This is a genomic window from Xanthomonas pisi DSM 18956 (assembly GCF_001010415.1).
Lineage (GTDB): Bacteria > Pseudomonadota > Gammaproteobacteria > Xanthomonadales > Xanthomonadaceae > Xanthomonas > Xanthomonas pisi.
Genome location: NZ_JPLE01000044.1, coordinates 1 through 40,971, shown reverse-complemented (window position 1 = coordinate 40,971; position 40,971 = coordinate 1). Strand labels below are relative to the sequence as shown.

The window sequence follows — 40,971 nt, the reverse complement described above, 5'->3', positions numbered from 1 at the left end:
CGGGCAAGGGCCTTGCAGCACAGCCGCAGATCAGCCGCTCTACGACTGATCTATCCGCACCGACCTATCACGCCTCAAGGCTTGGCCGCCGCCTTGTCATCGCCACTGCTGAACACCGTGCGGCAGTCCACGCGGATCTGCTGGTCGTTGCTGCGCCAATAGAACAGATCGCAATGGCGCTTGCCTTCGACCGTCTTTTTCACTGCCACTGCATAGAACGACTGCGCGATCTCGTCGCGGCTGGCGGTGCCGTCGCCGTTCCAGTCCATGTCCTTGAACTCGACGCCCTGGGTGATGGCCATGCCTACGCTCCAGGCGTAGGCCAGCCACGCCAGGATCAGCACGATCACGCCCAGCAGGATCTTGCGTCGGGTGGTGAAGCGTCCGCGCAGGATCATGCGGTGCGCCGGATGGTCGCGCCCAGCGCCCCCAGCTTCTCTTCGATGTTTTCGTACCCACGGTCCAGGTGGTAGATGCGATCGATGGTGGTGTCGCCGTCGGCGACCAGCCCGGCCAGGATCAACGAGGCCGACGCGCGCAGATCGGTCGCCATCACCGGCGCGCCGCTGAGGCGCTCGGCACCGCGCACGATGGCGGTATGGCCTTCGACCTGGATGTCCGCACCCAGGCGCAGCAGCTCGTTGACGTGCATGAAGCGGTTTTCGAAGATCGTTTCGTTGATCACACCCACGCCATCGGCCACGCAGTTCAGGGCCATGAATTGCGCCTGCATGTCGGTAGGAAACGCCGGGTACGGCGCGGTGGTCAGATTGACCGCGCGCGGGCGCTTGCCCTGCATGTCCAGGGTGACGCTGTCGGCGGTGGTGGTAATGGTGGCGCCGGCCTCGGTGAGCTTGTCGAGCACCGCATCCAGGGTGTCCGGACGCGCGCGGCGCACGGTGACGCTGCCGCCGGTCATCGCCGCGGCGACCAGGAAGGTGCCGGTCTCGATGCGATCCGGCAGCACCGCATGGTGTCCGCCGCCCAGGCGCTCCACGCCCTGCACCACGATGCGCGGCGTACCGGCGCCTTCGATTTGCGCACCGAGTGCGATCAGGCAGTCGGCCAGGTCGGTGACTTCCGGCTCCATCGCCGCATTTTCCAGCACGGTGGTGCCTTCGGCCAGCACGGCGGCCATCAGCACGTTTTCGGTGCCGGTGACGCTGACCATGTCGAACACGTAACGGCCGCCCTTCAGACGCCCCTTGCTGGTGGCCTTGATGTAGCCGTTCTCCACGCTGATCTCCGCACCCAGCGCCTGCAGGCCCTTGATGTGCTGGTCGACCGGACGCGAGCCGATCGCGCAGCCGCCGGGCAGCGACACTTCGGCGGTGCCGTAGCGCGCCAGCAGCGGGCCGAGCACCAGGATCGAGGCGCGCATGGTCTTGACCAGCTCGTACGGTGCGACCTGGTGGGTCACCGAGCGCGGGTCGACCAGGATCGAGCGGCCCTTTGCCAGGGTGCCTTCGTCGATGGTGACCTCGGCGCCCAGCTCGCTGAGCAGCTTCACCGTGGTGATCACATCGTGCAGGTGCGGCACGTTGCTGATTTCAACCGGCGCATCGGCCAGCAAGGTGGCGCACAGGATCGGCAGCACTGCGTTCTTGGCGCCGGAAATATTGACTTCGCCGTGCAGCGCTTGGCCGCCGGTCACTACGATTTTTGCCATGAGACCTTCAGGGAATCCGAAAGAGTGGGTCGAGAATGCGTGAGTTGCCAGGCAGTCGTCGGCGCTTGCGGTCGAGGCGGATGCACCGCCCGCCCGATCAGGCACCGACCAACGCTCAGCCTTCTTCGGGGGTCAGCGTCTTGAGCTGCAACGCGTGGATCGCGCCGCCCATCAGTTCGCCCAGGGTCGCATAGACCATGCGGTGGCGCGCCAACGGCGCCTTGCCGGCGAAGGCCGGGCTGACCACGGTCGCCTCGAAGTGCACGCCGTCGTCGCCGTGCACGTCGACGCGGGCTTCGGGCAAGCCGGATTCGATGAGTTTACGGATGGTTTCGGCGTCCACAGGGTGTTTCCTCATAAAATGAGCGCACATTCTACTCTTCACCCGAGTCCCGCATGGCCGTCTCGCACCTGCCCACCGCCACCGTCAGCGACGCCAGCCTGGTCGCCAGCGGCCAGCGCGTGCTGGAGATCGAGCGTGAAGCCCTGGCCAGCGTGGGCGCGCGCATCGGCAGCGCGTTCGCCGCGGCCTGCCGGCTGGTGCTGGCTTCACGTGGACGCGTGGTGGCCACAGGCATGGGCAAATCCGGCCACATCGCGCGCAAGATCGCCGCCACCCTGGCCTCGACCGGCACGCCGGCGTTCTTCGTGCATCCGGGCGAAGCCGGGCACGGCGACCTGGGCATGATCACCGAGGCCGACATCGTGCTGGCGCTGTCCTACTCCGGCGAATCGGACGAGGTGCGCATGCTGCTGCCGGTGCTCAAGCGCCAGGGCAACCCGATCATCGCCATGACCGGGCGCCCGAGCTCCTCGCTGGCCCAGGCCGCCGACGTGCACCTGGACGTGAGTGTGTCGGCCGAAGCCTGCCCGCTGCATCTGGCGCCCACCTCCAGCACCACCGCCTCGCTGGCGATGGGCGACGCGCTGGCGGTGGCGCTGCTGGACGCGCGCGGCTTCACCGCCGACGACTTCGCGCGCTCGCATCCGGCCGGCAGCCTGGGCCGGCGCCTGCTGCTGCACATCACCGACGTGATGCACAGCGGCGATGACCTGCCGCGCGTGCGCGCCGACGCCAGCCTGAGCGAGGCGCTGATGGAAATGAGCCGCAAGCGGCTGGGCATGACTGCCGTGGTGGACGCGGATGGGCGCCTGATCGGCCTGTTCACCGATGGCGACCTGCGCCGCGCACTGGACAGCGATATCGACGTGCGCAGCGCCGGCATCGCCGAGGTGATGACGCGCAACCCGCGCACCATCGGCGCAGACCAGCTGGCCGCCGAGGCCGCGCGGCTGATGGAGGACTACAAGATCAATGGCCTGATCGTGGTGGACGCGCAGCAGCGCGCGGTCGGCGCTCTGAACATTCACGACCTGTTGCGCGCCAAGGTGGTTTAACAGGTTCAGTTTTCAACTGCGGAACCCCGTTCCCACCGATTCGTGCCGATGCCCTACTCTCCCCTGCTGCACCTTCCCGCCGAGCTGATCGAACGCGCCGCGCGTATCCGCCTGGCCTGTTTCGACGTCGACGGCACCCTGACCGACGGGCGCCTGTACTACGACCATGCCGGCAACGAGAGCAAGGCCTTCAACGTGCTCGACGGCCAGGGCCTCAAGCAGCTCGACTCCGCCGGCATCCATGTCGCGCTGATCACCGCGCGCGCCAGCCTGTCGGCGGAAAAGCGTGGCCAGGATCTGGGCCTGCACGTGCAGATCGGGGTCAAGAACAAGCGCCTGGCCGTGCTGGCGTTGTGCCAGGAGCACGGCCTGTCGCTGGACCAGGTGTTGTTCATGGGCGACGACCTGCCCGATCTGCCGGCGTTGCTGGCGGTCGGCCTGCCGGTCGCACCGGCCAACGCGCATCCCTGGATCGCCGAGCGCGTGCAGTGGCACACCCAGGCCCGTGGCGGCGAAGGCGCCGCCCGCGAGGTCTGCGATGTGGTGCTGGCCGCACAAGGCCAGGTCGAGGGCATCATCGAAAGGTTTTCCGCATGAGCGTGAACTGGCGCACCACCCTGGGCGTGGTGCTGTTTGCCGCCGCCATCATCTCCGGCTGGTCGGCCTGGCAGCAGCGCGCACGCCCGGTCGCGGCAGTGGTGGATGAGTCGAAGGCCGACTACGTGCTGCGCGACTTCGAACTGATCGCACTGGACAAGCAGACCGGCAAGGAATCGATGACGCTGCGCGCGCCGGAAATGCACCGCAACCGCGCCGATCAGACCTCCGACATCACCACCCCGGTGTTCCTGCTGCCCGACAACGCCAACCAGCCCTGGACGCTGCGCGCCAAGACCGGCTGGGTCAGCCCCAAGGGCGACGAGCTGCGCCTGCGCGGCGATGTCGAAGGCGACAGCCCGACCGCCGGCACGACGCCACCCACCACCTTCCGTACCCAGAGCCTGGACGTGTTTCCGCAGCAGAACCTCGCCAAGACCGCTGCTCCGGTAACCATGAGCCGGCCGGGTATCATGCAGAGCGGGGTCGGCTTCGAGGCCGATCTCAAATCGCGCCAGTACAAGCTCCTCTCTCAGGTCAAGACCCGCTATGAACCGAATGCTGCCCGCTAAACTGGCGTTTGCCGCGCTGCTGTTGCCTGCCATGGCGATGGCCAAGACCAGCGACCGCAATCAGCCGATGGCGATCGATTCCAATGCCAACGATTGCAACATGCTCGACGACAGCGGCAAGTGCCGCTTCAGCGGCAATGTGGTGATCACCCAGGGCACGCTGGAAATCCACGCCGACACCGCCGACATCTTCCAGAAGAACGGCCAGACCGACCGGGTGGTGCTCAACGGCAAGCAGGCCACGCTCAAGCAGCAGATGGACGACGGCGCGATGATGAACGGCCAGGCCGACAACATCGAATACAAGGTCGCCGACGAGATCATCATCCTGACCGGCAACTACAAGGTCGACTCGCCCAAGGGCACCAACGCCGGCCAGCGCATGATCTACAACACCAAGACCGGCAACATGCAGAGCGGCGGCGACGGCAGCCGCGTGCGCACCATCATCCAGCCCAAGAACGCGGCGCCTGCGGCGGCGACGCCTGCTCCGGCACCTGCCGCCAAGCCCGCGGCGGCCAAGCCGCAGGGGAAGAAGTAATGCTGGTCGCCACCGGTCTGCGCAAGAAGTACAAGCAACGCGAAGTGGTCAAGGAATTCGGTCTCACGCTTGAGGCCGGCGAAGTGGTCGGCCTGCTCGGCCCCAACGGCGCCGGCAAGACTACCTGCTTCTACATGATCGTGGGCCTGGTCGAAGCCGATGCCGGCCGTATCGAGCTGGACGGCCGCGACCTCACCGCCGAGCCGATGTACGCACGCGCCAAGCTCGGGGTGGGATATCTGCCGCAGGAGCCGTCGATCTTCCGCAAGCTCACCGTGGCCGACAACATCCGCCTGGTGCTGGAACTGCGCGAGGAACTGGACAACGCCGGCCGCGAGAAGGAACTGGTCTCGCTGCTCGAAGAACTGCAGATCACCCATGTGGCCGACCAGCTCGGCGCCAGCCTGTCCGGCGGCGAGCGGCGGCGTTGCGAGATCGCGCGGGCGCTGGCGGCCAAGCCGCGCATGATGCTGCTCGACGAACCCTTTGCCGGCGTCGATCCGATTTCGGTCGGCGAGATCCAGCGCATCATCATCCACCTCAAGGAACGCGGCATTGGCGTGTTGATCACCGATCACAACGTGCGCGAAACCTTGGGAATCTGCGACCGCGCGTATATTCTCGCCGAGGGGGGCGTGCTGGCGCAGGGGGCACCAGATGCGCTGCTAGCCAATCCCGACGTCCGTCGCGTGTATCTGGGGGAAACTTTCCGCCTTTGAGCGCGTCGCCGCGCCATCGATTCTTCCAGTCAGTGCCCGCATGAAAGCCCGGCTCCAGACATCGCTAGGACAGCAGCTGGTCATGACGCCGCAATTGCGTCAGGCGATCAAGCTATTGCAGATGTCCACCACCGAGCTGGAACTGGAAATCGCCGAAGCGGTGGAGACCAACCCGCTGCTGGAATGGGCCGACGAGGCCGCGCATGCGGCTGGCGACACAGCGGTGGAAGCCTCGCCGTCCTCGTCCAGCGAGGAATCCCAGCGCGAGGAACCGGCCCCGGCCGAGCGCGACGACGACTGGTCGCAGGACGAACTGCAGTGGACCGGCTCGGGCAGCGGCGGCAGTTTCGACGATGACGAGTCCGGCGACGCCGCCGAGCGCGTGGCCGAATCGGAAACCCTGGCCGACCATCTGCTGTGGCAGCTGCACCTCTCCCCGCTGTCGCCACGCGACCGCCAGATCGGCGCGCTGCTGATCGATGCGCTGGACGAAGACGGGTATCTGCGCGAGCCGCTGTCGGCCATTCTCGAGACCCTGGCGCTGGGCGCAGCGGTGGACGAAGCCGAAGTCCTGACCGTGCTGCACCAGATCCAGCGCTTCGACCCGGTCGGCGTGGGTGCGCGCACGCTGGGCGAGTGCCTGGCCTTGCAGCTGGCGGTGCTCGACTCGGCCATCCCGGGCCGTGAGCTGGCGCTGCAGATCGTCGCCGGCCCGCTGGAACGCCTGCCGCGCGCCGGTGTGGCCGGGCTGGCCCACGAACTCAAGCGCTCCGCCGCCGATGTCGAACAGGCCGTGCAACTGGTGCGCTCGCTGGACCCGCGCCCGGGCAAGCAGATCGGCGACCTGTCGCAGGACACCTACGTGGTGCCCGACTGCGTGATCTGGCGCCAGCGCGGCGTCTGGCGCGCATCGCTGGCCGGCCGTTCGCAGCCCAAGGTCACCATCCACCGCGGCTACGAAAACCTGATCCGCAGCTGCGGCGAATCCGACGCAGGCTATCTGCGCGGGCAGTTGCAGGAGGCGCGCTGGCTGCTCAAGAGCCTGGAGGCGCGCGGCGAGACCCTGCTGCGGGTGGTGCGCTGCCTGCTGCAGCACCAGGCCGGGTTCCTGGAATTCGGCGCGCAAGCGCTGCGCCCGTTGACCCTGCGCGAGATCGCCGGCGAGCTCGGCCTGCACGAGTCCACCATCTCCCGCGCCATCGCCCGCAAATACGTGCGCACCCCGCGCGGCACCATCGCGCTGCGCTCGTTCTTTGCCTCCGGCATCGACACCGACAGCGGCGGCGAAGCCTCCAGCACCGCCATCCAGGCCATGATCCGGCGCCTGATCGATGCGGAAAACCCGCGCAAACCCTTGTCTGACGCCAAGTTGGCAGATCTGTTGAAAACTTCCGGCGTACCAGTGGCGCGGCGCACCGTTGCGAAGTATCGTGAGGCCATGAACATTTCCGCCTCCCACGAACGCGTACGCATCGCCTGACGTTGCAACCACCGCAACGCCGGCCTGCGCCGGGTTAGTCGGATCACCGGAACGGTTCATTGGCCCACCGACCAATGGAGGTATCCGATGCGCATCGAGACGTATGGCCACCAGCTTGAAGTGACCCCCGCCCTGCGGGAGTACGTGGCAAGCAAGCTGCAGCGACTGCAGCGCCATTTCGACCAGCACTGCGAAGTCCGAACGCAGCTGGCCGTTCGCAAGCCGGATCACCACGTAGTCGCCACCGTCAACCTTCCCGGTCGCACCCTGCACGCAGATGCCAGCGGCTCCACCATGTACGCGGCCATCGACCTGCTGGTCGACAAGCTCGACCGCCTGGTGCTCAAGCACAAAGAAAAGAAATGTAACCACCACGCACGCGAGGTGCGCGACAATCCGGCATGACGCTTCCCGCTTGATGCCCTCATGCCTTTAACCGATCTGATGGCGGCCGTGCGCACCGTGGTGTCGCCGGCCGCCGATCGCGACACCGTGCTGCACGCCGCCGCCGAGCTGCTGTCCTGCCGACAGGCCGGCGCCGACGAGCTCTACGCCAACCTGTGCGAACGCGAGGCCCTGGGCAGTACCGCCATCGGCCATGGCATCGCCATTCCGCACGGACGCTGCCCCAATCTGACCGAACCCCGCGGCGCGCTGCTGCGGCTGGACGCCCCGGTTGGGTTCGGCGGCGACGAACCGGTGGACCTGGTGTTCGCCATGGCGGTGCCTGCGCATTACACCCATCAGCATCTGATGCTGCTGTCGGAATTGGCCGAGCGCTTCTCCGATGCGCAGTTTCGCCAGCAATTGCGTGCCGCCCCCGATGCCGACGCGCTGATGGCCCTGCTCACCGATGCGCCTCCACCACAGGCCAGCGCGGCATGAATACCAGCATCACCGCACGCGAATTGTTCGACCAGCAGCGCGACAAGCTGGCGCTGCGCTGGGTCGCCGGGCAAAAGGGCGAGCACCGCGAGATCGAGGCCGGCAGCAACAACGCGCGCCGCCCGTCGCTGGCCGGCTATCTCAACGTGATCTATCCCAACAAGGTGCAGATCCTGGGCACCGAAGAGCTGGCCTGGCTGGACTCGCTGGACGCGCGCCAGCGCTGGGAAACCATCGAGAAGATCATCCAGGTGCAACCGCTGGCGCTGGCGATCAGCAAGAACCAGTCCTGCCCGGAAGATCTGCGCGCGGCGGCCGACGAATCCAATACCCCGCTGTGGATCTCGCCAAAGCGCGGCCATGAGCTGCTCAACCATCTCTCCTACCATCTGGCGCGCACGCTGGCGCCGCGGGTCACGCTGCATGGCGTGTTCATGGAGATCTATTCGATTGGCGTGCTGATCACCGGCGAAGCCGGCTCGGGCAAGAGCGAGCTGGCGCTGGAACTGCTCAGCCGCGGCCACCGCCTGGTGGCCGACGATGCGCCGGAGTTCACCCAGATCGCCCCGGACGTGCTCGACGGCACCTGCCCCGAACTGCTGCAGGACCTGCTGGAAGTGCGCGGCCTGGGCGTGCTGAACGTGCGCGACATGTTCGGCGACACCGCGGTGAAGAAGAACAAGTACCTGCGCCTGATCGTGCACCTGACCCGGCCGATGACCGAGCCCACGCCCTCCGGCTACGAGCGCCTGACCGGCGATTCCGGCAGCCGCCACGTGCTGGATCTGGACGTGCCGCTGATCACCCTGCCGGTGATGCCCGGCCGCAATCTGGCGGTGCTGACCGAGGCCGCCACCCGGCTGCACATCCTGCGCACCAAGGGCATCGACCCGGCGGCGATGTTCATCGCCCGCCACAGCAACCTGCTGGAGCGACGCACGCCATGAGTACCGCGCCCTCCACGCTGATGATCGTGAGCGGGCTGTCCGGCTCGGGCAAATCGGTTGCGCTGAAGACCTTCGAGGACCTGGACTACTACTGTTCGGACAATCTGCCGGTGGAGCTGCTGCCGGACTTCGTCAAGAGCCGCCTGCGTGGCAACCCGATCGGCGACCAACGCTTGGCGGTGGGCATCGACGTGCGCAGTCGCAGCGACCTGACCCAGCTGGCGCAATGGCGCCTGGCGGCGCAGGAATACGGCATCGAGGCACGGCTGCTGTTTTTCGAAGCCAGCGATGAAGCGCTGATCAAACGCTATGCCGATACCCGCCGCCGTCATCCGCTGAGTCATCTCGGCCTGGCCCTGCCGGAGGCGATCACCCGCGAGCGGCAGTTGACCGAGCCGCTGCGCGCGCAGGCCGACGCCATCATCGATACCAGCACGCTCAACGTGCACCAGTTGCGTCGCCGGGTGGTCACCGAATTCGCGCTGGGCTCCAACGACCGGCTGTCGCTGCTGTTCGAATCGTTCGCCTACAAGCGCGGCGTCCCGGCCGAGGCCGACTTCGTCTTCGATGCGCGCGTGCTGCCCAACCCGCACTGGGATCCGGAGCTGCGCCCGCTCACCGGCCGCGATGCCGGCGTGCGCGACTATCTGGACAACCAGGCGGACGTGCAGCGCTACAGCGCGCAGATCGTGGATCTGCTCGACACCTGGCTGCCGCGGCTACGCAACGACACCCGCAGCTACGTGACCATCGCCTTCGGCTGCACCGGCGGCAAGCATCGCTCGGTGTACATGGCCGAGCGCATGGCGCGGCATGCGCGCGAACAGGGCTGGCCGGAAGTGGCGACGTTTCATCGCGAGCAGGACTAAAGGGCCGGGATTCGGGATTCGGGATTCGGGATTCGGGATTCGGGATTCGGGATTCGGGAATCGGGAATCGGGAATCGGGAATCGGGAATCGGGATTCGGGATTCGGGATTCGGGAATCGTCAAAGCGGTGTCATGCGGCTTGGGATGTGCGAACGACTCACCACATCCGCGCATCGACGCTTGCCCTGTGAGTTCCAGCTATGGGATTGCTCCCTGTTCGCGCTTACTGCCGACGCCTTGGTCTTGACGGCTGCGCTGGGAGATACAGGTCGCTCTTTTTGCCACGACTGTTTCCTTGCTTCGGTGCCGGCCCCAGATCGATTCGACCTGACGCAGCCCTGCGAGCTGCGAGAAAGACATGTCATCGGGGCAATTGATGAGCGCGCTCGGATCATGCGCAGCCTGCCAGGTGCGTGCTGCAGCGTTCGCTTGTGATGCGGTTCGCATCGGCAGACTCCGGGTGCCGCGATCATCGCCATGTGGGCAGCGGCGCGCTTGCTGCATGCACTGCACGCGACACGCTGCAGCGGTCCTAAACGGCTATTCAGTTCGCAACACATCGGTGCGGGCAAACGCTATCGCGCGGTCATGCCGACCTGTTAACGTTTCGGCATGGCCTGTGGCATTCTCCTCATTACTCATCCCGGCATCGGCGCAGCGTTGTTGAACGTGGCGACGGGGCTGTTGCGGCATTTGCCGTTGAAGACCGAAGCATTCGATGTGCCGTTCGATGCAGACCTGGACGCATTATTGCCCCAGGCCTCGGCGGCGATGCGCCGGGTCGACAGCGGCGACGGTGTGCTGGTCATGACCGACCTGTATGGCGCAAGCCCCAGCAATCTCGCCAGCCGGTTGGCCAAGCTCGGCACGCCGGTCCGTCGGGTGTCCGCGCTGAGCCTGCCGATGCTGCTGCGGGTGATGAATTACCCCGAACAAGGTTTGCAGGAGCTGCCCGCCACCGCGGCGGCCGGTACCCGCAACGGAGCGATCATCGACGATGCTTGAACGCGAACTCATTGTGTCCAACCGACTCGGACTGCATGCGCGGGCGACCGCCAAGCTGGTGCAGACGCTGTCGTCCTATCGCAGCAACGCCACGCTGGCGGCCAAGGGCCGCGAAGTGAACGCCAAGAGCATCATGGGCGTGATGTTGCTGGCCGCCGGCCAGGGCACCAGCGTGGTGGTACGGCTGGATGGCGAAGACGAAGCGCAGGCCCTGCAGGCGTTGGTGGAGTTGTTCGAGCGTCGTTTCGACGAGGACAGCTGAGCATGCGCGGCGTCGGTGCCAGTGCGACCGACACGGCGCCGCTGCGCCAGGCACGGGCATGAGTCTGCGCCTGCGCGGACATGGTGCCTCGCGCGGCAATGCGCTCGGACGCGCGCGCGTGCGCCAGAGCCATACGCTGGAAGTGGCCGAACAGCGCGTGCCTGCCAACCAGGTGGAAACGCAGCTGCAGCGCCTGCATGCCGCCATCGAGGCGGCACGTGTCGAAATGCAGCAGTTGCGCGACCGCCTGCACGGCGCGCTGGCGCGCGAGGTCGGCGAATTTCTCGAACTGCATGCGCTGCTGCTGGACGACCCGGAATTGCTGCAGGGGCTGGACGAGCTGATCCGCACCCACCGCTACAGCGCCGACTATGCCCTGCGCGTGCAGCGCGACCGGCTGGCGGCAGTGTTCGATGGCATGGAAGACGCATATCTCAAGAGCCGCATGGACGATCTGGATCACGTGATCGGCCGCATCCATGCGTTCTTGCACAAGCGTGCGCCCGACCTCAAGGGCGTGGCCGGGGAGATCCTGGTCTGCGACAACGTGGCGCCGTCGGAGCTGGCGCAGCTGCAGGCGCAAGGCGTGGTGGGCATCGTCACCACCGCCGGCAGTACGCTGTCGCATAGCGCGATCCTGGCGCGCAGCCTGCATCTGCCGCTGGTGGTCGGAGTCAGCGATGCGCTGCAGCGGATCGACGATGGCGATGTGCTGATCGTCGATGCCGGTTCCGGCCAGGTCATCGTCGACCCCACCCCCGACCATCTGCGCGACTACCGCGAGCGCCTGCGCACGCTGGCCAAGGAGCAGCGCGAACTCGGGCGACTGCGTTCCAAGCCCACCCGCACCCGCGACAACGTCGATATCACCCTGCTGGCCAACGCCGAGTCGCTGGAAGACGTGGCGCGCGCGCATGCGCTGGGCGCCAGCGGGCTGGGCCTGTATCGCACCGAGTTCCTGTTCCTGCAGCGCAACGAGCTGCCGGACGAAGACGAACAGTTCCATACCTACCGCGCCACCGTGCTGGGCATGAGCGGCCGCCCGGTGACCATCCGCACGCTGGATCTTGGCGCCGACAAGGCCGACCGCACCGGCCTGACCTTGAGCGACGAGGACAACCCGGCCCTGGGCCTGCGCGGCGTACGCCTGTCGCTGGCCCGCCCCGCGGTGGCGCAGGCGCAATTGCGCGCGATCCTGCGCGCATCCGGCTATGGGCCGGTGCGCATCCTGGTGCCGATGGTCAGCGGGCGCGAAGAAATCCTGTTGCTGCGCAAACAGCTGAAAAAGCTCACCGCGCAGTTGCGCGACGAAGGCCACGAGATTGCCGAGCACATTCCGCTGGGCGCCATGATTGAAGTGCCTGCTGCGGCGCTGGCGCTGGATTGCTTTATCGACGACATCGACTTCCTGTCGATCGGTACCAACGATCTAGTGCAATACCTGCTGGCGGTAGACCGCAACAACGAGGCGCTGGGCGAGTTGTATTCGCCGCTGCATCCGGCGGTGCTGCGACTGATCGCGCAGGTCATCGCCACCGGGCGCGCCTACGGCAAGCCGGTGGCGGTGTGCGGCGAGATTGCCGGCGACCCGCGCTTCGTGCCGATGCTGCTGGCGTTGGGGCTGACCGAGTTCAGCCTGCATCCGGCCACCTTGCTGGAGGTGCGCCGCGCGGTCCGCGACATCCATCTGGGCGAGTTGCGCGTGCAAGGCGAAAAACTGCTGCGTGCGCGCGACCGCAAGGGCATCGAGAAGTGGCTGGCCTGCAATGCGCAGGCCATGTTGCGCTAGCGCCACAGGCGACTGATCGCCAGGATGCAACGCGTACGGCGATACGCAACGTCGGCCACGCATGGCAGCTTGCACACGCTGCACGTCGTTCGTCCGATGCGGCACGCTCCCGCGCAATAGGCTCACCCATGCAAGGCGCATCCGGCATCGTTTCGGCAATCCGCATGCGCCTGGCCACGCCGCTGTATGTTTCGTCACCATGCGCAAGCGATAATGCGGTGCTGATCCAGCACCGCGTCTTCCACTGACGGCGCGTCCACTCTTCCGGGGAGCCGCGCATGGCCGAAGCCGTCCGCCACGACAAGACTGCGCGCCAGCTGCGATTGCTGTCCGACGCGCTGGATAGCGGACGCCTAGGGCCGGTACGTCGGCTGGTCAACACGCTGGCGCCGGCGGAGATCGGCAACCTGCTCGAATCGCTGCCGCCCGGCAAGCGCGAAGTGGTGTGGGGGCTGGTCGACCCGGAAGACGATGGCGAAGTGCTGCTGCACGTCGGCGACGAAGTGCGCGAAAGCCTGCTGGCCGACATGGACACCGACGAGATCGTCGCCGCGGTCGAAGATCTGGACATCGACGATCTGGCCAATCTGGTCGAAGACCTGCCCGACACCGTCATCGACGAAGTGCTCAAGTCGATGGACCGCGAGAACCGCGAGCGGCTCGAGCAGGTGCTGTCGTATCCGGAAGACACCGCCGGCCGCCTGATGAACCCGGACGTGGTGACGGTGCGCGCCGACGTCAACGTCGACGTAGTGCTGCGCTATCTGCGCCTGCGCGGCGAGCTGCCCGATCACACCGATCACCTGTATGTGGTGAGCCGTCGCCACCAGTACCTGGGCCGGGTGTCGCTGGCCGCGCTGGTCACCCATGAAGACAGCACGCCAGTCAATCGGCTGATCGACGACGAGCAGCCGGCGATCGACGTGGGCGATGGCTCCGACGAAGTCGCGCGGCGCTTTTCCGACCACGACTGGATCTCCGCGCCGGTGGTGGACGACAACAACATCCTGCTCGGCCGCATCACCATCGACGACGTGGTCGACATCATCCGCGAACAGGCCGAACACCAGGCCATGAGTGCAGCCGGCCTGGACGAAGACGAGGACATGTTCAGCCCGGCGCGGCGCGCGTTCCGTCGCCGGCTGATCTGGCTGGGCATCAACCTGTGCACCGCGTTTCTGGCCTCCAGCGTGGTCAGCCGTTTCGAAGGCACCATCGAAAAACTGGTGGCGCTGGCGGCATTGATGCCAATCGTGGCCGGCATGGGCGGCAACGCCGGCACCCAGGTGCTGGCGCTGATGGTGCGCGGCCTGGCGCTGGGGCAGATCGGCTCGTCCAACGTGATGACCCTGCTCAAGAAGGAGCTCACCGTCGCGCTGATCAACGGGCTGTGTCTGGGCGTGGGGCTTGGGCTGATCGTGCTGGCCTGGTTCGGCCAGCCGATGCTGTCGCTGGTGATCGGCACTGCGCTGACGTTGAACATGCTCACCGCTGCCTTCGGCGGCGTGCTGGTGCCGGTGACGCTCAAACGGCTGGGCTTCGACCCGGCCCTGGCCGGCGGCGTGATCCTGACCACGTTGACCGACGTGATGGGTTTTTTGAGCTTCCTGGGCCTGGCCACGCTGATCCTGATGCCGTGAGCGCGTGCGCCTGACCGCATGCACGTACAGTGCACGCGCCACCGAGAATGAAGGACCGCATGACGCATTCCCATCCCCCGCCGCAATGCGACGTGCCAGCGCACCTGCATGCGGCGATACTGCAGCCTGGTGATCGATGGGGAGTGCTGCGTGATCGTTCGTTGCGTCTTGTTTGGAATTCTTGCGCTGGTGCTTGCCGGTTGTTCCAGCATGGCTGAGCGCCAGCACGAGGGACGGCGCGGCCACTTCGTCGCCCGCACCCTACAGCTGGAGGGCCGGCTGTACCGCTACCAGGTGTTCGTGCCGGCCGCCAAGACGCCGCAGCCACGGCCGATCGTGTTGTTCCTGCACGGCTCGGGCGAGCGCGGCGACAACGGGCGCGATCAGGCCGAGGTCGGCGTCGGCCCCTACCTGAGCGAACACACCGCCGACTTCCCGGCGCTGGTGGTATTGCCGCAGGTGCCCGACGACGAGGAATGGCTGGGCGTCAATGCACGCATGGCGATCGCCGCGCTGGATGCGGCCAGCGCCGAGTTCGCTGCCGACCCGCAACGCACCTACCTCACCGGCATTTCGATGGGCGGCTATGGTGCGTGGGAAATCGGGCTGATGCAGCCGCAGCGATTTGCCGCGATCGTGCCGGTCTGCGGTGCGCTCAAGGCGCCACGCGACGAGCGCCGCACACTGTATGTCAGCCTGGTCGCCAAGGAAGCCGACCCGTACACGGCAGCGGTCACCCAGCTCAAGCACGTGCCGATCTGGACGTTTCATGGCGCCAAGGACACCTCCGTGCCACCGCACGACGATCGCGCGCTGTACCGCGCCGCAAAGGGCGTGGGCGCCAACCTGCGCTACAGCGAATATCCCGAAGGCAACCACAACGTCTGGGATGTGACCTATGCGGACCCGGCGATGTGGGAGTGGATGTTCAAGCAGCGCCTGCGCTGAGCGGAGTGCGGTTGGGCGCGATCCCCGCGCGCTCAGCCGCGCGGGGATCGCTGCAGCGGCGGCGAGGGCCGGCCGTGATCATGCCGGCACCGACCCAGGGGCATCGCACGCTGCATCTGCCGGTGGGTGCGACCCGCGCAGCACGCCAAGAGACAACCGCTGCCATCAATGGTGGTAGCCGGTCTCCGCGGTGATCTTGCCGCGGAACACCCGGTACGACCACACGGTGTAGCCCAGGATCAGCGGCAGCAACATCACCAGCCCCACCAGCGCGAACAATTGCGAAGACGGCGGCGCAGCGGCCTGCCAGATGGTGTACACCGGCGGCACCAGATACGGCCACATGCCCAGCACCAGGCCCAGGAAACCGAGGACGAACAGGCCCATTGCCAGCAGGAACGGCGCCGTGTCCGCTCGCCCCGGCGCAGTCGCGCGCCAGAGCGCATAGCCCACCACGGCAACCAGCACCGGCACCGGCATCAGCCACAGGTAATGCGCGTCGTTGAACCAGCGATCCATCACATGCGATTGCAGCGATGGCAGCCACGCGCTGACCAGGCCGATGAACACCAGCACGCTGAGGGTCAATGGCCGGCTCAACTGACGCGCAAGCGCGTGCACGTGGCCTTCGGTCTTGAGGATCAACCAGGTGCTGCCGAGCAACGCATAACCGAACACCAAGGCCGCGCCGGTCAGCATCGCGAACGGGCTGAACCAGCCCCAGATTCCGCCGACATAGCGGTCGTTCTCGATCGGCAGGCCCTGCACCAGCGCGCCCAGGATCACGCCCTGCGCGAAGGTGGCAAGGATCGAGCCGGCAGCAAACGCATTGCTCCATAACCGCCGCGAACGCTGCGCCTTGAAGCGGAACTCGAACGCCACGCCGCGGAACACCAGCGCCATCACCATCAGCAAGACCGGCAGGTACAGCGCCGACAGGATCACCGCATACGCCTTGGGAAACGCCGCCAGCAGCCCTGCCCCGCCCAGCACCAGCCAGGTTTCGTTGCCGTCCCAGATCGGCGCGGCGGTGTTCATCATCAGGTCCAGCTGTGCCTCGTCGCTGCGAAACGGCGCCAGGATGCCGATGCCGAGCACAAAGCCGTCCAGCACCACGTACATCAGCACCCCGAAACCGATCACCGCAAACCAGGCCACGGGCAGCAAGGTCGTCATGTCCATCACGCAGCTCCATCGATCGTTTCGTCGGCTGCAGACAGCGGCCGTGCGGGAGTGTGTTCGCCATGGTCCAGGTGCGGCACATCGTGCGGCGTCGGCCCGATCTTGCCGATCTTGACCAGGTACCAGATGCCCCAGCCGAACACGAACGCATAGCCGGCCACGTACACCGACAACGAGATGGCGGTCATCAGCGCCGACTGCGGGCCCACGGCGTCGGCAGTGCGCAACAGCCCGTAGACCACATACGGCTGGCGGCCCATTTCGGTGACGAACCAGCCGGAAATCAGCGCGATGAAGCCACTCGGCAGCATCCAGCGCCAGGTCGCCAGCAACCAGCGCCATTGCACCAGCCTGCCGCGCCACCACGCCAATGCCGACACCCAGGCCACCAGCAACATCAACGAGCCGATCCCCACCATGATGCGGAACGCGAAGAACACCGGCGTCACCGGCGGGCGGTCGCGCGCCGGCACCGAGGTCAGCGGCGCGATGTTGCCGTCCAGGCTGTGGGTCAGGATCAGGCTGCCCAGGCGCGGAATCGCCAGCGCGTAATCGTTGCGCTCGGCCTGCGCATTGGGCACCGCAAACACCACCAGCGGAAATCCCTTGCCCGGTTCTTCGGCGTGCCAGAGCGCTTCCATCGCCGCGATCTTCATCGGCTGATGCTTGAGCGTATTCAAGCCATGCATGTCGCCGACGAAGATCTGCAGCGGCACGGTGATGGCCGCGAACACCACCGCCAGCTTGAGCATGCGCAGGCCTGCCTCGCGGTGCACGCCGCGATGCAGATACCACGCGCCCACCGCGCCCACCACGAAACAGGTGGTGATGAACGAGCCCAGCGCCATGTGCGCAAGCCGATACGGGAACGAGGGATTGAAGATGATCTTCAACCAGTCCACCGGATGCACGATGCCGTCGATCACCTCATAGCCGGCCGGCGTCTGCAACCAGCTGTTGGAGGAGAGAATCCAGAACGTGGAAAACAGCGTACCCAGCGCCACCATGCAGGTGGCAAAGAAGTGCAGGCGCTCGGAAATGCGCCCCCAGCCGAACATCATCACGCCCAGGAAACTGGCTTCGAGGAAGAACGCGGTGAGCACTTCGTAGCTCAGCAGCGGCCCGATCACCCCACCCGCAATGCGGCTCAGCTCCGGCCAGTTGGCGCCGAACTGGAAGGCCATCACGATGCCACTGACCACGCCCATGCCGAACGACACGGCGAAGATCTTCTGCCAGAAGAAATACAGCTCGCGCCAGACCGGCAGGCGCGTTCGCAACCAACGCCATTCCAGGAAGGCCAACAGGCTGGACAGCCCGATGGTGAAGGCTGGGAACAACACGTGGAAGGCGATGACGAATCCGAACTGGAGACGCGACAGCAGCAGGGCGTCCATGGAGAGTGCTCCAGGCAAGAGGAAGGCAGCTACGCCAGCGAGGCGGCGAGCGCGCCCCGACGATTGCGCCGTCGGAACCATCACCGCAGCGCCATCGCGCCACACCGCAATGGTAGTGACGCTCGCGTCCGTTCCGGATGCGACACGGCGTCGCATCTGCGGCAAAAGGTCGCGCTTGCGCTGAAGCCCGACGCCACTTTCCAACTGCGACGCACGCGTCTGTTGCCGGCCGCGCCAGGCAATCAGGCGCCCAACGCTCGCAGGGGCGCGCCTGCACGCGATGAGCTCTAACGGGGATGCGCTGTCGCGCGCAAGCGCACTCCTGTGAGGCAGTGCGATCGCTTACTGCCGGTGACGCATCCGCCGGGCCAGCTCGCTGATCAGCGCGATGCCGGCCGTGAGCCCCACCATCGACAGGAATTGCGCGCGGGTGTCGGCCGAAGACGCCAGCAGCGCGAAGATCACCGCCAGGATCGCCAACGCCAGCAGCGTCAACACCGGATACCCACGCATGCGGAACGGCAAGGCGATGCCGGTACGGTCGGCGCGCGCACGCAGGATCAACTGCGACAGCAGCGAGATGGTCCACACCAGCAGGCAGGTGGCACCCACGATATTGAGCAGCATCGGCAGCACCTTGCCCGGATACAGCAATTCCAGCACCGCTGCGGCAAAACCGAACAGCACGCTGGCGATCACCGCCACCAGCGGCACCTGCTGGCGGCTGGTGCTGCCCAGCCAGCGCGGCGCCTCACCGCGCTGGGCCAGCGAGAAGATCATGCGCGAGGCACCGTAAAGATTGGCGTTGAGCGCCGACAACAACGCCACCACTGCCACCAGCGTGATGCCGGTGGCCGCGCCTGGAATCCGCGCCACTTCCAGCACCGCCGCGAACGGCGAACTCAGCGCGGCGCTGGTCCACGGCACCACCGCCACGATGACGCTGATCGAGCCGATATAGAACACCAGGATGCGCCAGGCCACGGTGCGGATGGTGCGCGCCAGGCTGCGCCCGGGATCGGCGGTTTCGGCCGCCGCCCCCGCCACGATCTCGGTGCCGCCAAACGCGAACACCACCACCAGCAACGCGGTGCCCACGCCGGCCAGGCCCTTGGGCGCGAACCCGCCGTGCTGGGTGAAATTGGACAGCCCCGGCGATGCCACGCCCGGCAGCAGGCCGGCCAGCAACGCGCAGCCGATCAACAGGAAGATCACGATGGCGACCACCTTGAGGATGGCGAACCAGAATTCGAACTCGCCGAAATTGCGCACGCCCAGCAGGTTGATCACGGTAAAGGTGGCCATGAAGATCGACGCCAGCATCGGCACCGGCAAGGCCGGCCATACCGTCGCCAACAGGCTCGCCGCGCCCACCGCCTCGGCGGCGATCACCACCACGATCTGCAGCCACCACAGCCAGCCGACGGTTGCGCCGGCGGTCGGCCCCATCGCATCGGCTGCGTACACCGAGAACGCGCCGCTGGCGGGCTTGGCCGCAGCCATCTCGCCAAGCGCGTTCATCACGATGATCACCAGCGCACCGGCAATCAGGTAGGACACCAACACGGCCGGACCGGCCGCATGGATGCCCACCCCCGAGCCCAGAAACAACCCGGCGCCGATCGCCGTGCCCAGGCCCATCATCATCAACTGCCGCGGTTTCAAGGCATGGCGCAAGGCAGGCGCAGCGGTCTCAGCAACAGGATCGGTCGGAAGCGACATGGACGGGATCGGGAAGGTGGTAACACGACACGATACCGCGTCATGACGCCCGCCGCGCCTCTTGACGAAGACGCCTGCGCCAGGCTGAAGGCATGGCCCTGCCGTCGACAGCGCACCCTCCGCTTCGAGGCGATGGCCCAGGACCATGCCGGGGCACGACGAGCACGCGTCATGCTGCAGTGCACACTCGCCGCAAGAGCAGCGCCGACGGCGGTGTTGGCCATGCCAACCAACACAACGCGCTGATCGGTCTGCAGACAGCGCTGCAACGTGGCGCCCTACCCTGGCATGCGCCTGCATCGAACGCGGCCTGCCCAGCGCCTGATTGCACGAGCCGCAGAAATCTTTCCGGCGTCATCCAGGCCAACCATGCGGCTGCGCGGCCATCATCATCCTTTCCTCGTCCACACGGCACGTCGCCGCGAAGCGCGGCCAGGTCAGACATGCGTCAAAGACGTGGCCGGCGACCTCGCTGCACATAAAAAGATCCCCGGCAGTGCCGGGGATCGGTGGATGCAATGCTGCGTGGACGCTTACTCGGCCAGGTTCTTGCCTGCCCCTGCGGTGGCGATCACCTTGGCCTTGACCTGGGCGGCCGGCGTGACGGTATAGATGTAGCCCAGCGATTCCGGGAACACCTTGGAGCTGACCCAGTTGGTGGCGTTGGCGTAGGGCTTGCTGCCATCCGGCGTACCCCAGGTGATGCCGCTGCCGACGTAGTTGTTGATCAGGTCCCAGTAGCCGATCTCGCTGCTGTCGCGCGAGGTCACCGGGTTCTTGATGTTCTCGAAGTAATTGGACTCGATCTTGGCCACGCCGCCCATGCGCACATTGATGCCCGAGGTGCTGACGTTGTTGAAGTAGTTGTTGTAGATATGGCTCAGCCCGCGCCGCTGCAACGGCACGCGCGAGTCCACGTTCTCGAAGCGGTTGTGGTGGTAGGTGGTGCGGGCGGCCGAGTTCTTGGTGTCGCTGTCGCTGTAGCCGTTGAGCGCGACCTTCTGGTAGTTGTAGACGTAGTTGTAGGACACGGTGACGTGGTGCACGCCCTTCTTCATGTCGATGCCGCCATCGAACGAGGCATCGCCGGCGCCGGAGCACTTGGTCAACGAGGCGAACACGGTGTTGTGGTCGACCCAGATCTTTGACGGTTCGCCACTGGAATTGCCTTCCAGCGAAATCGAATCGGCATCTTCGCCGCCTTGCAGCAGACCGATGGTCATGTTCTGGATGATCACGTTATGCGCGTTGCCCACCACGCGCACACCGAAGTTCGCCGCCGAGCCGTTCGCCCCCCTGATGGTGACATCGCTCTTGTTCTTGATCTGCACGGTCTTGGCCGGCAGCTTCCACTGCGCGCAGACGTCCTTGATGGTGCCGAAGTCGAACTTGCCGGTGTAGTTGAGCACCAGCCCGCCACTGCCGGAATAACTGTCGATGGCAGCCTGCATCGCTTCGAAAGTGGCCACGTTGACGGGGGTCTTGTTGCCGCCGCCGGTGGTGGCGGCGCCGTACCCGACCGGGCCGGCGATGGCGCTTGCAGCGCAGGCGGACAGTGCGAGCGCGAGTGCGCCCTGGAGCATCTTGCTGGTCATGCAGCCTCTCCCAAAGAAGACGATAGGCAATGCGCGACGTCTGCGTGATGGCAACGACGTCGGCAAAGCAGTGCGTGGGGGCCGCATTCTTCGCGCTATTTAAAACATAAAACAATTATCCATATCTGAAAGTTTGACGCACCACGGTGTTCTCTTTGCGGGACATGCAAAAGAGACAGCGAGAGACACGCAGGACAGGACACTGCTGCGCATGCCGTGCACGCGTATGTGGCGACGCCCGGTTGCTCGCGATGCGCAGGCTGCTTACGGCAGTCGCTGCGTCAGGCGCTGACGACTGTGCGTTTGCGTTGAATCGATGCATTGATTCGAACCGTTGCTGCAATGCGACACTGCGCACCGCAGCAAGGCGGTAGGCGGCACGGCGCCACATCCCTGCCATGCAGTGCGGCAGAGAAAGAAGTCCGCACAGCATCGACGCATCGCGTCTGCAGGTGCAGCGCTGCAGTGAGGCACGATTGCCGCAGACGCGACTCGCAGCGGCGAATGCCGACGACACGACGACGCAAGCCGCGCAGCGTCGGATCAGCCGGGGGCGCCTGGCGATACCAGGCTGACTCAGCCAGTGTGAGCAGCGCGCCATGCACGCGGCCAGCAATGCGTGGATCGCGGACGCCAACACGACACTGCGGGTCCACAAGCTGGTTGGACGTGGACTCACGCGGCGGGCTGCGCATCGATCGCGCAGCGCAGTCGCACATCATCGATTTACGCGATCAACAGCAGGCCGAGCGGTGCTGCTGCGGTGCTCCCAAACGACGGGCTGGCTGCACGGTGCGATGCGCCTCCAGGGCAGTCGCCTGCGATGCGCGTGGTTCCGAGGGTCACCGCGAACCAGCGCGACGACCATGAAGCCGCAACGCAATAGATCAGCTCCCCAACCGGGGCCGCACCTCACACGGCGCGATCGACCAATCCCGATGCGTGCGCGAGCTCGCCGCCCGGCCAGGGCGTGTGGTCATCGAGAAAATCGCCGACCAGACGCATGCAGGCAGCGCGTTCTTCCACGTGCGGCATATGGCTGGAGTTGGCGAACACATGCCAGCGCGCATCGGGAATCAGACGCGCGTATGGCTCGACGGTTTCCGGCGTGGCTTCGTCGTACCTGCCCGACAGCACCAGCGTGGGCGCCATGATGCGGTGCAGCCGCTCGATGATGCTCCAGTTGCGCAGGCTGCCCACCACGTGGAATTCGGTCGGCCCGTTCATGGCGTGATACACCGTCGGGTCGGCATCGATGGCGGCGAAGGTGCGCGCCACCTCGTCAGGCCACGGAACCAGCCGGCACACATGCCGCGCGTAGAACACATCGCTGGCCGCGCGATAGGCCGGATGATCCAGCGTACCGGCCGCCTCGTGTTCTTCCAGCGCGCCCTGTACCTGCTCGGGCAGGCCGGCGCGCAGGCGCAGCGCTGCGGCGCGCCACAAGCCCATCGACGCTGGCGAATTGGCGATGACCAGCGCACGCAAGCCGCTGGGCCGACGCACCGCATGTTCGGCCGCCAGCATGCCGCCCCACGACTGGCCCAGCAAGGCGTATTGCGCCAGGCCCAAGTGCTCGATCAGCGCCTGCAATTCGTCCAGAAACAGTCCGACCGTCCAGAACGCGGCATCCGCGTTGGGAAGATGGGTGGAGCGGCCATTGCCGAGTTGATCGTAATGAATCACCGCACGGCCGTTGCCGGCCAGATCCTTGAAGCTGTCGACATAGTCATGCGTGCAACCAGGCCCCCCGTGCACCACCACCAGCGGGCAGGCATCGCTGCGCAGGTCGCCGCTGATCCGGTACCAGGTGCGATAGCCGCGGAATTGGACGTACCCCTCGGTGGACTGCATGACCTACGCCTGCTCGGCAATGATGAGCGCCGAGCCTAGCGGGCAGCCGCGCCTGGGTTAACTGGCAAATCTCACAGGTTTGCAGCGGTTTCGAAGCCACCGCATTGATCGCTTATGCATCAGACAGGCAGCGGATCAACGCCTGGCAGCACCGGTGATTGTGCAGACCAATCGCAAACCCGCCGTTCAGGGTCGGCGACTATCGGCTGCCTCACTGCACCTGCCGCGGCCTGCAACGGGAGGACCTTCTTTCAAGGCCATCGCCGCGCTGCAGCGCGTGTGCCCTGCCAACCCTCCAGCAGCATCTTCTCGCGGCGCTGGCCATTGGAAGCGTCGATCGCCGCCCGTCGATGCGTCGTGTGCAGCCAATGCCGGGGCCGGCCACCGCAATGCGCTTATGGCTCCAGCAGTCGGTAATGCATGCCGCGCACCACCGCCTCGACGCGATTGCGCGCGCCCAGCTTGCGTGCGGCCGAATTCAGATGCAGGTTGACCGTGGCGGTGGACCGATTGAGCGCGGCAGCGATGCTCTTGGCGGTCAGCCCCTTGGCCGAATACTGCAGGCATTCGCGCTCGCGCCGGGTCAGCGCGATGTGGTGACAGCGCCGCTCCTGCGGGTCCAGCAGCTCCTGCGCACGCGCCTGGAACGCATGCGCCAGCAGCAAAAACGGGGAAAGCTGTGCTTCGGCCAGGCGCGGCGCTTCGGCGGCAACCGCATCGACCGCGCCACTGAAGGTGGCAAATGCACCACCGGGCAAATGCAGCGGCACGGTGACACCGGTACCCATTCCGCTGTCGCAGAGATAGCGCGTCACCTGACGGTGCTGCGCGCCCACGTATTCCACCCCCGGATGATTGCCGTCGGTGCGGTACGACCACACGAAGGGCGTGGTGCGTCGCGTGGCGCGCTGCTGAACGGGGTCATGTTGGTAGTAACCGTGCTCGCACCAGACATGCTGCATATCCCCGGGCGCATTGCGCTGCATGAACACGCTCGGGGTGATCAGCGCGCCCTCCATGCTCAGCGGCACCGGCGCGTAGTCGTAGACCAGCGACTGGAAGCCGAGCGCGCAGACGTCGCCGAACACCCTGTCCAGGCAGGCATCGAGCGTGTGCAGTGCCTGCAGATCGCGGCCCAGGCTGGCCAAAGTGTCGAACATGGGGGTCCTTGGTCGCGGTTGACGCCGCTGGATGACATCCAGCACGGAAAACCTAGCACTTTTACCAATGGATGGGCTTGTCGGCCACATTATCGTCACAATGCTGGTCACACAGCTGCAGCGCAGCATCGGCTCCCCCGGACCGCGCGCCCGCGCTGAACGTGCCTTCCTCACAGCGGACACCTGCATGACCGAGACACCACGCCGCGACGATGCGGCCGCGCTGGAACGCTTTGGCTACGCGCAGGAACTCAGGCGCCAGCTCACGCTGAAGGATCTGCTGATCTACGGCCTGGTGTCCATGGTGCCGACCGCGCCGTTTTCGATCTTCGGTGGCGTGTTCGACATCAGTGCGGGCATGGTGCCACTGACGTATCTGGTCGGCTTCGTGGCGATGCTGTTCACCGCCCTGAGCTACCAGCAGATGTCGCAGGCGTTCCCGGTGGCCGGCTCGGTGTACGCGTACGTCGGCCGTGGCTTGAGCAGCGGCATGGGCTTTCTGGCCGGCTGGGCGATCCTGCTCGATTACCTGCTGGTGCCCACCCTGCTCTACGTGGTTGGCGCCAACGCCATGCACAACGTGTTGCCGGCGGTGCCGCAGCCGGCATGGATCGCGTTCTTCGTGGTGCTCAATACCGTGGTCAATCTGCGCGGCATCGAAACGACGGCACGGGCGAATCGGTTTTTCCTGTTTGCGCAGCTGGTGGTGTTGGCGGTGTTCGTGGTGCTGGCGACGCTGGCCATCCAGCGCGGCGTCAACGGTGCGCACTGGAACCTGCGCCCGTTCTACAACCCGCAGGCGTTCTCGCCACAGCTGATCTTCAGCGCGTTGTCGGTGGCGGTGGTGTCGTTTCTGGGCTTCGATGCAATCTCCACGCTGTCGGAAGAAGCGCGTGGTGGCAACCGCGTGGTGGGCCGCGCCACCTTGCTGGCCTTGGTGCTGGTGGCGGGCCTGTTCGTGCTGCAGACCTGGCTGGCCGCATTGCTGCAGCCGGATCTGCAGCGTTACCCAAGCGCGCAGGCATCCAACGATGCGTTCTTCGAGATCGGCCGGTTGATCGCCGGGCCGTGGCTGCAGATCGTCATTGCGCTGACGGTGGCGATCAGTGCGGCAATCGCCAACTCATTGGTGGCGCAGGCGGCAACCTCGCGGCTGCTGTTTGCCATGGCGCGCGACCGCCAGCTGCCGGCCTTCCTGCGCTACATCCATCCACGCACCGGCGTGCCGCAGCGTGCCATCCTGCTGGTTGCAGCGTTGAGCATGGTGCTGGGGGAACTGTTCGTCGGGCAGATCGCGCTGCTGTCGTCGCTGTGCAACGTCGGTGCGCTGACTGCCTTCGTGCTGTTGCATATCGCGGTGCTCTGGCACTTTCGCAGCCAGGGCCGCAGAGTGCTGCATGGCGTGGTTCCGCTGATCGGCATCGTGATCCTGGCCTATGTATTGATCAACGCCGACCGGCATGCGCAGCTGGGCGGCAGCGCATGGATGATGGTGGGATTGGGCGTGTTGGCGTTCCTGAAACTCAGTGGCCGCTCGACCGAGTTCCGCGCCAGCGACGCACTGGAATAGCGCGACGCGCACGGCCTTGAGCGCATGCGCGGGCAGTTGGCCGCCAGCCTGCGCGCGTGCCCGTGCGCGCCGGATCCTGCGTGGCGCCTGCAACCATCAACCGCCTGCTCGAACGCCGCATGCGGTGTTGCATGACCACACGCGTCTGTTTCATCCACCTGCGTGATCGCGTTGCCAGTCTTCCTAACGTGCCGCTCGACCAGCGACATGCACGCAGGCGTGCTCGTGTGCCAGGTAGGCGCCAGCGCGGTAGTGCTGCACCCATCGCGCATGCGACGCAACGCATGGATGTGTGCGAAAGCGATTGTATTTTCCTTGATCGCCCATCTCTGAACGAGATTTTCAGCACATATTCAGTTGTAAACATTCGCTAGTCTCGTTCGGCGCCAACGATGGCGCCGCGGGTTGTGGCCCCCGCCGCAGCCTGCCGTTCCCTGACGAGAAGGACTACCCATGAATCGCAAGAATGCGTTGTACCTCGCGCTGCTCTCTGCTGTGTCCGGCGCTGCGCTGGCTGCGCCGCCCACCGAAATGGATGCCGCACCGGTGAGTAGTGCGCCGCAGGCCGCCAAGCTCGGCGCGGCGACGTTGCAGTCGGCCAGCCTGCGCGGCGGCATCATGCCAACGCGCGTGGCACAACTGGCTGCCCCGAGCAGCAAGGAACTCGGCGCCGTGCGTGAGCGCCGCATTGCGCAGGTCAAGCATGGGCAGCCGCTGCAGATCGGCTTTTCGCGCGCGCTTGCGCAGCCCTTGGTCAACCTGGCCAAGCTCGATTGGCAAATGGCTGGCGACGGCTCGCGCGTTGCCACCTTGAAGCTGGGCTCGGCGCAGGCCGCATCGTTGCGTGCGGCATTGGTGCTGCGTGGCGCCGGCGCAAAACCGGGCGACCCGTCCAGGGTGACGCTGCGTTTTGCCGGCGACGACGGCCGCGTGTTCGAACAATCCGGCGCCAGCTTCGTTGGCACCGGCGATGCGATCGGCTGGTCGCCGACGGTGAGCGGCGAAAACCTGCTGGTCGAACTGTCGCTGCCGGCGGGCCTGTACCCGGAGAACTTCAGCCTCAGCGTTCCGCAACTGTCGCATCTGGATATCAGCCCCACCGCCAGCCCGCGCGACATGATGACCATCGCCATCGGCGAAAGCGATTCCTGCCAGAACGATATCGTGTGCCGCGCCAATCCCACCGCAGGCTTCACCAGTGCCGCAAAGGCAGTGGCGCGCATGGTGTTCACCACCAGCCAGGGGTCGTTCCTGTGCACGGGAACCCTGCTCAACAACACCAACACGCCCAAGCGCAATCTGTTCTGGACCGCGGCGCACTGCATCAGCACCCAGACGGTGGCCAATACGTTGCAGACCTACTGGTTCTACGACGCGGCCAGCTGCAACGGCAACACCGCCAGTTCGCAGGCCACAACGCTCACCGGCGGCGCGTTCCTGCGCCATGCCAACACCACGCGCGACACCGCGCTGCTGGAACTGAAGACCGCACCGCCGAGCGGCGCGTTCTATGCCGCCTGGAACAGCGCGGCGATCGCATCCACCAGCACCTCGATCGTGGGCATCCACCACCCGTCGGGCGACGTCAAGAAGTACTCGCTGGGTACCGTGAACGCGCTGAATACCTCCATCGACGGCAAGAGCCCGTTGTATCGCGTGGTCTGGAACGACGGCGTCACCGAAGGCGGCTCGTCCGGCTCGGGGCTGTTCACCATCGCCAGTGGCGGTGCGTATCAGCTGCGCGGCGGCCTGTACGGCGGCTATTCGTTCTGCAGCGCACAGACCGATCCGGATTACTACTCACGCTTCTCCGACGTGTATTCGTCGATCTCGACCTTCTTCGGGCAGTAAGCGTCCAGGCGTTGTCGAGCAAGGCGTGGCAGGCGTGAGAGCGCCTGCCACGTCAGGCGGCGCGAGCCTGCGCACCGCCACCTGCATGATCGACATGCGCAGCGTCGTGCCTGGCGCAATCACGGCAATGCGGTGATGCGCTCCCGCGATGGGTCGTTCCACAACCGTCTCTTGCTGGCATCGCGCAATCGCGTGGTCGGGCTGCTGTTGCCGGTGCGATGCGTGTACAGAATCCAGTTCGGCAGACCCGGCAACGCGCGGCTCGCCTCGATTGCGCGAGCACCCTCAAACCGCATCAACCGATACACCCAGAACGTATGCCAGCGATGGTCGCGGGTCGCCGACGGACTGGCGGTGATGACCGACAGCTGCAGCAATGCACACCCACCCTGCCGTGGCACGCGCCGGTAGTCGTCGGGAGTGGGTTCGTGCGTGGGCACACGCAGGGCGCGGTAGTGATCGACCTGCGACAACACCACGGTACGCCACGCATTGCCGCCTGCCAGACCGACGCCGCCACTGCCCAGGGTCACCACGTAATCCGGACGATGGTCGCCATTGAGATCCACCCGCTCCACGCCATGGAAACCCATCAGCCCACCACCCAATTCGACCGCTGGCAGCAGGAGGCGTCCGGCTGCATCCTGCACCTGCAACATCGGTGCTGCACCGCGATTGTCCAGGGCAAGCACGGTGTCTGCATCGCGGAAGTGGGTCACGCCCTCCCACTGCACGCTGTCTTCCACGGCAGGTAGCGCGTCCACGCTGCACTCCGAGCCAATGGGCGGCCGCGACCAGGGCGGATACTGCGGATGCCAGGCCTGTGCCTGCGACGACAACAGCAACGTCAGCGCCGTGGCCCGGCATGCGTAGCGGCGGCACCTGGCCTGCGTGGTGGTGTTGCGCAGATCCATGGCCGCGACGCTCCGGGTTCGATGGTGCAGCACTATGCGTACTCGCCTGCACGGCGGCAAGCGTCTGCGAGGCCGCCACTGCAGCGCCCGGGATAGCCGGGTGCGCTCCCTGGCTGGAGGTTGGGCGACAGGGTGCGGATACCGAATCGCTTCACCCAGCGCAGCCGACAGCACGACAGTGCTCACCGCCAGGCGGGCGTGGTCGTTGCTCGGTGCGGCATGGAGCATGCGTACACGCCGGTTCTTCCGCGCGGTCCACACCCACCTGACGGCTGCGCGCTACGTTGTGCCAGCCGCCGCCACGACGCGCAGCGTCGCGTGCCGTGTAAGCGCACGCTCTGGTGGCTGCCGACCGACGCTGCCATGCCACCACACGCTGGCATGCCCCGCCAAGTTCGAAGTACGTTCAAGCGAGCAAAGCGCAGCGCGATCCTGCAGACTGCAAGCACCTTCCATCATCAGGATCGGCATGTCCGCCTACCATCGCTGTCGCCGTGCCGTCACCGCGGTGCTGCTTGTCGCAGTGTCCGCGGTCTCCACTGCCGCGATGGCGGCGACGCCGGCCGCCACCGAGGACGTCAAGGCCTACGCATTGCAGCTGTGCCTGGACCAGAACTACGAACGCAGCGGCCGGCTGGAGTCCGACCAACTGCGCGACCGCTCGTATCTGCTCACCACCTACGCACTGGATAATGCCAAGCCTGGCGCTACCGCAGGTTTACAGGCCTTTGTCGCGCAACAGACGGCGGACTACCACCGCGGCGAGGTGCCGATGAAGGACGAAGCACGCCGCGGGCCGTTCACCAGGATCTTTGCGCAATGCATGGCGTTCTATCGCTCGCCAGCGCTGCGTGATTTTGTAGCAAGACAACGTTGAGTCGTGCCGGAGCGAGGTGTTTCAATCGTTGCCGACATGCAGCCCTGCCCAGTCTCCCGGAACCGCGATGACCGCCTTGACCAAGCTCCGTAGCCGCCGCGGTGTGCTCCAGACCGCACTCAGTGCCGGCGCGCTGCTGGCGTCCGGCCAACTCGCCGCCACTCCCCGCAAGAACGCTGCAAGCAACGGCGCGGCGCCTGCTCCCTTCCCGGCCAAGGGCAGCGTGCTGGTGCTGCTCGGCACCAAGGGCGGGCCGACACCCTCGCCGCTGCGCGCGGCGGCGGCCAATGCGTTGATGATCGACGGCCAGCCGTACCTGATCGATTGCGGCAACGGTGTCGCCCAGCAACTGGCCAAGGCCGGCATCCGGCTGCCCGCACTGCGCGATATTTTCCTGACCCATCATCATTCCGATCACAACGCCGACCTGCTCAATGTGGTGTGGCTGGCCTGGGCCAGCGGCTTGCAGACGCCGGTGCATCTGTATGGGCCACCGGGCATCGGCCCGATGGTGGATGCGTTCGTCGAGATGAACGGCATCGACATCCAGGCACGCATCCGCGAGGAAGGCCGCCCGCCGTTCAAGCAGCTCATCCACGTGCACGAGTTCGACCAGGCCTGCACCGTGTTGCAGAACGATCAGGTCACGGTCACCGCCACGCTGGTGGCCCACTACACGCTCAAGCCCGCCTTCGCCTATCGCTTCCAGTCCCGCGACCGCACGGTGGTGTTCTCCGGCGATACCCGCTACCTGCCGGCGTTGGCCGAGTTCGCCAGGGACACCGATGTCCTGGTGCATGAAGTGATGTATCTGCCCGCGCTGGAACGCATGCTCAAGACCAACGACAACGCCCCCACCTTGCTGGACCATCTGCTCAAGAGCCATTCCACCAGCGAAGAGGTGGGACGGATCGCCGCTGCCGCCGATGCGAAACTGCTGGTACTCACTCATTTTGTCCCCGGCGGCGATCCATCCATCACCGATGCGATGTGGAGCGACGGCGCACGCAAGCACTACGCCGGGCCGATTGTGGTGGGCAAGGATTTGATGCGGCTGTAGCCGGCAGAGCGTTGCAGCATGCAGGTGGACCAATGTCGCGCATGTCTTGGGTCGACACGGAATCCAGATCGGCATCGTGTCGACGGCGCTGCCGTTTCTGCGCAGCCCATGCCGAAGTGCAGGCGTGTCTATCATGGTCCGGCGGCACTGCTGCGCTCGGCCGAGTAGGCAGCGCCCTGCAGGCAGTGTGGTTTCCGGATCAATTACCACGATTCCCGGCACTCCTAAAAACGCGGCACACCCGAGCGTCTTGATGTCGTGACGTTTGCCTGGGGCGGCCGGCGCCTTCAGGGGTGGCTAAAGCGCACTGCGCAGTCCTACATCGCCACCCGACTGCGTCCACCCCATACCTGTTCGCCCGCCTGGCAATAGCGCTCGATAAACGCTTGCTGCGACGGCATGTGTTCCACCACGCGCTGGATCGGCTGCGCAATGCCATCCAGCAGGCGACGCAGGTCGGCATCAGACACTGCGGCCGCCAGCGGATGATGCTGCTGCGGCACGATCCCCTGCCCCAGCAGCACGTGCGTCCAGGAATCCACGCGAAACAGTTCGTCGGTGCCTTGCCAGGCGTGCGCGCGCTCGCGCCAGGCACGCAGGCGCAGGCGCAGCGATTCGGGCAATTCCATGTCGCGGCACTGCTGCCACAGCGGCTCGTCGCGCTGGGTCGCGTGGTAATGCAAGATGACGAAATCGCGCACGTGCTCCATCTCGGCGCGGCTGATGTCGTTGAAGACCTCGACCTGCGATGGTGCGATGCCATCGGCCGGGAACAGGGTGATCAGCCGTACCACCGCGGCAATGGTGAGATGGATGCTGGTGGATTCAAGCGGCTCGATAAAGCCGCTGGCCAGGCCCAGCGAGACCACATTCCTGTTCCAGGCCTTGAGCCGTCGCCCGGTACGGAACGGCACCATCCACGGGTCCTTGACCGGGGTTGCGGCAGTGTCGCGCAGCAGTTTGGCGTGCGCCTGGTCATCGGACATGTGCTGGCTGGAGAACACCAACCCATTGCCAACGCGATGTTGCAAGGGAATATGCCAGCGCCAGCCCGCCTCATGCGCGATGGCGCGCGTATACGGCACCGGCGGGCCCACTGCCTCGGTCTGCACCGCCACCGCGCGGTCGCACGGCAGCCAGTGGCTCCAGTCCTCGTAGCCGGTGTGCAGGGTCTGCTCGATCAACAGGCCACGGAAGCCCGTGCAATCGATGAACAGGTCGCCTTCGATCACCTGGCCGTCTTCCAGCACCAGCGCGGCCACATCGCCGCTATCGGGCTGCAGCGTCACCTGCTGGATCCTGCCTTCGACACGCGTGACTCCGTGCGCCTCGCTGCGCGTGCGCAGGAATCGTGCGTACAGCGCCGCATCCAGATGGTAGGCGTAGTTGACGGCTGGCTCGCGCGGCAGCGCGAAGCGGTCCACGCGCGAGGCAACCGTCTCAAGGCAGTAATCGCCAAATGCGCCGGACATGCCGCGGCGCTGACTTTCCAGCCACAGATGATGGAAGGCGCACACCAGGGTGCTCTGGCCGGTAATGCCGAACGGGTGGATATAGCGCTCGCCCTGCCGGCGCCAATGCTCGAAGGAGATCGACAACTTGAACGTGCCGGCCACCGCGCGCAGAAACTCCTGTTCGTCGATCTGCAGGAACCGGTGGAAGGTGCGGATGGGCGGCACCGTGGACTCGCCCACCCCCACGGTGGCGATCTGATCGGACTCGACCAGGGTGATGTCCAGCAAGTCGCGGAACTGATGCGACAACGCGCAGGCCGCGATCCAGCCGGCGGTGCCGCCACCGGCGATGACAACCTTGCGAATCCTGGCCTGGGTCACTGCGTTCTCCTGTAAGTGGCACCACACGACGGCTGTGCGATCAGCGATTGAGCTTGCCGATCAGCATGGCGCGCAGCTGGCGCGCCAATGTAGGGTCGATCGGGCCCAGCACCTGGCGCGCGTGCTCGGGCAGATGTTCGCCGGCCCGCTCTGCAGGGCCGAACACGTAGTAGTCGAACAACGCACGCCAGGCGGCCTTCTCCGAAGCCGGGCGGTCGCGGATGGCCCATAGCGCGTGATACAGCGCCTGCATCGGTGCGGGCAAGTGGGCGGGGGCCGTGCTCCACCAATAATTGACCAGCACATTGAACGGCTGCAGCGACTGCACATGGTGCCACCACATGCTGGGAATGAAGATCGCATCGCCCGGCTCGAGCACGGCCGTGCGCGCCTGCGACAACGCATCGGCCATGCGCGGGTAGCGCGCAAGATCCGGATGGGCCACATCCACCATGCTCACCACCTGGCCGCCCGGCGTCGGCTCCAGCGGGCCCGGATACAGATTGGCCACCTGCTCGGGCGCAAACAAGGTAAAGCGCCGCTGACCCACCGCGCACACCGCCAGATTATTGGGCGCATCGAAATGGCAGGACGCGATGACCCGATTGCCGATCCAGATGCTGGGCGGCACAGCCTTGCCGTCTGCACTGACATCCAGGGCATTTCCTGCAGCAAAACCGGGCAGATGCGCATCGATCGGCAACGAGGCCAGGTAATACGTGGGCGGCTGCGCATCGTCCAGATGCGCCTGGATCGCATCCAGCAGCGTACCCAAGCTGCCGCGTTGCACGTCGAAGTTGAGATCGCTGCAATCGTCGCGATAGAACGGCCGGCCGCCGATTTCGGGAGCGCCGTACGAATACTGCAGTGCCCTGCCGGTGTCCAGGCTGCGCAGCTGCGCCATGGCCTGCGACGTACCACGCTGCGCGGCCTGCACCAGCGCCCAGTCGCGCGCCACGCCGCGCAGCACCAGCGGCTGCGCGGCCGCGCACAGCTGCGCCAGCAATGCCGCATCCGGCTGGCAGTCGCTGCGCTCGGGCAGCGGGGCAATCGATGACGGTGCGCTCATGCGATCAGGCGCGTGCAGCGACCGCCACAGCGGCCTGCGCGTGCTGTAGCCGACGCTGCTTTTCGCCCATCAACCGGCGCAGGTTATGGTGCGAGGCCAGCATCAGGAACGCGCCTTCCAGATACCCGGCGTGATGCAGCTGCTGCAAGGCAGCGCCATCCAGCGCGGCCAATCGCTCGCGGTCGATGCTGTGCAGCCCCTCCAGGTGCACGCCATGGCTGTCGTCGAGCACGACATCCAGCTTCACCGGTTGGATCAGGCCCAGCGCATCGAATGCCGCGCACATCGCCTGCCCTGCATCCATGCCATCACGGATGCCGCGCAACACGCTGATGATGTGTTCCAGATACGCACTATGCCCGCCTTGCGGCAGGAACACCGCCTCGCCTTCGGCACGGCTGATGCGCGGATGCTCCAGGTCGACATGAATCACCGGCTCCTGCACCAGCGCACCATCGATACGCTGCTCCTGAAACCCGATCAAAAATGGCCCCTTGGCGACAATGCCCGGCAGGTAACCGGCATTCCAGCGGCTTTCCTGCAGAAACAGGTTTTCATCGGGCGCAAAACCCAGCAGGGCCACCGACTGATAGGCACCGGTGGCCGCATCCTTGCGAAAGAACAGCGGGTATTCGCGTTGCAGCTCGGCGTACTCGGTGACGAAGGCCGGCACAAAGCCGACCGCATCGCCAAATTCGGCACCAAACCGCAGAATCACGCGCAGATCGTGGTGCGCCACATTGTTGAGCACTGCATATCGCGACATCTGTAGCTCCAGCAGTGGCCGGCGATGGCCACTGCACTGGTCGGGGGATCGATCACGCGACGACATGCCGCGTCCGCTGCCCGCGAGCATTGCCAAAAAGGAGGAAGCCGGCAAGCGGCAGAGCAGCATGCGCCGGCGCACTGCGGAGGCAGGTGTGTGGATGACTGCACCCGTCATCCGCACACCGGTTGTACTTCGATGGTGCCGCGCAACGACCGCGCCTGTTGCGCTCGCCTGCGATGTCGCTGCCGGATGACCACCCGGCCCGTGTAGCTGCTGCGGCAGCGCCTCGCAGGCGCATCCGACTGATGCAGCGCTGATCGCACAGAGACACCGACGCGGCAGCCGGCGTGCACCCTAGGCAGACACCCCAGGCACACACCGGCTGCATCCATAGGGCGCACTGGCGTCAGAACGTCGCCGCCAGTGCGATTCCCTCAGAACGCGTACCGCACACCCAGCGTATAGCGCGGCTGCTGGTCGATCAGGCGGACAATCTGCTTCTCCGATCGCCCATGCCAACGCACGTCTTCGCCGGTGAGGTTGATCGCCTCAAAGCCCACCGACAGCTGCTTGTTGAACGCGTAGCTGAGGCTGAGATCGAACTGCTGGTACGCCTCCACGTAGTACGGGTTGCGGTTGGAGGCATCCTGGTTGGCCGCGATCAGGTACTCGTCGCGCCAGTTCCAGGCCAGACGCGCGCTCCAGCCGTATTTTTCGTACATCAGCATCACGTTGGCGGTATCGCTCAGGCCCAGCAACGCGAACTGGTCGCGGTCGATGACGTTGTTGTCGAACGCCACATCGCCTTCGACGATGGTGTAGTTGGCGTAGATGCCGAACCCGGTACTGCCGAAGAAGTACTGCCCGCCAAGCTCCCAGCCATGGATGTTGGCCTTGTTCTGGTTGATCGGCCGCGACACATCGAACTGGTACAGCGGGTCGGCGGCGGTGCCGACCAGGTCGTAGGCATTTTCCAGCGCCAGGCTCTGCGCGGAGCTGCCGTTGTAGGCGCCCAGGCCGCCGGTGGCCGCGGCGTTGCGCAACAAGGCGGTGGCCGCGAACAGGGAGGTATCGTTGGCCGAACAGGCCGCCGCCACGTCGTTGCCGGCCGCACCGACCTGGGCGGCGCAGGCACCACTTTGCAGGAAAGCCAACGCAGCCTGCGCATCCGGCCCGGAGGTGGGATCGGTCAGCCCATACAGCGTTTCGCGCGAGACCGTGGTGCCGATGAAATTGCTGACGCGCTTGTTCCAGAACGTAGCCGACACATAGCTGGCGTCGGCGAAATACCATTCCAGCGCCAGATCCAGGTTGTCCGATTCCAGCGGGTCCAGCGTGGGCGTCTGCGAATCACCGCTGGCGCGGTTGGACGGGTTGATCAGGATCGAGCCAGCCGGGGTATTCGGCGTCGGCCCGGCGAGCAGGTTGTTGTACGGCGCGCGCGCGATGGTCTGGCCGAACGAGGCACGGCCTTTCAGCGAATCGGTGATGTCGATGCTGAAATCCAGATTGGGCAGGATGTAGTTGTAGCTGGTCTTCTCGCTGAAGGGCTGCTGTTCGGTAGAGCGCAGCAACTGGAAGTCGTTGTTGGCCTGCCATTGCAGCGCGACGGGCGTGGCCACCTGCGAGGTGGATTCCACATCGGTACGCTCGTAACGCAGGCCCAGGCGCGTATTGGTGGTCATGCCGGAGATGTCGCCGGTCAATTCCAGTTGCACATACGCTGCGCGGGTCTTTTCTTCGACCTGATTGTCCGCGCTGTACAGCGGGTTGTAGCGCGTCGCAGCGCCGTACTGGCTTCCACCCCACAGCGCCAGCTGGCTGGCATCGCCGCGCCATGCGTTAGGCGCGGCGCCATTGGCGTTGAAGTCATCGAACATGCCGACGATGCTCACCGGCCGCAGCAGGTCGGTCATGCCCGGCTCCCTGCCGGCATTGGCCACGCCCCAGTCGCCCAACGTGGAGTAATTGTCGCTGGTCAGGCGGTGCATGGTGGTATTGGACGAACTGACGCCGAACTGGAAACGCCCGTCGTCGAAATCGAACTTGCCATCCAGGCGGCCTTCCTTGGTCTCGGTCACCTGCTTTTGATAATAGATGCGCTGCACCTGCGAACCCAGATTGTTCTTGGTGAAATCCGGATTGACCACTCCATTGGTGCCAGCCAGCGAATCGGCGACCGTGGGATACCAGGTACGCGCGCCGATGGGCAGCGAATTGTTGAACCACAGCTCTTGCCCCCACTGGCCGCCGCAGGACGGACCATTGGTGCAATTGTTGGTGCCGGCAAAGCTGAAATAGGTCGCGCTGCCGCCGGTGACCGGATCGTTGGGCAGGCTCTGGGTCTTGGAGTTGTGCGCATCGAAGGTCAGCTGGAAGCGATCGCTCACCTGCCAGTCCGCATTGAAGCCGAGCGAACCGAGCGTGTACTTCTGCTCGTTGCGCTGCTGCTCCATGCCGAAGTCCTTGGCGCCGTTGGGCACATCGCGCAGATACACCGGCGTGGCCACCGTCTGGCCGGTATCGAAGGTCAGATCGGTGAAGCTGTTGGCGCGCTGCAGCCAGATGCCCTGCTCGCCGCGTTCTTCGCGGATTTCATTGGACGAATAGGTGTAATCCAGGGTCAGCGTGAGGCTGTCGGTCGGTGCGAACTGCATCACCGCCTGGCCGTTCATGCGCTCGCGCTGGAAGTCGGCGAATGCGTAGCGGATATCGTTGGGCAGGCCATACAGCTGGCCGATCGCCGGCGCATTGGTCACCACGGTATCCGGGCGCAGTGCCGGGTCGGTCCCGGTCCAGCGCTGGATGTTCCAGCGGTTTTCGGTGGCCTGCACCGAACCGCCGTGACGCTTCTGATAGCTGGCGCTCAGGCCGATACCGAAGGTCTTGTCCGGGTTGGTGTAACTGAAGATGCCCGACACTTCCGGGGTCAGCGAATCGCCGAACGGCTGCGAGCGGTCGGAGACCATCTTGGCGCCGGCATTGGCCACCACGCCCTCGTGATTGAACGGCTTGTCGGTCTGGATGTTGATGGTGGCGCCGATACCGCCGCTGGGCGCAGTGGCACGGCTGGTCTTGAACACCTCGATGCCGGTGATGGCTTCGGAGGCGAGCTGGGCGAAATTGAACGCACGCGTGCCCACATCCACGCCGCCGATCGGCGTCTGCCCGGGCGCACCGAAGGCGTCGGCACCGGGAATCAGGCGGCCATTGAGGGTGACCGTATTGAATTGCGGGCCGAAGCCGCGTGCGGTGACCTGCGCGCCTTCGCCATCGCGACGTTCGATCGAGATGCCGGTGATGCGTTGCAGCGATTCGGCCAGGTTGGTATCGGGAAACTTGCCGATATCTTCGGCGCTGATCGCATCCACCACGCCGGCAGCATCGCGCTTGATGCCCATCGATTGGTCCAGGCTGCTGCGGATACCGGTGACGTTGACGGTATCGAGCGTGGTGGCGGCATCGCTGCTGGACTGCGGCGCGGGTGTCGGCGGCGCGAGGTCCTGCGCAAACGCGGGATTGATGACCAACAGGCCACCAACGAAGGTGAACATGGCCTTCGACTTGAAGCTGTTCAACGTACGACGCATCGATGTGTCCTCGGGAGTGGAGTCCAACCGTTTACGGCCAATGTCGCGGCATGCGACACGGCGAAGTCATGACCACCGCCGGATCGGCGATGGAACAGCCCTGCTCTGAATAAGGTCCCCTAGCGCGCACGCCGCCGATCGCCCCTTCGATCGTCGGCCTGCGTTGTGCGTTGCATGCCTGCGGCAGACATCGCCGACAAAGGTGGTGTCGGCGACAGGTGCGCAATGCGTGCCCTGCACGGCGTGCCGGCCAGTGATAGCGCTAACACGCCGCGCAGCCTAGTCAGGCGATAAAGGGCTTGTCACCGTGCGTTGCAGCATAGTGATGGGCATGCACTGTTACAGCCGATACGGCAGCCGCTTGAGTCCGCATGCAGTCTTCAATGGCGGCGCGGCTGTAAGCGTTATCACCCAATTGCGCGAAAACCGGCAGCAGGTGCGGCGAAATTCGCACAATCAAACTGCAGCAGCATGGTCGTGCAGGACGACTGCGCAAACTGCGCATCGACGACAACGCGATCGACCCGGACGCACGAGGCACACGATCGTCATGCAGCGCTGGCGACCGATCTCGTGGCGCTGGAACCCGGCACAGAGCTGACGGATGCACAAGGAAAACGGCGCAATCTTCGCAATCGATTGCGCCGTGGGTGGCGGTTGCAGTGCGCAGCGATTGCGCGCATCGGCGAACGTGATCTTGGAACGGCTGACAATGTGGCAAGCCGTCCTCGGGTGGGTGTGGACGGCGCGGAGGAGCCCGAACGTACGCGTGGTACACGCTGCATCGAGCACCGGCTGCGCCCGCCTGTCGGTGCGCACAGTCGTCTTGCGAGTTGCTCTTGAGCCTGCCCGCGCTGGCGACGGTCAGCCGATCACATCCACGCGATCGTCGCTGCGGTCGGCATCCGGCAGCGCGTGATCCGGGTCCAGGGTCACGTGCAGCACTTTCTGGGTGGTGGGCAGGGTCAAGGTCGGGGCGGTGTTCTGCAGCCAGGTCTCTACCGGCACGCGACGGTCCAGGTGACTGCCGTCGGCCAGATCCACGCGCACGGTGACCGGCATGACCAGTTTTTGCCGGCTCCGCAAGGTCAGCTGCAGCCCCTTGGCCGGGTCGTGCTCGACGTACTGCGCGCGGGCGATGCCCAAGTCCAGCTGCCAGTTATTGAGATACCAGCCGCGCCACCACCAGCTCAGGTCTTCCCCGCTTTCGCTTTCCATCAGCCGGAAAAAGTCCGAGGGCGTGGGATGCTTGTAGGCCCAGGTGGCGATGTATTTGCGAAACGCCGGATCGAAGCGCTCCGGCCCCAGAATCTGCTCGCGCAGCAGCACCAGCCCCAACGCGCCCTTGAAATACGTCAGCGGGTGACGGTAGGTTTCGCTGGTGGCATCGGCGATATCCATCAAGGTCGGCGCACTGCGGTCGGCCAGCAACGGCAGGATTTCATCGACCGGATTTCCGCCCTTGGGCGCATATTCCGAATCGCGCTTGGGCGCATATTCGCCCTTGTTGAAGGCGTCCGATGCATACACATCGATGAAGGTATTGAAGCCTTCGTCCATGAAGGCGTGGCGGCGTTCATTGGAGCCGACGATCATCGGGAACCAGGTGTGACCGATCTCGTGGGCGGTGATCCAGAACAGGTCCTTGCCGCCGTCCTCGAAGCCGTCGAACACGATGCCCGGATATTCCATGCCCGCACCGTAGCCGCCCAGGTTGATGGCAGCCGGCCATGGATACGGATACCACTGCGAAAAATGCTCGATCGCGCCCTTGACGTATTCGGTGGAGCGATCCCATTTATCCGCGCCCACACCCTCCACCGGGTACACCGACATCGCCAGCGACTGCTTGCCGCCCGGCAGGTTGATGCGTGCCGCGTCCCACACGAACGCAGGCGATGCGGCGAACGCGACATCGCGCGCGTGCTCCATATGGAACCGCCAGGTGCGCGTGCCCTTGCCCGCCGGCGCTGCCGCACGTGCGGCCACGTCTGCAGGCGTGCGGATCAGCACCGTGCGGTCGCTGTCGCGCGCCTGTTGCAGGCGTTGCTGCTCGGCGCGGCTGAGCACCTCGGCCGGGTTGGTCAACGCACCGGAGCCGGCCACCAGAAATCCGTCCGGCACGGTCACTGCGTAATCGAAGTCGCCGTACTCCAGATAGAACTCCGAGCCCAGATACGGTTGCGTGTCCCAGCCACGCAGATCGTCATATACCGCCATGCGCGGATACCACTGCGCAATCTCGTAGATCTCGCCCTGCTTGCTGGCGCTATAGGCGGTGCGGCCGCCCCAGGTGCCGGGAATGCGGTAGCGGTAACGGATCTGCAGCGTCAGCGCCTTGCCCTGCCCGGCCAGCGGCTGTGGCAGATCCACGCGCATGCGGGTGTCGTCCACCACGAAGTGCGCCGGCTGGCGGCGGCCGTCGCGCTCGATCTCCACGCTGGCGATCTGCATGCCATCGGTGAACTGGGTGCGCCGCGATGGGCGGCTGGCTGCCGCGCGCGCATCGGCACGGTAGATGTTCTGGTCCAGCTGCAGCCACAGCACGTCCAGCGTGTCCGGGCTGTGGTTGGTGTAGTGGATGGCAGCGGTGCCGGTGAGCGTGTGGCTGGCCGGATCGATGCGGGCGTCGAGCTGGTAATCGGCACGGTTCTGCCAGAACAACGGCCCGGGCACGCCACTGCCGCTGCGGTAGGCATTGGGCGCATCGGGCAATTGCAACGGTGCGAACAACGCCAGTGGGTCGAACGTGCCCGGTGGCGCGACGGTTTGCGCGCCAGTGGCGGCCAGCGCTGGCGCGCTGACGCACGCCAGCGAGAGTGCAACGGTGAGCGAGCGGCGCATGGTGGGGAACATGCTGTGGTCCTGCGACGGGGGGAGTTTCATCCTACGGCGGCGCTCGCCGGGCGTGCACTGCCATTGGTCCCGGTCGGCGCCAGGTCAGGCCACTTGGCAGGCTGCATCGTTGCCGACACCTGCGTGTCGGCCAGGCGGCCGTGCGGTGCGGCTGGCGCCCAACGGCGTCGTGCTTATGCACGATGCGCGGCGATGCCCCTGCCACTGCCTGCGACGACCGAAGACGTCGGCAGACGCCGATCGCCCGATCGCCCGATCGCCAATCGGCAGGTGCTCGCGCCAACGCCGCCTGAAAGCGCCGCATCTCATCCGCCGCGAACAGGGCTCGACCGGGCTAGAGCGTGTTATG

34 protein-coding genes and 2 other RNA genes are annotated in these 40,971 nt (G+C 65.7%); 20 read left to right on the top strand and 16 right to left on the bottom strand.

Annotation, left to right across the window (positions count from 1 at the left end; all coding sequences use genetic code 11):
• Positions 1–74: 74 nt before the first annotated feature.
• The 3 genes from Y887_RS11575 to Y887_RS11565 all read right to left on the bottom strand — a co-directional run bounded on the left by Y887_RS11575 (position 75) and on the right by Y887_RS11565 (position 2,012).
• Positions 75–398 (bottom strand): hypothetical protein, encoded by a 324-nt coding sequence (locus tag Y887_RS11575; RefSeq protein WP_046964478.1) that lies wholly within the window; start codon positions 396–398, stop codon positions 75–77.
• Positions 395–1,669, bottom strand: a complete 1,275-nt coding sequence (gene murA / locus Y887_RS11570) for a UDP-N-acetylglucosamine 1-carboxyvinyltransferase (RefSeq protein WP_046964477.1) — start codon at positions 1,667–1,669, stop codon at positions 395–397. Before murA ends, Y887_RS11575 begins: the two co-directional genes overlap by 4 nt.
• 115 nt (positions 1,670–1,784) lie before the next feature.
• Positions 1,785–2,012 (bottom strand): BolA family protein, encoded by a 228-nt coding sequence (locus Y887_RS11565; protein ID WP_046964476.1) that lies wholly within the window; start codon positions 2,010–2,012, stop codon positions 1,785–1,787.
• Between the two features lie 53 nt (positions 2,013–2,065).
• Between Y887_RS11565 and Y887_RS11560 the strand changes: the two genes are divergently transcribed.
• The 15 genes from Y887_RS11560 to Y887_RS11490 all read left to right on the top strand — a co-directional run bounded on the left by Y887_RS11560 (position 2,066) and on the right by Y887_RS11490 (position 15,321).
• Entirely contained in the window at positions 2,066–3,067 is a 1,002-nt protein-coding gene (locus Y887_RS11560) for a KpsF/GutQ family sugar-phosphate isomerase (RefSeq protein ID WP_046964475.1), read from the top strand.
• 48 nt (positions 3,068–3,115) lie between these two features.
• A complete protein-coding gene (locus Y887_RS11555) occupies positions 3,116–3,664 on the top strand; it encodes a KdsC family phosphatase (protein ID WP_046964474.1) in 549 nt (182 codons plus the stop codon).
• Positions 3,661–4,236, top strand: a complete 576-nt coding sequence (gene lptC, locus Y887_RS11550) for an LPS export ABC transporter periplasmic protein LptC (RefSeq protein WP_046964473.1) — start codon at positions 3,661–3,663, stop codon at positions 4,234–4,236. The genes Y887_RS11555 and lptC overlap by 4 nt, the downstream gene beginning before the upstream one ends.
• Entirely contained in the window at positions 4,214–4,777 is a 564-nt protein-coding gene (gene lptA / locus Y887_RS11545; RefSeq protein ID WP_104612421.1) for a lipopolysaccharide transport periplasmic protein LptA, read from the top strand. Before lptC ends, lptA begins: the two co-directional genes overlap by 23 nt.
• Positions 4,777–5,496 carry an LPS export ABC transporter ATP-binding protein gene (lptB, locus tag Y887_RS11540; RefSeq protein ID WP_046964471.1) on the top strand — a complete coding sequence of 240 codons (720 nt, stop codon included), beginning with the start codon at positions 4,777–4,779 and terminating at the stop codon, positions 5,494–5,496. The genes lptA and lptB overlap by 1 nt, the downstream gene beginning before the upstream one ends.
• 40 nt (positions 5,497–5,536) lie before the next feature.
• Positions 5,537–6,976, top strand: coding sequence for an RNA polymerase factor sigma-54 (locus Y887_RS11535; RefSeq protein ID WP_046964470.1), 1,440 nt, complete (start codon positions 5,537–5,539; stop codon positions 6,974–6,976).
• An 87-nt stretch (positions 6,977–7,063) separates the two neighbouring features.
• Entirely contained in the window at positions 7,064–7,381 is a 318-nt protein-coding gene (gene hpf, locus Y887_RS11530) for a ribosome hibernation-promoting factor, HPF/YfiA family (protein WP_005913379.1), read from the top strand.
• A 21-nt stretch (positions 7,382–7,402) separates the two neighbouring features.
• Positions 7,403–7,861: a PTS sugar transporter subunit IIA gene (locus Y887_RS11525; protein ID WP_046964469.1), complete on the top strand. Its 459-nt coding sequence runs from the start codon at positions 7,403–7,405 to the stop codon at positions 7,859–7,861.
• On the top strand, positions 7,858–8,808 hold the full coding sequence (gene hprK, locus Y887_RS11520) for an HPr(Ser) kinase/phosphatase (protein ID WP_016904610.1): 951 nt from the start codon (positions 7,858–7,860) through the stop codon (positions 8,806–8,808). The genes Y887_RS11525 and hprK overlap by 4 nt, the downstream gene beginning before the upstream one ends.
• The gene (gene rapZ, locus Y887_RS11515) at positions 8,805–9,677 is read left to right on the top strand and encodes an RNase adapter RapZ (RefSeq protein WP_046964468.1); all 873 of its coding nucleotides are present in this window, start codon (positions 8,805–8,807) and stop codon (positions 9,675–9,677) included. The genes hprK and rapZ overlap by 4 nt, the downstream gene beginning before the upstream one ends.
• Positions 9,678–10,289: 612 nt before the next feature.
• On the top strand, positions 10,290–10,682 hold the full coding sequence (locus Y887_RS11510) for a PTS sugar transporter subunit IIA (protein ID WP_005993214.1): 393 nt from the start codon (positions 10,290–10,292) through the stop codon (positions 10,680–10,682).
• Complete coding sequence (locus Y887_RS11505; protein ID WP_039409292.1) at positions 10,675–10,944, top strand: HPr family phosphocarrier protein; 270 nt, start codon at positions 10,675–10,677, stop codon at positions 10,942–10,944. Before Y887_RS11510 ends, Y887_RS11505 begins: the two co-directional genes overlap by 8 nt.
• Positions 10,945–11,002: 58 nt before the next feature.
• Positions 11,003–12,733 (top strand): phosphoenolpyruvate--protein phosphotransferase, encoded by a 1,731-nt coding sequence (gene ptsP / locus Y887_RS11500; protein WP_046964467.1) that lies wholly within the window; start codon positions 11,003–11,005, stop codon positions 12,731–12,733.
• A gap of 278 nt (positions 12,734–13,011) precedes the next feature.
• A complete protein-coding gene (mgtE, locus tag Y887_RS11495; protein WP_005993208.1) occupies positions 13,012–14,373 on the top strand; it encodes a magnesium transporter in 1,362 nt (453 codons plus the stop codon).
• Between the two features lie 108 nt (positions 14,374–14,481).
• Entirely contained in the window at positions 14,482–15,321 is an 840-nt protein-coding gene (locus tag Y887_RS11490) for a carboxylesterase family protein (protein WP_181113375.1), read from the top strand.
• 165 nt (positions 15,322–15,486) lie between these two features.
• Here the strand turns inward: Y887_RS11490 and cydB are convergent, their stop codons facing one another.
• The 6 genes from cydB to Y887_RS11460 form a co-directional block, all read right to left on the bottom strand.
• The gene (gene cydB / locus Y887_RS11485) at positions 15,487–16,503 is read right to left on the bottom strand and encodes a cytochrome d ubiquinol oxidase subunit II (protein ID WP_046964466.1); all 1,017 of its coding nucleotides are present in this window, start codon (positions 16,501–16,503) and stop codon (positions 15,487–15,489) included.
• Positions 16,503–17,900, bottom strand: coding sequence for a cytochrome ubiquinol oxidase subunit I (locus Y887_RS11480; RefSeq protein ID WP_046964465.1), 1,398 nt, complete (start codon positions 17,898–17,900; stop codon positions 16,503–16,505). The genes cydB and Y887_RS11480 overlap by 1 nt, the downstream gene beginning before the upstream one ends.
• 342 nt (positions 17,901–18,242) lie before the next feature.
• The gene (locus tag Y887_RS11475; RefSeq protein WP_046964464.1) at positions 18,243–19,622 is read right to left on the bottom strand and encodes an amino acid permease; all 1,380 of its coding nucleotides are present in this window, start codon (positions 19,620–19,622) and stop codon (positions 18,243–18,245) included.
• A 533-nt stretch (positions 19,623–20,155) separates the two neighbouring features.
• Positions 20,156–21,217 carry a pectate lyase family protein gene (locus Y887_RS11470; RefSeq protein WP_046964463.1) on the bottom strand — a complete coding sequence of 354 codons (1,062 nt, stop codon included), beginning with the start codon at positions 21,215–21,217 and terminating at the stop codon, positions 20,156–20,158.
• A 912-nt stretch (positions 21,218–22,129) separates the two neighbouring features.
• Positions 22,130–23,071: a proline iminopeptidase-family hydrolase gene (locus tag Y887_RS11465; RefSeq protein WP_046964462.1), complete on the bottom strand. Its 942-nt coding sequence runs from the start codon at positions 23,069–23,071 to the stop codon at positions 22,130–22,132.
• Positions 23,072–23,466: 395 nt separating this feature from the next.
• Positions 23,467–24,231, bottom strand: coding sequence for a LuxR family transcriptional regulator (locus Y887_RS11460; RefSeq protein ID WP_046964461.1), 765 nt, complete (start codon positions 24,229–24,231; stop codon positions 23,467–23,469).
• A 187-nt stretch (positions 24,232–24,418) separates the two neighbouring features.
• Here Y887_RS11460 and Y887_RS11455 point away from each other — a divergent pair, with 187 nt between their 5' ends.
• Positions 24,419–25,801, top strand: a complete 1,383-nt coding sequence (locus Y887_RS11455; protein WP_046964479.1) for an APC family permease — start codon at positions 24,419–24,421, stop codon at positions 25,799–25,801.
• Between the two features lie 453 nt (positions 25,802–26,254).
• Complete coding sequence (locus tag Y887_RS11450; protein ID WP_046964460.1) at positions 26,255–27,652, top strand: trypsin-like serine peptidase; 1,398 nt, start codon at positions 26,255–26,257, stop codon at positions 27,650–27,652.
• A 119-nt stretch (positions 27,653–27,771) separates the two neighbouring features.
• Here Y887_RS11450 and Y887_RS11445 read toward each other — a convergent pair whose 3' ends face one another.
• A complete protein-coding gene (locus Y887_RS11445) occupies positions 27,772–28,566 on the bottom strand; it encodes a hypothetical protein (RefSeq protein ID WP_046964459.1) in 795 nt (264 codons plus the stop codon).
• Between the two features lie 219 nt (positions 28,567–28,785).
• Between Y887_RS11445 and Y887_RS19040 the strand changes: the two genes are divergently transcribed.
• The 3 genes from Y887_RS19040 to Y887_RS11435 all read left to right on the top strand — a co-directional run bounded on the left by Y887_RS19040 (position 28,786) and on the right by Y887_RS11435 (position 30,503).
• Positions 28,786–28,861, top strand: a non-coding RNA gene (locus tag Y887_RS19040) — sX9 sRNA.
• Between the two features lie 174 nt (positions 28,862–29,035).
• Positions 29,036–29,443 (top strand): hypothetical protein, encoded by a 408-nt coding sequence (locus Y887_RS11440; RefSeq protein ID WP_046964458.1) that lies wholly within the window; start codon positions 29,036–29,038, stop codon positions 29,441–29,443.
• Between the two features lie 67 nt (positions 29,444–29,510).
• Positions 29,511–30,503, top strand: a complete 993-nt coding sequence (locus Y887_RS11435) for an MBL fold metallo-hydrolase (RefSeq protein WP_046964457.1) — start codon at positions 29,511–29,513, stop codon at positions 30,501–30,503.
• Between the two features lie 317 nt (positions 30,504–30,820).
• Here the strand turns inward: Y887_RS11435 and Y887_RS11430 are convergent, their stop codons facing one another.
• The 6 genes from Y887_RS11430 to Y887_RS11410 all read right to left on the bottom strand — a co-directional run bounded on the left by Y887_RS11430 (position 30,821) and on the right by Y887_RS11410 (position 40,622).
• Positions 30,821–32,338 (bottom strand): tryptophan halogenase family protein, encoded by a 1,518-nt coding sequence (locus tag Y887_RS11430; protein ID WP_046964456.1) that lies wholly within the window; start codon positions 32,336–32,338, stop codon positions 30,821–30,823.
• A 40-nt stretch (positions 32,339–32,378) separates the two neighbouring features.
• On the bottom strand, positions 32,379–33,407 hold the full coding sequence (locus tag Y887_RS11425; RefSeq protein ID WP_046964455.1) for a cupin-like domain-containing protein: 1,029 nt from the start codon (positions 33,405–33,407) through the stop codon (positions 32,379–32,381).
• A gap of 4 nt (positions 33,408–33,411) precedes the next feature.
• A complete protein-coding gene (locus Y887_RS11420) occupies positions 33,412–34,173 on the bottom strand; it encodes a SapC family protein (RefSeq protein ID WP_046964454.1) in 762 nt (253 codons plus the stop codon).
• A 437-nt stretch (positions 34,174–34,610) separates the two neighbouring features.
• On the bottom strand, positions 34,611–37,766 hold the full coding sequence (locus Y887_RS11415; protein WP_046964453.1) for a TonB-dependent receptor: 3,156 nt from the start codon (positions 37,764–37,766) through the stop codon (positions 34,611–34,613).
• A gap of 704 nt (positions 37,767–38,470) precedes the next feature.
• Positions 38,471–38,544: non-coding RNA, sX9 sRNA (locus Y887_RS19035), on the bottom strand.
• Positions 38,545–38,630: 86 nt separating this feature from the next.
• Positions 38,631–40,622: a M1 family metallopeptidase gene (locus Y887_RS11410; RefSeq protein WP_046964452.1), complete on the bottom strand. Its 1,992-nt coding sequence runs from the start codon at positions 40,620–40,622 to the stop codon at positions 38,631–38,633.
• Between the last annotated feature and the right edge of the window lie 349 nt (positions 40,623–40,971).

Excerpts from the sequence above, each read along its gene's own strand:
- Y887_RS11575 (WP_046964478.1), bottom strand. The coding sequence starts at position 398 with ATGATCCTGCGCGGACGCTTCACCACCCGACGCAAGATCCTGCTGGGC.
- murA (WP_046964477.1), bottom strand. The coding sequence starts at position 1,669 with ATGGCAAAAATCGTAGTGACCGGCGGCCAAGCGCTGCACGGCGAAGTC.
- Y887_RS11560 (WP_046964475.1), top strand. The coding sequence starts at position 2,066 with ATGGCCGTCTCGCACCTGCCCACCGCCACCGTCAGCGACGCCAGCCTG.
- Y887_RS11555 (WP_046964474.1), top strand. The coding sequence starts at position 3,116 with ATGCCCTACTCTCCCCTGCTGCACCTTCCCGCCGAGCTGATCGAACGC.
- lptC (WP_046964473.1), top strand. The coding sequence starts at position 3,661 with ATGAGCGTGAACTGGCGCACCACCCTGGGCGTGGTGCTGTTTGCCGCC.
- lptA (WP_104612421.1), top strand. The coding sequence starts at position 4,214 with ATGAACCGAATGCTGCCCGCTAAACTGGCGTTTGCCGCGCTGCTGTTG.
- lptB (WP_046964471.1), top strand. The coding sequence starts at position 4,777 with ATGCTGGTCGCCACCGGTCTGCGCAAGAAGTACAAGCAACGCGAAGTG.
- Y887_RS11535 (WP_046964470.1), top strand. The coding sequence starts at position 5,537 with ATGAAAGCCCGGCTCCAGACATCGCTAGGACAGCAGCTGGTCATGACG.
- hpf (WP_005913379.1), top strand. The coding sequence starts at position 7,064 with ATGCGCATCGAGACGTATGGCCACCAGCTTGAAGTGACCCCCGCCCTG.
- Y887_RS11525 (WP_046964469.1), top strand. The coding sequence starts at position 7,403 with ATGCCTTTAACCGATCTGATGGCGGCCGTGCGCACCGTGGTGTCGCCG.
- hprK (WP_016904610.1), top strand. The coding sequence starts at position 7,858 with ATGAATACCAGCATCACCGCACGCGAATTGTTCGACCAGCAGCGCGAC.
- rapZ (WP_046964468.1), top strand. The coding sequence starts at position 8,805 with ATGAGTACCGCGCCCTCCACGCTGATGATCGTGAGCGGGCTGTCCGGC.
- Y887_RS11510 (WP_005993214.1), top strand. The coding sequence starts at position 10,290 with ATGGCCTGTGGCATTCTCCTCATTACTCATCCCGGCATCGGCGCAGCG.
- Y887_RS11505 (WP_039409292.1), top strand. The coding sequence starts at position 10,675 with ATGCTTGAACGCGAACTCATTGTGTCCAACCGACTCGGACTGCATGCG.
- ptsP (WP_046964467.1), top strand. The coding sequence starts at position 11,003 with ATGAGTCTGCGCCTGCGCGGACATGGTGCCTCGCGCGGCAATGCGCTC.
- mgtE (WP_005993208.1), top strand. The coding sequence starts at position 13,012 with ATGGCCGAAGCCGTCCGCCACGACAAGACTGCGCGCCAGCTGCGATTG.
- Y887_RS11490 (WP_181113375.1), top strand. The coding sequence starts at position 14,482 with ATGCGGCGATACTGCAGCCTGGTGATCGATGGGGAGTGCTGCGTGATC.
- cydB (WP_046964466.1), bottom strand. The coding sequence starts at position 16,503 with ATGGACATGACGACCTTGCTGCCCGTGGCCTGGTTTGCGGTGATCGGT.
- Y887_RS11480 (WP_046964465.1), bottom strand. The coding sequence starts at position 17,900 with ATGGACGCCCTGCTGCTGTCGCGTCTCCAGTTCGGATTCGTCATCGCC.
- Y887_RS11475 (WP_046964464.1), bottom strand. The coding sequence starts at position 19,622 with ATGTCGCTTCCGACCGATCCTGTTGCTGAGACCGCTGCGCCTGCCTTG.
- Y887_RS11470 (WP_046964463.1), bottom strand. The coding sequence starts at position 21,217 with ATGACCAGCAAGATGCTCCAGGGCGCACTCGCGCTCGCACTGTCCGCC.
- Y887_RS11465 (WP_046964462.1), bottom strand. The coding sequence starts at position 23,071 with ATGCAGTCCACCGAGGGGTACGTCCAATTCCGCGGCTATCGCACCTGG.
- Y887_RS11460 (WP_046964461.1), bottom strand. The coding sequence starts at position 24,231 with ATGTTCGACACTTTGGCCAGCCTGGGCCGCGATCTGCAGGCACTGCAC.
- Y887_RS11455 (WP_046964479.1), top strand. The coding sequence starts at position 24,419 with ATGACCGAGACACCACGCCGCGACGATGCGGCCGCGCTGGAACGCTTT.
- Y887_RS11450 (WP_046964460.1), top strand. The coding sequence starts at position 26,255 with ATGAATCGCAAGAATGCGTTGTACCTCGCGCTGCTCTCTGCTGTGTCC.
- Y887_RS11445 (WP_046964459.1), bottom strand. The coding sequence starts at position 28,566 with ATGGATCTGCGCAACACCACCACGCAGGCCAGGTGCCGCCGCTACGCA.
- Y887_RS11440 (WP_046964458.1), top strand. The coding sequence starts at position 29,036 with ATGTCCGCCTACCATCGCTGTCGCCGTGCCGTCACCGCGGTGCTGCTT.
- Y887_RS11435 (WP_046964457.1), top strand. The coding sequence starts at position 29,511 with ATGACCGCCTTGACCAAGCTCCGTAGCCGCCGCGGTGTGCTCCAGACC.
- Y887_RS11425 (WP_046964455.1), bottom strand. The coding sequence starts at position 33,407 with ATGAGCGCACCGTCATCGATTGCCCCGCTGCCCGAGCGCAGCGACTGC.
- Y887_RS11420 (WP_046964454.1), bottom strand. The coding sequence starts at position 34,173 with ATGTCGCGATATGCAGTGCTCAACAATGTGGCGCACCACGATCTGCGC.
- Y887_RS11415 (WP_046964453.1), bottom strand. The coding sequence starts at position 37,766 with ATGCGTCGTACGTTGAACAGCTTCAAGTCGAAGGCCATGTTCACCTTC.
- Y887_RS11410 (WP_046964452.1), bottom strand. The coding sequence starts at position 40,622 with ATGTTCCCCACCATGCGCCGCTCGCTCACCGTTGCACTCTCGCTGGCG.